Raw genomic sequence first — 47,693 nt, 5'->3', positions numbered from 1 at the left:
TAGTTGTCTGTGATGTCAATGCGTGACCCGAAAAAGGAAGGAAAAGAGCCACGAAAAAAACAATCTGCCGGGATAATTGGGAAAAGGATCGAAAACAGGATCCGAAAAACGACCGGAAAAAAGATCGAGAAGAGGATCGCGGAAGCGATCGCGCGAAAATTCGCGGAATTTCACTTGATTGCGTGGAAAAACAAGTTTCAGTGAAAAATTTAAGCTGAGAGCTGGACTTAGACGAATTTAAAAGATAGGTTGGCCAGGTTGCCTGTTGCCTGTTGCCTGTTGAAAATTATAATGCATTTTGGACTGCCCTGTCAAGTAATTTTTTGATTAATTTGCAATTTTACACGTTTCTGTCAAATTTTAGCCCATTAGCTAAAACCGTGTAAAAAGTATAGTGATTGGAAAAACACGATGCAACACTTTTTTTCACTCACTTGCGTTAACTTTCGTAAAGAGGTTCTAAAATGGTTCTAGTTTATAATTAGTTAACTGCTGTTTTAATTAGAGATATTGTGATTACAAATCTTTAAAATTAGAGCGATTGATCCTCGAAAATTTTATTTTAGGGCTTTAAATTAGAAATTTAGTGATTTTGATATTTTAATAATTTTTTAAGTGAAATTGAGAACCCCAAAAACCCCGCTCCTCAACTTTTTTTGCGATAGAAACCTCAAAAATAAACCCGCGGGTAATTCAAACGTCGCTAAGCCGCTTAATCGCTTATTATGATTTCTTCGACTATTTAATTTTTAAATACATATCCTCTTACTTTATGAAAGGATTTTATGCAATAACTTATCTGATCATATTTCATCCATTCGTAAGTCTGAATTTTTTCTAAATGATAGTTATGATCTTTTACTACATTTCTATTTTAATTAGTTTTTGTTCGTTTTATAATCAATCCCCTCAACTTCTTACAATCTTCGATTTTTAATAAAAACAATGTGTTAATTAAGAGTAAATTTTCAACGCAAGGGAGTATTAACATGAATGATGGGTTAAAACTAGAAAAAATAAAAGCCTTATTTGAAAAACTTGAATTACCCGATTTTAATAGCTCATCAATAATTTATGGTTCTATCCACCCAAAACTTTGGAGATTTGCACTTTTTCAGGGCGCAGCCGCTTTTGATATTAAACACTACCTTATTTATTTTAATTCCGATGAAATTATTTTAATTGGCTTAACTCTCGGTGCAGATTTAACGAATGATGTTATTCGAATACCAATGACGTCAATTTCAAATTTCAAGTTCAAAAAAGGCTGGATTACCAGTAAATTTGAATTTACTATGGCTGGAAACAAAAGATATCCATTTATAGTACCTAATTTTGTGTTCATCGCAAAATGGCAAAAGCCAAATTTAACCCATATTGTTTCCACCTATTTTAATCAATAATTAACTCAATTATCTTTTACCTATATGATGAAGCATAATTACCTAATATATTGTATTATTGGGTAATTTAATTTCAATTTTTACGTTTAATGTGTGATGCAGTCCTTGCCCGCATCGGAAATCCGTGAATTTGATTATAGTGCTTAGTGCTTTATAAAAAGTCCGAATCTGTTCTAACTTGCATATTTCAGTTTTCTAGTTTAATTTATCGTCACTAACCCATTCACTTTTTGAGATGAGACATGACGATATCATTTAAAGAGCAGCAACAACGGATCAATTTTGTTAAACAATTTTTTGCTGAGCAATTAGCTAATAATTTATCACTAATTGAAGTTCAAGCCCCACTTTTGAGTCAAATTGGTGATGGTGTTCAGGATAATTTATCTGGGACTGAGAAGGCGGTTCAGGTTAATATTAAGAGTATTCCTGATGCGCAATTTGAAGTGGTTCATTCACTCGCTAAATGGAAACGCAAAATATTGAGCCAACATAATTTTCCAGTTGGTGAAGGTATTTATACCAATATGAAAGCACTTCGCCCTGATGAAGATAAGCTCTCCCCTATTCATTCTGTTTATGTCGATCAATGGGATTGGGAAAAAGTAATTCGTCCTGAAGATCGCAATCTTGCTTATTTAAAACAGACGGTAGAGAAGATTTATAGTGCTATTAAGGCTACAGAAAAAGTGGTTTCAGAAAAATATCATCTTTCTTGTTTTTTACCAGAGTCGATCACTTTTATGGATAGTGAGCAGTTATTGAAACGTTATCCTAATTTGTCACCAAAAGAGCGCGAAAACGCGATTACTAAAGACTTAGGCGCAGTATTTTTAATCGGTATTGGCGGTGATTTGTCAAATAAAGAAAAACACGATGTGCGCGCCCCTGATTATGATGATTGGAGTAGCGATAATGAGATGGGTTCTAAAGGATTAAATGGTGATATTTTAGTTTGGAATCCAGTTTTAAATAGTGGTTTTGAAATTTCGTCAATGGGTATTCGCGTCGATCCTGAGACGTTAAAGCGTCAATTAAAATTAACCAATAATGAAGATCGTCTGCAATATGCTTGGCATAAGGCATTAGCTAATGGTGATTTTTTACAGACAATTGGTGGCGGAATTGGACAATCTCGACTAACTATGTTGCTTTTACAACAACATCATATTGGGCAAGTCCAAGCAAGTGTTTGGGATGATGTAACCAAGCAAAACTATCAACAACTTTTATAATTCATGCTCAGCATGTTTTATCTAAAATGGTAAAACATGCTGTTTACTAGTCACTTTTATCCAATGCCATTTGCCAAAAATTTATTTCCAATTGCGTCGCTTGCTTAAATATTTGGCTTAATTGTTTAAATCGGTTTTCACTAATATTAAGTAATTGTTGTTCTATCCAAGCAATTTCTTTTTGTACTGCTTGTTGGAACTCCTTACTGGCATACATCTCAATCCAAGAGTGATATGGGTTGTTTTCGTTCCAACCTTGAATCCAATTAGCAATCATGCCATACCCAATTAAACAGGGCGCCATTGCTATGTGTATATCTAATATATCGCCGTGTAATCCAATATCAAGCACATAACGTGTATAATCGCTATTGGCTTTGGCTTCCTTTAATGTGCTTAGTTCATATTCAGATATGTGCCATTTTTTGCAATATTCAATATGCAGATCGAGTTCAACTTCAACAATGGTTTTTAAACTCTCTAATGATTGCCGAATTTGAGCAATGTCGTGACTTTTATATACTGCAAGTCCCCAAGCTCGGGAAAAGTTGATTAAAAAAAGATAATCTTGTTTAAGGTAGTATTGAAAGCAGGTTAAGTCTAATGTGCCTTTTCCTAATTGTTGAACAAAATCATGTTGAATGTAGTGTTTCCACTCGCTTGATTCAATCAGTGAGTTAAATGATGGCATAATGACTCCTTTTTGATAAATTCGCTATAAGGAGTTAAACAGATTTCTATAATAGACGTGTTTTAAACTCCCTTCGTCGGTATTAACCGAATCAGGTTCAACGGGTATAATCTCAGCCTATAGCACCCCGGTTAAACAAATTATAAAATTTATAAAATGGTTACTTAAATTTCTGTTTATTCTGCTTTTTGTTCAGTTTCCTGAGATTCTGTAGAAGTCGGCTCTGGAGTTTGAACTTTTTCTACTGGTGCCGAAGCTGGCGTTTGAACTGGAGCGTTACTAGGGCTGTCGCTCTCGACGGGTTGTGGTGTGATTTCAACAGGTGTTTCAGGCTCATCTTTAACTGATTTTGATGATGGTGTACGAATATAAACAATGCTTTGTTTACCTCGATCACATGATCCAACGATTTTACCTTCAATATTTTGTTCACCTTGAGGAACAAGTTTTAATTGGAAGCTATTTTCATTAACACCGTTATTTTTAATTTTTTCGGCGATATTTGCACTAATTTCGTCACAATTGGACGCAGATGCAATAACTGGGAGACCTAATAATAAAACTACTGCTAACTTTTTCATGATCTTTCCTTAAGATTATCGAGTAACTGATGCATTATAAAACGATTGTTTAAACTGTCCATATCGTTTTGAATAACGCTGCAAATAAATTTTATCAATAGATTTGAAAAAGCTAGCTTAGTATAGATTTTTTAGTTAATTCTGCTCTTGGTGTTGGTTTTCGAGTAATTTTAATTTATCTAGAACCCATGAGCGAATATCGGATAATTCGGCTTCAGATAATTGATTTACAAAGTCTCTTTTTGCGTGGAGTTGTTTGCGATCTTCTTCAGTCAAAACCACACCTTTTAAATTTAATAATACCTCTTTACGGTACATTGAGTAGATAAAATCTTTTATCAAATCATCGGAAAGATTAATATCAGCCATGGTGATTTCCTTATTTTATAAAACTCATTTGTTAATCATCAAATTTAGTTAATCTTTATATAAATAACATTCTGATAGATTTTAAAGATGAATCCAGCCTAAAAAATAGGCTGACTTTTACTATAGTCTAATCACTATTAGATAACAATAGTAAATCGATAAATTAAATTAATTGATTAAATTATTCACTTTATTATTTGATAAGTATTTAACAAACCTGTTGATAACTCAATAACAATATAATAATTAATAAGTTATATGCAAGGTTAATTTTTAATCTTCTCTGATTTCTCAATTTTTGAGTAACCATTATCTAGCCTATTTCACAAAAATTGTGATTATAAAAAAATACAGCATATATTATGCTGTATAAAGAAAATATAAGGGAGTTAAAACAAGAATTTATAAAGCAGTAATAAACGCGGTTAAACCAAATAATACTCCTGGAAAATTAGCTATTGCAATTGGCCAATCCTTTTTTTGTCGTAATAAGCCATAACAGACCCATAATGAGCAGTTAATTGCTGCCGCTAAAGGTTGAGTTGGATTAGCTTTAAATCCATGAAGATTGTCGATAATTTGTGGGATATACGATACGTACATTCCTAATGATGCAAGTGTTGCGATAACACCCAAATAGTGAAAAGCTTTTGGAGAAAGATTCAAAATCAGCCTACCTGCTTATATATGAAAGGAGCAAATAATCTAACATATATAACAAGTGAGTTAAATATTGGTGTACCGTGGTTTCAGATAATATTTTGTAAATAAAATGATAAGATTTTTTATGTGAATCTATTTTAAGTAATCGGATATGGTTTTTAATAATAAATGTTATTGCTACGAAGGCCTTATATCAAACGCAAATTGTTATATCAAATGATGTAGCTAATAAGGCATAAAAACCGTGATTTTTTGATAGTTTTGTGATTATTTAGCTGAGATTCAATCCAATAATGAGATTTGAAGTTTACCGATTAACCCTGCCTGTTTGTCTGGGCAGTTATGATCTATTTATTAACACCAAATACCTGTTAGAACAATCAATAAAAACTTAGTTCGCTTTATCTCATCAAATCTTTTGCAAAATGACCATAACTTAAACGTATAGCGCCAACTCGATCCCCAAAGTCAGTGCCTTGTGACACTATTATATGCTTTGCTAGTAATTGATTTAAAATAGCCAACTCCTGCGCCTGACTGCTAACGGGCAAATGGGCATATAGATGAAAACCGCCTGTGGGTATCTGGTAATTGATGTCACCTTTAAAATAGTCATCCAGCCAATCTATTAGTTGGTTAGCCTTCTGTTTTAATTGCTGGCGTAACCATTCTTGATGGGATTGGTAGTGATGAGTCAAATATTCTTCAGCTAAAAGTTGCGGTAATATACTTAATCCTGAGTCAATGTGATGCCTTATATTGGCTAGTTTTTCGATAATTTCTTTCGGAGCAATCATCCAACCAATACGTATATTGCGACCAATATATTTGGATAATGATCCTAAATAGATAACTTGATTACTGGTATCATATTTTTTTATCGGGTCGATATGACTCTTTTGATCAAAAGCTAACCCACTATAAGCATCATCCTCAACAATACCAATACACTGCTTTCGACAAAATGCCAATATCTGTTTTTTTCGATGATTACTCATCACACATCCCGTTGGATTTTGAAATATTGGATTTAGAAATAGCCATTTAATTTGCCGTTCTAAACTGACTTTTTGTAAACTCTCTAAGGTTATCCCTTCGGCATCACACTCAATACCATATAACCGCAAACCTGCTGCTTGAAATAGTGGTAATGAATAGAAATATGAAGGTGATTCAATGCCTATTGCATCGCCAGGTTTTAATAATCCTTGAGTAATTAAAAAGAGGGATTGCTGCGTTCCTGAGGTTATTAAAATTTGATCGGTATCAACCATCATGCCAAATTGGTTCAACATATAATTGGCGATCTGCACTTTGAGTGTAGGTAGACCCAATTGCAATGTGTCGCTTTGCTTTTCATAAGCAACCATTTCATGAGAGGTGATATTGGGTAACATTAATTTGGGCATCATATGAGTTGGTAAATCGCCATTAGCCAAATCACAGATGTTCGCCATTTGCTGACGAGTCTGAAATACTTTTTGTTGATATACACTTTTGCGATTTTGATAGAAATGGGCTGGCAGTCGCCAGTTAATGGTGGAGTAAGCTTGAAGCCCCCATTTTTGATCATTAATAAAGGTTCCACTACCCTGCTTACGAACCAATACATTACGTTCAGTTAAGATATCTAGCGCATGGACAATAGTTGAGCGGTTAACGTGCAGATTTTTAGCTAACTCTCGCTCTGATGGTAATCTCTCACCCGCTATTAATACCCCTTGTTCAATGTAGTTTTCAATCAACTGGACCACTTTTTTAAATAGTGCTCCGTCAAAAGCCGCTAATTTTTGTTTATTCCACATCGTCTATCAGTTTTTTGATTTATGCATAATTGGATGGGTTAATTATAGTCCAATTGGCTGTTTATTGAAGCAATTTTATTTTGAATAATACTTTATTTAATTAGGAGCAATCATGAAAACAGGTACACAAACAGTAAAACGTGGCATGGCACAGATGCAAAAAGGCGGTGTGATTATGGATGTAGTTAATGCCGAACAAGCAAAAATTGCTGAGCAAGCAGGTGCAGTGGCTGTAATGGCTTTAGAACGTGTTCCCTCTGATATACGCGCTGCTGGAGGCGTAGCACGAATGGCTGATCCAACAATCGTTGAAGAAGTGATGAAAGCAGTTACCATACCTGTTATGGCAAAAGCGCGAATCGGTCATATCGTTGAGGCACGCATTTTGGAGTCCATGGGCGTCGATTATATTGATGAAAGCGAAGTGCTGACACCAGCGGATGAACAATATCATTTATTGAAAGATGAATTTACCGTACCTTTTGTTTGTGGTTGTCGTGACTTAGGCGAAGCACTGCGTCGAATTGGTGAAGGAGCTTCGATGCTACGCACCAAAGGTGAACCAGGAACAGGTAATATTGTAGAAGCAGTAAGGCATATGCGCCGAGTAAATGAACAAATTCGTTTAGTTGTTGGTAAATCAAAAGATGAGTTGATGACATTTGCTAAAGAGATTGGGGCACCTTATGAGTTGATATTACAAATCAAACAACTGGGTAAACTACCGGTTGTTAATTTTGCTGCTGGTGGCATTGCTACGCCTGCTGATGCTGCATTGATGATGCAACTTGGTGCCGATGGTATGTTTGTTGGTTCAGGTATTTTTAAATCGCAAAATCCGGAAAAATTCGCTAAAGCAATCGTTCAAGCAACAACATATTTTGACGATTATCCAAGATTAGCTGAACTTTCAAAAGGATTAGGTGAAGCGATGAAAGGTATCGAAATCAGTAAATTAAGCGAATCTGAAAGAATGCAAGAGCGAGGTTGGTAATGAGCTCAAAAGCAAGTAAAACTATTGGTGTGCTTAATTTACAAGGCGCAGTGACTGAACATTTAAATATGCTTGCAACTATTGATTTAGTCATCCCAATTACAGTAAAAAAGCCCGAGCAATTGAGTCAAGTTGATGGTTTAATTATTCCGGGTGGTGAATCAACTGCAATAAGTCGTTTAATTCGGCAAAATGGCTTATTTGAACCAATCCAAGAGTTTGCCAAGCAAGGTAAAGGGATTTTTGGTACCTGCGCGGGTTTGGTGCTTTGCGGTAATGAAACAAGCCATAGCGAAGTTGAACAACTGGGTTTGATGGATATTGTGGTTGAACGTAATGGATTTGGTCGGCAAATTGCTAGCTTTGAGACGATGTTAGATATTGCACCTATTGGCCAGCAAGTTCCAGCTGTTTTTATCCGAGCGCCCTATATTGCTAGGGCGGGCAAGCAAGTCACACAACTTGCTTTTATTGATAATCATTGCGTAATGGCAGAGCAAGATAATATTTTAGTCTGCTCATTCCATGCCGAACTAACGACCGATAACCGCATAATGCGCTATTTTATTGAAAAATGCTGACTGTTTTTCTCTTATATAAAAAGATATTCGATTATAGGCACTAATTATTGGTGCCTTTTTCTCCTCAAAAACCCCGCTCCTCAACTTTTTTTCTATTTTTTAAATTATTTCCAACTTATTTCTGATTTTAATGTATTTGAAGGGAATAAATGGATAAATAAAAAAGTAAATTTAGTTTATTTGATTATTGGCACTAATTATTGGTGCTTTTTTTCCTCAAAAACCCCGCTCCTCAACTTTTTTTCTATTTTTTAAGTTATTCCTAACTTATTTCTGATTTTAATGTATTTGAAGGGAATAAATGGATAAATAAAAAAGTAAATTTAGTTTATTTGATTATTGGCATTAATTATTGGTGCTTTTTTTCCTCAAAAACCCCGCTCCTCAACTTTTTTTCTATTTTTTAAATTATTTCCAACTTATTTCTGATTTTAATGTATTTGAAGGGAATAAATGGATAAATAAAAAAGTAAATTTAGTTTATTTGATTATTGGTACTAATTATTGGTGCTTTTTTTCATCAAAAAACCCGCTCCTCAACTTTTTTTATCTATTTTTAAATTACTTGTAACTTATTTCTATCTGTCTTTATAATGTGTTAACAAATGATAAATAAAAAAGGTAAATAAATTATGATGACAGGAAGTTGTTTATGTGGCGAAGTTTTCTATCAACTAAATAATGAGATTAAAACAATTGTGTATTGTCATTGCTCGCGTTGTCGCAAACAAACAGGTTCGGCTTTTAATGCTGCAACAGCCATTAACCAGGAAGATTTAACTTTTATTAAGGGCGAAGAAAAGATAAAAATTTTTTCATGCTCAGGCGTTAATCGCCATTTTTGTGGTCAATGTGGTTCACACCTTTTTTCTAGTCGTGATAATGATAATAATAGTTATCGATTACGTATTGGCCTAATTAATGAACCAATTAATGCGGAAAAGCGTATTCATATTTATACCGGTTCAAAAGCGAATTGGGATATTATTTGTGATGGTTATCCTGAATTCGAAGAAGGAATCCCCCCAAAATAATTCGATGTTAATATCATTCGCTGGATGATGTTTATTTTCGAAAGCTAAGTCTGCTTTTAAAGCTCTTCATTACGTTGCCAATGGGTTTTATGCGCAAAACCCATTAGGTTATTTGTCATCTTGATTTGTTGCAATTGAATAGACCAAATCGGAGCTTTCATCACTCTAGCAAAAGGAAAAGCATGATAATAAAGTTTATAAGCATGACTTGCTTGATTTTCAGCAAGCAATTGAGCATTGCCTGTAAATTGTATCCCCTGAATTTTGGCAATCGATTTTGGACTGATGCTAATCGTGCCAGCAACATTAGGATTTTTTAGCATCCCTTGTGCATGTTGGGTTTTCAATTCTGATAAGAAATATAAGCACCAATTAACTTCATCAAATACATAAAATGCGTTGCATGACCATGGTTGGTTTTCTGCTAATATTAGGCTCAAACTTAACACATGTTGCTGTTTAATAAATTGCACGATTTTATGGTCAGATGATTTCATTATTTTATTCAGATTTTTGATTAAGACTCATATCCTCACCCCAGCGCGGTAAACTAGGTACATCAATATCAAACAGATCAAGCGCTCTGGCAACACTATGAGTGATAATATCATCGACACTTTCAATATGTTGATATAACGCAGGAACAGGTGGAAAAATAATTCCCCCCATTAATGTCACCGCTTCCATATTTTTAATGTGTCCTAGATGTAATGGGGCTTCTCGTGTCATTAACACTAAGCGACGACGCTCTTTTAAAACGACATCAGCAGCGCGTGTTAATAAATTATCAGATAGACCATGAGCTATTGCTGCCAGTGTTCGCATCGAGCAAGGTGCAACTAACATGCCCATTGTTTTATATGACCCACTAGCAATGGCAGCGCCAATATTGTCAACCGAATAGACCATATCGGCTAAAGATTCTAATTGTGCTAACTGGGATTTAGAATGTTCGTAATTCCCGGTTATTTTGGCCGCTTTTGATATGACAAGATGGGTTTGAATGTCCATTGGTTTTAGGAGTTCTAAAGCTTTTATACCATAAGCAAAGCCTGTTGCGCCACTTATACCAACTATCATTCTTCTCATATTGATTCCTACAGTCAAATTTCTGAATTTATTTTAACTTAGATTAATGCGTTAAGGTATGGGAATTTGTTTAATCGCGGAGTGAAAGTCACCGCTAACCTTTTTGTTAGCGGTGGAATTTGATATAACTTATTCTTTAGCCATTGGTTGTTCAACGACTTTTGTAGTTTGTTTACCTTGGATGGTTTTAATTTTGTCACCATAACTTTTTACGGCTTCTTTATTTGATAATAAGCTATATGTTAGCTTAAAGTCAGCGCTTTTACCTGGTTCTAATTGAGGAACACGTTTTTGTTCACGTTCAATAGTAACAGGATAGGCAAAGCTTGTACCTGGCTCAATACCAGTCACGTAACCTTGTTTAAGCGTATCGGTGTTTTTCCATAATGTAAGCACTGGTAACTGTTTAGTATTAAATGAAATACCAACCCCTTTATCACCTGCTTTGTTAGCCAACATCACTTGAGTTTGATTTTTTGAATCCGCATAAGGGAAGATGTTATAAACCATTTCGTCAAAGTTTTTTGTTGGTCCTAAATAGGTTTGCCAATTTTTAAGGCCGGTAGCTGCATAATCATTGAATGGTGAAACTTCTTTGACAGGTGCAACAAATTTTGCCCCTTCTTCAAGGATTGGTGTACCAAAATTGCTGTGATAGATAATTTGATAATCACGCGGGTAATCACCTTGGTTAGTCACAGTATCGTGAACAGTAAATTCTTTAGTTCCTGGTACATGAGAAATTCTAACCCAAGTTTCTAAATTGCTCTTTTTGAAAGCTTTTTCTTTGATAAGACCACTAACGGTAATGGTGTATGGTGCTTCGTCTTCAATATCAACAAACAGTTTTGAAACTGGTGTATTTTGCGCGCGCCCATGAAGGGTATACATCATTCCATCAGCTTGTACCGCATGACCTGTCCATTCAAATCCACAACGAACCATCATTTCATTAAAGCCATCTAACCAACCATTACCGCCACGGCTTTCTAAGTTGATATTATTTGGATGAACGATTTCTTCAACCGGGGAATCCCAACCTAAGCGCACTCCATCACCTTCAACTGAAAGGATGCCTAGACCACGAGTTGGGCTTAATTTAATAGTCAGTCCATCACTTATAAGAGTTAAGACTTCAACATCTTCTTGAAGCCCACCTCTAAGTACACTATTTTGCATACTAAAAGTTGGTGCACCCTTTGCATGTTCGACATTTGTTAGATACCAGCCACCTTTTCTAACTTGAATATCGGTGTCAGTAATAATGTAATGTGTAGCATTGGCAGAATAGGAGATTACTCCAAGCGCGACAGCTAACGTAAGATTTCTAATTTTCATGAGATTAATTCCTTATAATTATAATTAAAATATATATCCATCATGAGCAAGGATATGCGTTAATTGGGTCTAACCTGCCCTGCTTTCCAGTGTTTTCGACAAACTGAATGGTATTCACTATCACCAAGATGAATTGAATTACCAAATTTAACGATTTGTCCGTTTTCACCTTCTAACAGAATCATTGTCGCTTTTTTACCGCACCAGCATACGGTTTTAAGTTCTCTATAATTATCAGCAATTTCTAATAATGTTTTCGAACCTTCAAACAAATGCCCCATATAATCGGTCTTTAATCCAAAAAACATCATCGGAACGCCAAACTCATCACATACGTCTGACAACTTCCATATGGTATTGGACGATAAAAATTGACTTTCATCAATCAAAATACACGCATAGTTATTTTGTTTGATCTGTTCAATAATACCATCAACAGTATTATCATCAAGTTGTAATGCTTTTTTACGTAATCCAAGTCGAGATACAATCTCAACTGCGGAGTCGCGAGTATCGACCGATGATTTAAGTAATAATGTCTGCATATTATTACTTAAATAGTTATGATCTATTTGTAGTAATTCTGTGGATTTTCCGGCGTTCATTACGCCATAAATATAGTAAATTTTAGACAAAATTTGCGTCTCAAAAAGTTAGATAGTAATTATCAGTAACACTAAAAGTAAAAGGTAAGTCTCTCGACTTACCTTTTTGATGAATAAATTATTTGGCTTTACCTTGGTTTGCTACCGCTGCTTGTTTAGCTGCGATTTCATCAGCATTACCTAAGTAGTAATGTTTAACAACTTTCATGTTGTCATCAAATTCATAAACTAATGGTACGCCAGTTGGAATGTTAACATCGATAATGTCATCATCACTGATATTGTCTAAATGCTTAACTAGAGCACGAAGAGAGTTACCGTGAGCTGCAATAATAACACGTTCACCTTTTGCAACACGTGGTGCAATAGTTGATTCCCAGTAAGGAAGTACACGTTTAATTGTTAATGCTAAGCTTTCAGTTAATGGTAATTCTGATTCTGGTAATTTGCTATATCGTGAATCGTGACCAGGGAAGCGCTCATCTGATTTTTCAAGTGCAGGAGGAGTGATAGCAAAACCACGACGCCATAATTTAACTTGATCATCACCATATTTAGCAGCAGTTTCTGCTTTATTTAAACCTTGTAACGCACCATAATGACGTTCGTTTAATTTCCAGTTCTTTTCAACCGGTAACCATGCTTGATCAACTTCATCAAGGATGTGCCATAATGTATGAATAGCACGTTTTAAAACTGAAGTATATGCATAGTCAAATGTAAAGCCTTCTTGTTTTAGTAATTTACCTGCTTCAGCAGCTTCTTTGTTACCTTTGTCAGATAAATCAACATCAGTCCAACCACAAAAACGGTTTTCTTGATTCCAAACGCTTTCTCCGTGACGAATAAGAACTAATTTTTTTACTGCCATGAATATAACTCCTTAGTTACGTAAAATAAAATGGTTAAATGAATTGGACTTTCGTTAAAAATGCACGTTTGATTAAGTGCATTTTTAACGTTTTAATCTTTTTAAACACTTATTATTTAGATAAGTATTTTAATGGATCGACTGATTGCGCTTTATAACGAATTTCAAAGTGTAGTCGTACTGATGAAGTTCCCGTTGCGCCCATTGTCGCAATTTGTTCACCAGCTCGAACATTTTGTTGTTCTTTAACCAAAATAGTTTGGTTATGCGCATACGCCGTTAAATAGTCATCATTGTGTTTTACAATGATTAAGTTACCATAACCTGGTAATGCATTACCAGAATAAACCACTCGACCATCCGCTGCTGCAACGACTTTAGCGCCTAATGAACCAGCAATATCTATACCTTTAGTGGCATTAGAGAATTTTTCAATGATCTTACCTTGTGCCGGCCACTGCCATGTAATATTGGCAACATTCGATGTTGAGCTAGATGGTGATGGCGATGTGGTTGAAGCCGGTTCAGTTACAGTTTCAGTAGTTTCAACTGTATTGGTTGGTTTATTAGTACCAGATGTAGTAGTTGTTGTAGTAGTTACTGTTGTTACAACTGGTTTTGTTGAATTAGTCTGAGCAGGCGTATTCGTTGATGTGGTTTTTTTAGTTTCAACGATCGTTGTGCCACCGCTAACATCAAGCACTTGACCTACACTTACAGCAAAAGGTTCTTTGATATTATTTTTAGCAGCTAATGCTCGATAATCATTACCGGTTACCCAAGCGATATAAAACAGTGTATCGCCTCGTTTGACGGTGTAAGTATCACCTTGATAGCCACCTTTTGGAATATCATTATAATCACGATTATAGACAATACGTTCATTTGATGTCACAACACCTTGACTAGTTGAACCGCTAGTCGAATTACGAGATGCTGGCGCCGATGGTGTATAAGTTGATGTAGATGATGGCGCTCGATTACCTTTGGAAATAATTTCAGGCGGTTTTGTGTAAACCGAGGAGGTAGAAGATCTCGATGAATCAGATATATCTTCGATATCAGCTGGATTTGTCTGCGTACAAGCAGAAATCATCAAACTTAAACAACTTAATGTGAGAATTTTTTTCACAATAACACCTTTCATTTATATATATAGTTTTAATACGAACATTTTATCGTTTTTATAACAAAAAGCTATTATATTAATTACCAGCAAGCTAAATCAATAAAATCACAGCTAAAATAGCATTTTTATTGCTTAAAAACTGTAAATTCGGCAAATTTTACAGTTTATGTTGCTTATTGTAAGTTATTTAGGCGATATTTAGATGAAATCTATCACCAGTATAAAATGATTGCTAAAATTTGGTTTAATAAATGCCCTATTATCCGTCTATGTTTTATTGATTAAGACTTTTTTCGGCACTAGGAGTATGTACATTAAATTTGGTATAGTATATTTAAGACTTAAAAATTTACAGTGATCCCAAAATAATGACTTTATATATTGTAGCAACACCTATTGGTAATTTAGATGATATTACCCTTCGCGCGATTAATACACTTAAGCAAGTTGACTTAATTGCGGCTGAAGATACCCGTCATAGTGGACTGCTTTTGCAACATTTGGGGATTAAAGCCAAATTGTTCGCCTTACATGATCATAATGAGCAAGATAAATCACAACTATTAATTGAAAAACTTAAATCAGGATTATCAATAGCGTTAATATCTGATGCAGGCACACCATTAATTAATGACCCCGGTTATCATTTAGTGAAAGCTTGCCGTGAAAATAATATTAATGTCGTACCCATCCCTGGTGCATGTGCGGCCATTGCGGCACTCTCAGTGGCTGGATTACCTTCGGATAGATTTAGTTATGAGGGATTTTTACCGGCTAAAACAAAAGCACGACAAGATTATCTTACTACGTTAATTGATGAACCACGAACTATGATTTTTTACGAATCAACCCATCGACTTTTAGATACCTTGCATGATATGCAAACCATTTGGGGAAGCGATAGACAGATTGTGTTAGCTAAAGAGCTGACCAAAACATGGGAAACCATCGTCCATTTTTCCATAAAAGATCTGATTGAATGGTTAGAAGAAGATAGTAACCGACAAAAAGGCGAATTCGTTTTAATTGCCGAAGGTGTGAGTAAAACGGATGATGTGATTGATGCGAAAGCAATTAATACACTAAAACTGTTATTAAATGAGCTACCTTTAAAAAAAGCCGCTGCGATTACTGCTGAAATTTATGGACTGAAAAAAAATCAATTATATCAGCTCGGATTAACCTTTCAAAATTAGCTAACAATTATATTGTCAATAAAACTATTTTGAGATTAAGCATAGTATGGTTTTAAGTGTTGATTTCGATCTTCTTATATCATCAGCATTAGCACAATTAGTGTAATTTAGTATATAATCAATGTTTAAGATTTTTATAACACAAGGTAATAAACAATATGGGATTTAAATGTGGAATTGTCGGTCTACCAAATGTGGGTAAATCAACGCTTTTTAATGCACTAACTAAAGCTGGGATTGAAGCGGCTAACTTTCCGTTTTGTACTATCGAACCTAATACAGGCGTAGTGCCAATGCCCGATCCGCGTTTAGATCAATTAGCGGAAATTGTTAAGCCGCAACGAACATTACCAACGACCATGGAATTTGTTGATATCGCAGGTTTAGTAAAAGGTGCATCTAAAGGTGAAGGACTTGGTAACCAATTCTTAGCTAATATTCGTGAAACCGAAGCAATTGGCCATGTTGTTCGTTGTTTTGAAAACGAAAACATTGTTCATGTTGCAGGTAAAATCGATCCAGCTGAAGATATCGAAATTATTAACACAGAACTTGCGTTAGCCGATCTTGAAGCCTGTGAACGCGCTATTACTCGTTTACAAAAACGAGCTAAAGGTGGTGATAAAGACGCTAAATATGAACTTGAGATTCTTGAAAAGTGCCTTCCTCACCTTGAACAAGGTAAAAAATTATTACTTTTAAATTTAAGTAAAGAAGAATTAGATGCGATTAAATATCTTAGTTTCTTAACGTTAAAACCAACTATGTACATCGCGAATGTCAATGAAGATGGTTTTGAAAACAATCCGTTTTTAGATAAAGTGAAAGCCATCGCTGAACAAGAAAAAGCAGTCGTAGTACCAGTTTGTGCAGCTATTGAGGCAGAACTTGCTGAGCTTGATGATGCTGATCGTGATGAATTTATGCAAGATCTTGGTTTAACCGAACCGGGTCTAAATAGAGTTATCCGCGCGGGTTATAGTTTACTTAACTTACAAACTTATTTTACTGCTGGCGTTAAAGAAGTTCGTGCTTGGACTATCTCGGTTGGTGATACTGCACCTCAAGCAGCGGGGAAAATTCACACCGATTTTGAAAAAGGATTTATCCGTGCACAAACCATTGCCTTTGATGATTTTATCAAATATGGTGGTGAACAAGGTGCTAAAGAAGCAGGAAAAATGCGTTCAGAAGGAAAAGATTATGTCGTGCAAGATGGCGATATTATGAATTTCTTATTTAATGTATAATCAAGTTTTAATGGGTGCAGTTTAATACCGCACCCTATTTATTTCAATTTTGTAAAATTAATAACTCGCCAATATCACTCTTCCCTGAATGGATAATCAATTATAAGGAGCTTCATTTATGTTATTAACCTTTGAGCAAGCTAAAAAAAATATACTTGAAGCATCATCATTATACAATCAACTTTCAAGTGAAAAAGTTGCATTATTTGACGCCTTAGATTGTGTTACTGCTGAACCGGTTATTTCTCCAATTAATGTACCAAGTTTTAACAATTCGGCTATGGATGGTTATGCGGTAAGGTTAGCTGATATCAATCAATCGAAATTATTACCTTTAGCCGGTACTATTTTTGCTGGAGATGATATCTCAAATCTGAATTGGCCTTCAGGGAGTTGCTTACGCATTATGACTGGCGCGCCTGTTCCTGAACAAGCTGATGCTGTGGTGATGCAAGAAGAGACAGAGCAAACAGAGTCAGGTATTAATTTTTTAGGTGATATTAAATTAGGTAGCAATATTCGTTGTATCGGCGAAGATGTTAAACAAGATTCGGTGGTGGTGACTAAAGGTACACGTTTAACCATTCCAACACTATCAAGTTTAGCCACGCTTGGTATAACTGAATTAGTCGTATATAAAAAAATAAAAGTCGCTATCTTTTCAACCGGAAATGAATTAACCGATATTGGTGATCCGCTAACAAACAAAAGTGCAATTTATGATAGTAATCGATTTACGCTAAAATTATTATTATCTAAATTAAATTGCCAAATTATCGATTTAGGTATTATTGCCGATGATCCGAACCGAATTAAGCAATCACTTGAAACAGCGTCTAAACTTGCTGATTTAGTGATTACCAGCGGTGGCGTTTCTGTTGGTGATGCAGATTATACAAAAACAGCTTTAGAAGCATTGGGTAAAATTAATTTCTGGAAAATTGCTATAAAACCCGGTAAGCCGTTTGCGTTTGGAAAGATAGGTGATGCGCTGTTTTGTGGATTACCCGGCAATCCTGTTTCGACATTGGTCACTTTCTATCAGTTAGTTCAGCCTTTGATTTTAGCACTGTCAGGAGAGCATTTAACCTCTAACAATCTGTCATTTAAAGTGAAAGCAGCAACGAATCTTAAAAAAAGTGTTGGCCGATTAGATTTTCAACGCGGTGTGTTGCAAGTTAATTCTGAAGGTGAGTTAGAAGTTGCTTCAACGGGTCAACAAGGCTCACATCTAACTCAGTCGTTTAATCATGCCAACTGCTTTATCATCCTTGAGCAAGAAAGAGGCAATGTTGCTAAAGGTGAATATGTGACAGTTGAGCTGTTTAATAATTTATTAAAATAGCGCAACTAAAACAGCACCTGCAGCAATCATGGCTACACCAATGGCAGAAAGAAATGAAATTTTTTCGCCAAAGATAATAACAGCAAAAATTACGGCAAAAACAACGCTAAGTTTATCAATCGGGGCAACTTGCGAGACTTTACCTTCTTTGATTGCCATGAAGTAGAATAACCAAGATAATGCCCCAGCAACTCCACTCAATGCGATAATAAGTAATGCTTTCTTATCGTTAAAGAACGTGTTAATTAGATTTAGCTTTCCTTGCACGGCAACCACGCCAACTAAAAAAATCGCCATAACAATAGCCCGTATTGCAGTTGCAGTATTGGCATCGAGGTGTTGTAAACCAATTTTACCTAAAATTGCAACACAGGCAGCGGTAATTGCCGATAGCAAAGCATAAACAAGCCAAGCGCTCATATTAATACCTATCTATTTGGAATAAATACTGTTGATTGTTTGAATTCTTTTGGCATTGTTCTGATTTATTCATCACTCCTCGGCAATCTTCAAGCACACCGTGAGCTTTTGACCAATGGTACTGTTTGCCTTCATCATTTTTACCACCACAAGCTGTTAAACTTAAACTTAGTGTCAGGCAAGTTAGTGCGATAATTACTGGTTTCATCATATCCCCTCGCAAATATTTCGTTATCTTATAATTTATTCATTATTCTAATGCATTATTAAACTGATTGATAGCAAAGCTATCACCTATTTTTATTACGTGAAAAGCACGACCTTTCTTCAAAGAATTTAATAAAAACGGTGGTTCATCTAACGATTCATCCGCTAATTCAAAAGCTCCCCAATGAATGGCGATCGCTGATTGGCAATTTAATTCATCATACAGTTGCAATGCTTGTTGAGGGTCGATGTGCTGTGATTGCATAAACCAACGTGGTGCATATGCGCCTATGGGGATCAAGGCTAGATCGATTTGCTTAAACCTTTCGCCAATTTTCTTTAAACTGGTTGAATAGCCGGTATCGCCCATAAAGTAGATATTTTTCGATAACGGCGAGTCATCATTCTGCATTACCCAACCACACCATAATGATTTGTTGACATCAAAAGCACCACGATTACTCCAATGCTTTGCTGGTGTCGCAGTAAACGTTATTCCACCAATATTAGAAGATTGCCACCAGTCCAACTCAATAACTTGCTTCGCTCCCCATTTTAATAGTTTGGTTTTGAGCCCTAGGGGAACTAAAATAGTCATTTGTGGAAAACGTTTTACCAGTTGCCTAATACTATTAAAATCAAGATGGTCATAATGGCTATGCGATATCAAAACCACATCAATCGTTGGTAATTTATCGATAGTAATAGCGGGTTTGGTTCGTCGTTTGGGGCCAATAAATTGGAACGGCGAGACTCGGTTGGAAAAAACCGGATCGGTTAATATCCATTTATTATTAAGTCTTATTAACGTAGTTGAATGCCCTATCCACCAGACTCTATCACCTTCTAAATTTAAATCAATTGAGCTACACCAAGTTTGGTTAAATACTTGATATCCCGCTTTCGGGGGTAAGACTTTACGTTTAAGGCGCCAACGTAAAGCGTCAGTCAATTTAATTGAAAAAGGCTCGCTATTTTCAAAAGCTGTATGATGTAAATTATCACTTTCGTTTTTTTTATTCATTAATTTGTTGAGTTAATTGATACCACGTTCAATAATCACGGCAACATTGCCTGCATTAGCAATCGCATCTGGTTTTGAAACTTTGATTTTTAACCATTGAACTGAAAATTGTTCAATAACTAACTGTGCAACGCGTTCAGCTACCGTTTCAATAAGCTCAAATTTATTTGCTTCAATAAATGATGTTATTGATTGTGAAACAACGAAATAGTCTAAACAAAATTCTACATTATCACTCTTTCCTGCTGGCTTATTATCCCAAGCCATTTCTAAATCAAGGACTAGCTTCTGTTTGATGTTTTTTTCCCAATCATAAACACCAATTGTGGTATAAACTGTTAGAGATTCAATTAATACTCTATCTTTAATCGTTAATGTCATATTCAATTCCAAGCATTGATATTGTTTAAAATAGAGATTACCGAATCTTATTAAATTACGCTATAATTTATTTCAAATAATAGTGAATAAAAGATGATATGACTCGAATTTTTCAACCCTACAACATCAACCAAAATAGCTTAATTACCTTGGACGATAATGCTTTTAATCACCTGATCCGTGTATTAAGAATGAAGCCTGGCGAATCAGTGACGTTGTTTGACGGCTCTAACCAAATTACCCCAGCAGTGATCCATGAAGTAAACAAAAAAAACGTTGTTGTAAAAACAGCAACGACTGTTTTTGATGATCGAGAATCACCTTTAAACATTCATTTAGGCCAAGTTATTTCTCGTGGTGATAAAATGGAGTTTACTATTCAAAAATCAGTTGAATTAGGCGTGAGTACCATTACCCCACTACTTTCTGAACGCTGTGGCGTAAAGCTCGATCAAGAAAGGCTTGAAAAGAAGGTTCAACAATGGCAAAAAATTGTTATTTCTGCCTGTGAACAATGTGGGCGTAACATCATTCCTACCATAAACTCGGTAATGAAATTAGAAAATTGGTGTGCAAGTTTAACTGATAGCTTAAAACTCAACTTACATCCAAAAGCAGAAAAAGGCATAAATCAACTGTCGTCTGAGGATAAAAACATTAGTTTATTAATTGGACCAGAAGGTGGGCTATCTAACGAAGAAATTCAGATGACGCATCAATATCAGTTTACAGATATTTTACTCGGTCCACGAGTTTTACGAACTGAAACAGCTGCACTAACAGCCATAACCGCCCTTCAAGTTCGTTTAGGTGATTTAGGTTAATCACCCAAAATGAATGAGTTAACAATTGATTGCTTTGCTTATTAATCGGTAACGAGTATGATAGTCCAAAACTTGATTTTTATTGCTAAAACCACGCTCGGCCTTGTTTTCTTATAAGCAATATCATATAGGTAGAAAAGCGTGCAAGTCATCAACAGCAAATTCAATGCAATCAGATAAAATCAGTAAGGAGTCAACATGATTAAACTTGGTATTGTTATGGACCCCATCAGCCATATCAAATTAAAAAAAGATACCAGCTTTGCTATGCTGCTTGAAGCACAAAAGCGAGGTTATCAACTCTATTATATGGAGATGAATGATCTGTTTTTACGTAATGGTGAAGCAAGTGCAACCACTCGTATACTAACAGTTCATAACAATAGTGAACATTGGTTTGATTTTGGTGACGAACAAACAATAGCATTAAGTGAACTCGATGTGATACTAATGCGTAAAGATCCGCCTTTTGATACCGAATTTATCTATGCGACTTATATTTTAGAACGCGCTGAAGATAAAGGCGTATTAGTGGTTAATAAGCCACAAAGCTTACGTGATTGTAATGAAAAATTATTTACTGCTTGGTTTGCTGATTTTACGCCGGAAACTTTAGTTACTCGCCAAACATCACAAATTAAGGCTTTCCACCAACAATTCCATGACATTATTTTAAAACCACTTGATGGTATGGGCGGTTCGTCAATTTTTAGAATCAAACAAGATGATCCCAATGTGTCAGTGATAATTGAAACACTTACCGAGCATAATACTCGTTACTGTATGGCACAAAATTTTATCCCAGCAATAAAAGATGGTGATAAACGTATTTTAGTTGTCGATGGTGTTCCGGTTCCTTATTGTTTGGCGCGGATACCTCAAAAAGGTGAAACACGTGGAAACTTAGCCGCTGGCGGACATGGTGAAGTAAGAGCTTTAAGTGATAGTGATTGGAAAATTGCCAACAGTATTGGACCAACATTAAAACAAAAAGGACTTTTATTTGTCGGACTTGATGTAATTGGGGATAAATTAACTGAAATTAACGTCACTAGTCCAACTTGTGTACGAGAAATTGAAACTGCCCATCCAGATTTATCAATCACGGGGCTTTTAATGGACGCGATTGAATCAAGATTAAATAAGAAGAGTTAAAAAAATGATTAGAGAATACCAACCAAAAGATTTAGATGCCATTATGAAGATATGGCTACAAGGTAATGAACAAGCTCACAACTTTATTGATCTTGAATTTTTTAAACAGAACTACGATATAGTTAAAATGTTGATTCCAATGTCAACTATTTATGTCCAAGATCTTAATGGCGTAGTAGGTTTTATAGGTTTAACTGAGAATTATATTTCTGGACTCTTTGTTGAAGAAGGTTTTCGTCATCAAGGAACTGGAGCTGCGCTAGTTGAAAAAGCAAAACAGCGTCACAATGAATTATTGGTACATGTGTATAAACAAAATAGTGATGCGATTAACTTTTACTTATCGCAGGATTTTGAAATTATTGGTGAATCAATTAATGAAGAAACCAATCATCCAGAAGTATTAATGCGTTGTAATGTAGAACATAAAGTCAAAATTGGTAAATGTGCATTATAATTTAACAACAATGTGAGCGTATGAATTTAAAAAATCATTTTATTATTGCTATGCCAACACTACATGATTCAGTATTTAGTCGTTCTGTGGTGTATATCTGTGAACATAATCGTGATGGTGCAATGGGTATTATTTTGAATAAGCCTATTATAGATCTCAATGTTGAAACCGTATTGTCCCGTCTTGAAATCACTGCCTCAAAAAGTTGTGCTGAACTTGAGCATCCAGTATTTTGTGGTGGACCACTTGCCGAGGAGCAAGGTTTTATTTTACACACGCCTCATAAGGGGTTTGCATCAAGTATACAGATTTCTGATGATGTGATGATAACCACATCACTTGACGCATTGAAATCGATTGGCTCTCCAGAACAACCAAAAGATATCTTTCTAGCACTGGGTTACTCAAGTTGGCAATCATTACAACTTGAAAGTGAAGTAGCCAAAAATGACTGGTTAGTTACCGAAGCTGATCCACAAATTATTTTTGAAGTGGCTATTGAGGATCGTTGGAAAAAAGCGGCTGAATCATTGGGCATTAATATCAGTACTATTTCTCACCAAATGGGTAATGCATAGACAATGGCAACTATTATTGCATTTGATTTTGGTACTGCAAGTATTGGTGCAGCTATTGGTCAGGACATCACCAAAACTGCTAACCCACTTTGTTCATTTAAAGCTCGCGATGGCATACCTAATTGGCAAGCGATTGAAAAAGTACTTAATGAATGGAAACCCGATTATTTAGTGGTTGGACTACCACTAAATATGGATGGCACAGAACAACCTTTAACCGCTAGAGCTCGCAAATTTGCTAACCGTTTGCATGGTATGTTTGGTTATCAAGTACATCTACAAGATGAACGATTATCCACAGTTGAGGCTAAATCACACATTTTTGCTTCACGTGGTTATCGGGCGCTTGAAAAAGGTCATGTTGATGCAACTTCTGCCATTATTATTTTAGAGAGTTGGTTTGAGAACAATGAATCTCTTTAATTAATAAGTTATTTTATTAATAATTAGTCGCCAATAAATTTCATCCTTGCTAAAATATCAAACAATTTTTCTACTGTAAGGACTGCTCCCGTGTCAAATAACAAATCTCTTAGCTATAAAGATGCCGGTGTCGATATCGATGCAGGCAATGAACTGGTAAATCGCATTAAATCTGTTGTAAAAGAGACCAAACGTCCTGAGGTTATGGGTGGACTAGGTGGTTTTGGTGCATTATGTGCAATTCCGCAAAAATATAAGCAACCTATTTTAGTATCAGGTACTGATGGTGTTGGCACAAAATTACGTCTGGCAATGGATTTAAACCGCCATGAATCAATTGGTATTGATTTAGTTGCAATGTGTGTTAATGATTTGATTGTTCAAGGTGCGGAGCCGTTATTCTTCTTAGATTACTATGCAACAGGCAAACTTAATGTTGATGTTGCAGCAACAGTCGTTACAGGTATCGCTGAAGGTTGTAAGCAATCTGGTTGTGCTTTAGTTGGCGGTGAAACAGCCGAAATGCCGGGTATGTATCACGGTGATGATTATGACTTAGCCGGCTTTTGTGTTGGCGTAGTTGAAAAAGAAGAAATGATTGATGGAAGTAAAGTACAAGATGGCGACGCCTTAATTGCTCTTGCATCAAGTGGCGCCCACTCTAATGGCTACTCTTTAGTTCGAAAAATAATTGAAGTGAGTGGTGTAAATCCAGCTACTGAACAATTAGATGGAAAACCATTAGCTGATCATCTACTTGCTCCAACCAAAATTTATGTCAAATCTGTTCTCGATTTGATTTCCAAAATCGAAGTTCATGCAATTGCCCATATTACTGGTGGTGGCTTTTGGGAAAACATTCCTCGTGTTTTACCGGATAACACTCAAGCGATTATTGATGAATCAAGCTGGCAATGGCCGTCAATCTTCAATTGGTTACAACAAGCAGGTAATGTCAGTCGCCATGAAATGTATCGTACTTTCAACTGTGGCGTTGGTTTAATCATCGCTTTACCAAAACAGTTAGCTAACCAAGCCATCAATTTGCTTAATGAGCATGGTGAAAAAGCCTGGCTACTAGGTGAAATAAAAACATCATCATCAACTGAGCGTGTAATTATTAAATAATACTATTCGTTTATATTATCCAACCATTTGGATAATATAAACTTTTTATCCAATCAATACTATTGATACTACTCATTGGTAAACTTTCAAAAAATCTTCAACTTAAATAACTTGTCAAGTTAGCTTAATCATCAACTTTTGCAATTCGATTTACCAATGATAATTCGCTTGGTCATGATTAAAAACAGATAGTCATAACGGAAAAATTTAACACAAAAATAACTAAAAGCTATCTTACTTTCTGGTACAATAGTCAAAAAAATATAATAACTAAGTAATGTCATAAAACGATAAAATACAAGGTTTTTTAATGATCATATCAGATGCTAATAGTGCGGTGTCATCTGTCGCATATCGTGCAAACGAAGTCATTGCTATTTATCCAATTACACCGAGTTCATCAATGGCTGAGCAAGCCAGCACATGGGCAGAATTTAATAAGCCCAACGTATTTGGTGATACCCCAAAAGTAGTTGAGATGCAATCCGAAGCTGGCGCAATCTCGACCGTGCATGGCGCATTAATGACTGGCGCACTAGCAACATCATTTACCTCATCACAAGGTTTACTATTAATGATTCCTTCGCTATACAAAATAGCGGGAGAATTAACACCATTTGTTTTACACGTTGCTGCTCGTACCGTTGCAACTCATGCATTATCTATTTTTGGTGACCATTCAGATGTCATGTCAATCAGGCAAACTGGTTTCGCCATGCTTTGTTCTAGCTCAGTACAAGAAGCTCAAGATTTAGCGTTAATTTCACAAATAGCAACACTCAATAGTCGTATACCATTTGTCCACTTTTTTGATGGATTTAGAACCTCACATGAAGTCAATAAAATTTACCCAATCAGTGATGAACAAATTCGTAACTTACTACCTAATCAAGCTATTGAAGCTTTTCGTGCTCGCGCATTAACACCAGATAAGCCGGTAATACGCGGAACATCAGCTAATCCTGATACCTACTTCCAATGTCGTGAAGCCATTAATCCCTATTATGAAAATGCTTACAACCATGTTGTTGATGCGATGCAGGCATTTGAAAAAGAGACAGGTAGAAAATACCAGCCTTTCGAATATTATGGCGCAGAAGATGCGCAACGTATTATTGTTATTATGGGGTCGGGGGTCAGTACCACCAAAGAAGTGGTTGATCATCTAATCAAAAACGATGAAAAAGTTGGCGTAGTCATCGTCAGATTATTCCGCCCTTTTTCAGCAAAACATCTACTTGATATTATCCCTAAAACCGTGAAAAAAATCGCGGTGATGGATCGCACCAAAGAACCAGGCGCTCAAGCAGAACCACTTTATTTAGATGTAATGACAGCATTTGCTGAAAGTTTTTCTCGCGGTGAACGTAGTTATTTACCACAAATTATTGGTGGTCGTTATGGTCTATCTTCGAAAGAGTTCGATCCTCGCTCGGTATTAGCTATTTTTAATGAATTAGCTGTTGAGAAGCCAAAACCTCGATTTACTGTTGGTATTTACGATGACATAACTGGATTATCATTACCATTACCAGAACAATCAATACCACAAAAATCGGCACTTGAAGCATTATTTTATGGTTTGGGAAGTGATGGAACCGTATCTGCAACAAAAAATAATATTAAAATTATTGGTGATAACTCACCGTTTTATGTTCAAGGTTATTTTGTTTATGACTCGAAAAAGGCAGGCGGTTTAACCACCTCTCATCTTAGAGTCAACCTCGAACCAATTGACTCACCGTATTTAATCACCAGTGCTCATTTTATTGGTTGTCATCAAGATCAGTTTATCGACAAATACCAAATTGTTGAAAGATTAAAAGACGATGGTATCTTCTTGCTTAATACACCTTATAGTAAGGATGAAGTCTGGCATAGATTACCCAAAGAAGTTCAAGTTCAATTAATTAAGAAAAGAGCGCACTTTTATATTATCAACGCGGCTAAAATTGCTCGAGAATGTAACTTAGGGGCAAGAATAAACACCGTAATGCAAGCCGCTTTCTTCCATTTATCTGAAATATTTAAAAATGATTTCAGTATCACTCAACTGAAAGAAGTTATTGCCAAAAGTTATAGCAGTAAAGGGCAAGATATTGTTGAAAATAACTGGAAAGCACTTGATTTAGCCATCGCATCACTTGAAAAAATTCCATTAAGTTGTGTTGATGAAAGTAGCCCATTGCGCCCATCAGTCGTACCAAGCAATGCGCCTGATTTTGTTAAAATGGTTACTGCAACAATGTTAGCCGGCTTAGGTGATACTTTACCCGTTTCGGCGTTCCCGCCCGATGGAACATGGCCAGTTGGCACCACCAAATGGGAAAAACGCAACATTGCGGAAGAAATTCCAATTTGGAAACCCGAACTTTGTACCCAATGTAACCATTGTGTAGTAGCTTGTCCTCATGCAGCTATTCGAGCCAAAGTGGTTAGTGAAATAGTTAATGCACCAGAATCGTTAAGCTCACTAGAAGTGAAAGCGCGAGATATGAAAGGTCAACGCTACGTATTACAAGTTGCGCCTGAAGATTGTACTGGATGTAATTTGTGTGTTGAAGTTTGTCCTTCACGTGACCGCAATAACTTTGATATCAAAGCTATCAATATGCAGTCGCGCATTGATAATCTTGAAACACAGCGAACTAATTACGAGTACTTTACTGCACTACCAGATCGTGAAATAAAAACCCTCGAACGTATAGATATACGCACATCGCAACTATTAACACCATTATTTGAATATTCTGGTGCATGTGCGGGTTGTGGTGAAACACCTTACATCAAATTATTAACGCAATTATATGGTGATCATCTCGCTATTGCTAATGCCACCGGTTGTTCATCAATTTATGGGGGTAACTTACCGTCAACACCATATACCACCGATCGCAATGGGCGAGGACCAGCATGGGCAAATTCATTATTTGAAGATAATGCCGAATTCGCCCTTGGCTATCGAATTACCTATAACCAACATAAAAAACGAGCATTACGTTTGTTGGAACATGTTGCAGGCGAAATTTCACCAGAAATTGTAATCAATTTACAATCGCCAGATCTTTCAATTGATGAAAAACGTACGCAAGTCAATTTACTTCGTCAACAATTAGCTCATTTAACCTCATCGGAAGCTAAAGAGTTAATACAAGATGCTGACTACTTAATTGATAAATCAGTATGGGCAATTGGTGGTGATGGTTGGGCATATGATATTGGGTTTGGTGGATTAGACCATGTAATGAGTCTCACTGAAAACGTAAATATCTTAGTTCTTGATACTCAATGCTACTCAAATACTGGTGGTCAACAATCGAAGGCTACACCAATGGGTGCTGTATCAAAATTTGCTGATTTAGGTAAAAATAAAGCCCGTAAAGATCTAGGTGTGAGTGTGATGATGTATGGTCACGTTTATGTTGCTCAAGTTGCCCTAGGCTCACAACTAAATCAAACCCTAAAAGCATTACAAGAAGCTGAAGCCTATAACGGCCCTTCTCTCGTTATTGCTTATAGTCCTTGTGAAGAACATGGTTATGATTTATCTAAATCTCATGAACAAATGAAAGATTTAGTAAAATCAGGTTTTTGGCCATTATACCGTTATGATCCTCGTCGTATGCAAGAAGGAAAACCGGGTCTAGTGCTAGACTCAAAAGCACCAAACAGTGAATCATTATCTGATGTGTTACTCAAAGAACAGCGATTCCGTCGTTTAGAAACACTTGAGCCAGTGATTGCTAATACCTTGCATGAACAATCTGCAAAAATGGTTAATTCCAAATTTAAATTCTTGCAGATGCTAGCAACCTATTCCGATATAGAAACGCCAGCTGACAGCTAAATCTAAAAACGGATTAATTGGTTAAATTAATCCGTTTAATCTCTTTAATGAAGATCTAATTTTTGGGAATAAAAAAAACTCTCTAAATATAGAGAGTTTTTTATTATATTTATTAAACTTTTTTAACGACCAGTCACACGACGTGTCATCCAGTAATGTTTTTTCCAGTAATCTTCATTCAGATTTGAATAGATAACACCTTTTGAAGTTGAAGCATGTAAGAATTTACCATCTGCATAATAAATACCAACATGTAATCCGCTACGACTACGTCCGGTTTTGAAGAAGACTAAATCACCCGCTTTAGGCGTGGTAACTTTATAACCTAATTTAGCTTGTTCAGCAGCACTTCTTGGAAGGGTCTTTTGTAATCTATTTTTGTAGAAGTTCATAACTAAACCAGAACAATCACTACCAGCTAAAGTAGTACCACCATAACGGTAAGGTGTTCTCTTCCATTTTGAGTAGTGCTGTTCAATTTTGGCTAACATCACAGGATCAGATTTAACTGATACTTGGCTATGACTGCTACTACAACCAAATAATACGAATAATGATAAAATTAGTGTGCTTACTAATAATCGCTTTTTAACGCTACCGCAGCTGCTGCGCAACTTCGTTAATAATCGATTGTCTTTTCTTGTCATTTCTTCTTGTTCCTTTATTCAACGTAGACCACTGCGAATAACGTCTTGCTACCTTTAAACTTTTAGGTAAAACGCCTTTTTGCCACTTATTCTCATCAAGTTTAGACAACTTAATTGGGCTAAGGTTCGCGTGGCTGCGAAAATTTAAACTCTCTTTAAGCTGAACTAATCGTAAAGAAAGAAAACAAATGATCACATCATCAACACTTAGTTTACTAAATCCAGAAAGCTGATAGCGCATTCTCGATCCATAATGCTTAGCAGTTTGCATTAAACTACCAACGGCTGCACCTATTAACGCAGCTGAACCAAATGATAATCCACCAGTTGCTAAATCAATGCTAGCACCGATTGTAGCGCCCGACACAAAACCTTTGGTCAAGTGAACCCCCATCGTTTTTAATGCATCAAGATTAAACAAGTCTGCATTATAACGGCCTTTGATTAAAGGCAAATTCTCTTCACTCTCTTGAGTTGAATCGAATTGATAGAGCTTCAATAAATCATTAATTGCTTTCTGTTCACGTTTCCTGACTTTATTTTGCATGTCAGCGACAGCTTGCTTATCATCAGATTTTGCCATTTCATAAAAAGCAGTCACATCAACTAATGCTTCTGCAATGATTTGGTTAGCTGTACGATTACGTGATTCACGAGTTTCAGCAATATTAACTAGCCAATTATCCAATATTTTTTTTGCTGGTTCAACCAATAACGCCAAGCTATTGTACAATTTTTCTTCACCGTCTAAGGGTGGAAAAACAGCGTTGAACCCAATGATAGCATGAATCCCCATTCTTGAAAGCAATCTTTTCCATTCCTTTTCATTCTGTTCCTCAGCTGAAATGAAGTTAAGTACTGCAAGAATCGGTTTATCGCTATTGGCTAAGATAGCTAATTCATCGTGATATTTAGGTAGAACGGGCTCTCGCACGTCGATCACATAGATAGCAGCATCACAATTTAACACCTGTCGGATTACTTTTGCTTCTTGATTGAAGAGGTTTTCAGCTTCTGGACTTTGTAAAAAAATCGTTAATTTATCGACTCCATCAAGCTTACTATTTGGCGATACAAGTTGATTGATATAGTCATAAAGCGCCAAACTGTCTTCAAATCCAGGTGTATCATAAAAAGTGATGTCGGTGTTATCCGCTAGTGGAAGTTTGATTGACTCTACATGTCTAGTAGTACCTGGCTTATCAGAAACATCACCAAAATGACTATCTCTTATTAATGCACGCAAAAGTGAAGTTTTACCAAAATTTGCATGTCCAACTATCGCTAATTTCAATGAAGTTATCATATTAATTATCCTGATCTAACCAACTAGGATTAGCTAACGGTAAAGATAACGATTGCCAATTATGTAATTGTTTACCTTGATTAATAAACCATATTCGACTTTGCTGTGATTTATTCATTAATTGTTGAACAAAATTTAATACCCCGCGATCTGGTGCTCGATCAGTATCGATTGCAATTAACACTTTATACGCGGGTTTTAATTGCAAAAGATCTAATATTGCATTTCGCTGCTCACGAGTATTTAAAAATCCGTAAAAATGCCCGTCATGCGGTGGATTCCAACTCTCATCTACATCCACAGCCACTAAATAGACACCACTTCCTTCTTCAATCTGTGAGATTGGTAGTTGCCATTTAGGTTCGCCTAACTTATCTTCATCCACCATTTGGGTTAAAAGTGGCTGTAATTGTTGGGATAGGATTTGAAAGTCAGGATCATCCAAATTTAATTTAATTTTTCGGCTACTCACAAACCAAGCGATGCCACAAAACGTCATTAATAGAAATCGAACGGCTAATCCATAACAGATAAAAACACCTAATAGCCAAATTGCCCAAGAAGAACGAATGTCACCCTCACTTAAAGCGTGTTCACTAAGCTTAATCACATCATCATTTGGAATCGGAAAACCAAACAAAGATGGAACATAACCTAAATAATGCGTTAACTTAATAATGGTATCAGAACTTAATAAAGTAGTTTTCCACTCAAAACTGTAGTGCTGAGTTGAAAATAGCATCAATAAAACGAATAAAGCACTACATAAAATAACGACCCAAAAAAGATTCAGAACAAAACCAAGCAACCAACGGATTGAAGAACCAAATAAAGTGATAAAAGCCGGTACAAGCTGTTGCACGGTCTTTTTTTGATAAAGCTTTTGGGCTATCCATAACCAACAATGGATTAATAAACTACCACCAAAGCGAGAAAAGAAAAAAAATGAACCAATCCAAATAATGAGCGTAATAAAATGAACACCTAATAAGCACAATAGCGCCCAATACAAATTGATTGGATTTTGACTCAAAGCGCTAAATGTTAATGAACCACCTAAAAAAATCGAAATTAACAGTAATAAACAGAAAGAAATTTTAATAGAACGTAAAATAACCTTTTGCGCAGAATATAAACCATTTTGTTTAGACAGTATCGTTGCGCGGGTAATGATACGGTTAACCAAAGAGGTTGGCATAGCTTTAACTAGTCGATTAATATCTTGATCAGCAAATCGACCTGATTCGGATTCTATTAAATGGATGGTTTGAGTAAGCCACAAAGATTTTAGCTGTTCGCGCATTTAAATATCATCTTCACATTAATTAGTCGTCATAAAAGAAACGCGACCTAAGTCGCGTTAAAAAAATTGAATCATTTACTGGGTTATTTCACCAATTTTGCTTAAAAGGGTTTGAATACGTTGTTGCCAAACTTGTTGATCTTGTTTTAACTTCTCATTTTCATCACGTAATGCTTTCATCTCATCTGAACTATCATTAATTAATTGTTCAAGTTCATGATTGCCTTGCTTTAATCTCGAAATCTCTTCTTTCAAGGTATTAATAGTGTTTACAGTGTTTTGAATTTTAGTTTCTAATTGATTCAATATTTCTAATGACATATTTTTCCTCAAGCTCAATTTATTTGGTGTATAATAAGGAGTATTATAACGAATTCATTCTGAAATCAACACCTTTTTAAATCTTAAGTTGGAGAAAATTATGCGAAAACCACTCGTAATGGGTAACTGGAAACTCAATGGAAGTATCGAAATGGCTAAAGACTTAGTTGCAGGACTAAGAGCTGAGCTATCAACTGAAGCAAACTGCGATATTGCAATTGCACCACCGACTGTGTACTTAGATTTCGTTAAACATCAATTAGGTGGCTCAACTATTCTTTTAGGCGCACAAGATGTTGGTGTTCATCTTTCAGGTGCTTATACTGGTGAAGTCTCAGCCACTATGTTAAAAGAAATCGGTGTGACTCACGTGATCATTGGTCACTCTGAACGTCGTACTTATCATAAAGAATCAGATGAATTTATCGCTCAAAAATTCGGCGTATTAAAAGAAGCTGGACTTGTTCCTGTACTATGTATTGGTGAAACAGAAGCTGAAAACGAAGCCGGTCAAACTCAAGCAGTATGTGCTCGTCAAATTGATGCAGTAATTAATGCATTAGGTGTTCAAGCATTTAATGGTGCTGTAATTGCTTATGAACCAGTTTGGGCAATTGGGACTGGAAAATCTGCAACTCCAGCTCAAGCGCAAGCAGTACATAAATTTATTCGTGACCACATTGCAAAACAAGATGCCGCTGTCGCTAAACAAGTTATCATTCAATACGGTGGTTCTGTAAATGACAAAAATGCAGCAGAACTATTCACTCAACCAGATATTGATGGTGCATTAGTTGGTGGAGCTTCATTAAAAGCAGATGCTTTTGCAGCGATTGTTAGAGCAGCAGAACAAGCTAAAAAATAAGCATTAAAATAAAAAAGACGCCTATAAAAGGCGTCTTCTTTTTAACTAAATTAAATTTTGTAACTTATTTTTTAACCTTATTTTCATACCTAGATGGCCAAATTTTCTCAACAGGCACTTGCAAATATTCAGAGATAATACGTTCATATTTAGGACAATGACGATATAAAGCATTACGTAAAGTATCAGCCTGTAAACCACTTGATCGTGAAAGCGCCCTTAAATTTCCGCCTCGAATTTTAATTTCACCTACAACTCTTGATGGTGTCCAGTCTTGATCTTGTTCTCTCATTATGAGATCCTCTATTGGTTAAATTTTTTGCTATTGTAAAGATTATCGGTGTTACGATTCTAGATCGATAAAAAGTTACCGGCAAAGAATAGCACATAAAAAAACGAATTAAAACAATAAAAACAAAAAAACAGCCACAAATGGAATAAAATATAATGGAAACGAAAGAAAAAAAACCTAAAACCAAAGAAAAAACACGAACTTTTAACGATACTTGTGTTGAAACTTTTAAAAACCGATTAACGCTCCTATTAGAAGGTCGTTCAGGCAATGCATTTGCCAGAAGTGTTGGTATGTCCGAAGCGGTAATCCGTGATTACTTAAGTGGAAAAACCTATCCATCACTCAGTCGATTAGCTACTATCGCAGATAAATGCGATGTATCAATTGAATGGTTAGCAACAGGTAAAGGTGAATGTCGCTTACTACCTGAAACGCTAAGCCGAGGTACAGTGAATGTTCCGTTTCTTAATAAGAACGAAACTATTAACGCATTCACAATTTTAGATACGATCCCATTTGATCTCACCTTAACTAAACATCAAGGTTGTGAAGCAGATGATCTTGCTGCGGTTTGGGCTAAAGGTGATTGTATGGAACCAACTATATCCAATCATGATATAGTCATTATTAATACAGCAAATAATAAACCAGTTGATGGTTTCCTTTATACTGTACAATATGATGATCAAATTACTATTAAACGAATTCAAAATCAAGGTTCAAATCTGTTATTGATTTCAGACAACCCAAAATACCCGACTATTACGAAAGCTAAAAATGAGCAAAAAGATTTTAAAATAATTGGTCATGTAATCTATTTATTGAAAAATCTCAATTAATATTGCCATTGTGCTTTTTTTATTTTTACTCCATTGATGCAAATCAATGGAGTTTTTTATCACTCGATATTGCATTTTTTTCTGCGAACAACTTTGTAATAAAAATGTCATTAACAAAATTAAGCAATCTAATCACATTCCATACAGCATAACCTTATACATTTAGCCTTAATTATGCTAAAATCACCACAAAATTTTTGCCCATTAATTTAGTTATTATGCCAAATGTAAACACTCGAAAAAAAGTCGTTGTCGGCATGTCTGGCGGCGTAGATTCTTCCGTTTCTGCTTATTTATTACAACAACAAGGCTATGATGTTGTTGGTCTATTTATGAAAAATTGGGAAGAAGATGACACAGAAGAATATTGCTCTGCAGCTATCGACCTCGCTGATGCACAAGCAGTCTGTGACAAATTAAATATCAAACTCCATACCATCAACTTTGCTGCAGAATATTGGGACAATGTCTTTGAACATTTTTTATCTGAATACAAAGCAGGCCGAACGCCGAATCCAGATATTTTATGTAACAAAGAGATCAAATTTAAAGCATTTCTTGAATATGCAGCAGAAGATTTAAATGCCGATTATATTGCGACAGGTCATTATGTCCGTAAACGCGAAAATGGTGACAAGGTTGAATTACTCCGTGGAATCGACAACAACAAAGATCAGAGTTATTTTTTATATACGCTTAGTGAAGACCAAATTCGTCAAAGTTTATTTCCTGTTGGCGAACTTGAAAAACCACAAGTAAGAAAGATAGCAGAGCAACTTGGCTTAGCAACCGCAGCCAAAAAAGACTCAACAGGGATCTGTTTTATCGGAGAACGAAAATTTAGTGACTTCTTAGCGCGTTATTTACCTGCACAATCAGGCGTTATTCGAACCGTAAATGGTGAAGTTATTGGTCAACACCAAGGATTAATGTACCACACATTAGGTCAACGCAAAGGGCTTGGCATTGGTGGTCTAAAACAAGCCGACGACACTCCATGGTACGTAGTTGATAAAGATATTAAAAATAACGAATTAATTGTTGCTCAAGGTCATGACCATCCAGCACTATTTTCAAATGGTTTAATTGCCCAACAACTGCACTGGGTTGATCGTAAAATTGTTACCCAACCATTTCATTGCACAGTTAAAACGCGCTATCGTCAACAAGATATCTCTTGTTGTGTTACACCACTAGGTGAAGATAAAATTGAAGTCATGTTTGACAAACCTGTTGCAGCTGTCACACCAGGACAATCAGCAGTGTTTTATCAAAATGAAGTTTGCCTTGGCGGTGGAATTATCGAGGAACGAATTATAAGCAGTAAGGAGCATTAAAGTGAACAATAAATACCATCATATTGCAATAGCTCTTGCCGGCGCGACACAAAGCGCAACACTTATCCCCCAGCTTGCTAATACTGGGGTTTGTAATACGACAATTTATCAAGTATCGATAAAAAGCATATTCAACACATCACCAAAAACCACTGATGATGTTTATGATGGTATAAACAATATCAAAACAGGGTTAGAAACACTGATTACCCTATTCTCCTCTAACCAAAAACAGCATGTTGAACTGATTCGTTACCTTTTTGGCACCTTAAGTATTACCAGCAAACTATTAAAAAATAATGAAGCGTTAGATAAAATAGATCAACGTTTACAACGAATATCAGGCCTATATCCTGAAATGAATAATGAAACAATCGACAATCATATTGACGATCTCTCTTATTCATTAGCTGGAATCTATTCTGATATCATCAGCCCGTTAGCAACAAAAATCAAAGTGGTAGGTAAAGCTGAATATCTACAAAATTCATTAGTTCAAGCCAAAGTCAGATCTTCACTATTGAGTTGTGTTCGCTCGGCCATTTTATGGTATCAAGTTGGAGGAAGTCGCTTCCAATTCCTATTAAGTCGCAAACGAATAGCTAATGCAGCGCAAGAGTTATTAAAAGAAATTAATCAACAAAGTTATTAAATTAAAAAATAGCAACGGAGTAAAACCGATGGAATTATCTGCTCTAACCGCCCTATCACCAATTGATGGTCGTTATGGTGACAAAACAACAGAATTACGCACAATTTTTAGTGAATATGGTTTATTAAAATATCGCGTTCAAGTTGAAGTACGTTGGCTACAAAAATTAGCTAGCCAAGCAGATATTCTGGAGGTCCCAGCTTTAAGTGAGCTTGCCACTAAACACCTTAACCAAATTGTAGAAAACTTTGATGAACAAGATGCATTACGCATTAAAACCATCGAAAAAACCACAAACCATGATGTTAAAGCGGTTGAATATTTCCTAAAAGAGAAAGTAAACAGTAACGAAGAGCTACAAGCTATTAACGAATTTATCCACTTTGCCTGTACCTCAGAAGATATTAACAATCTATCTTACGCATTAATGCTAAAAACAGCGCGAGATACAGTAATCGTTCCTTATTGGAATAAATTGATTGATATTATCACCGCTCAAGCTAAAGCTTATCGTGATCTGCCATTGCTATCAAGAACGCACGGACAACCCGCTACACCATCTACCATTGGTAAAGAGTTTGCTAATGTAGCCTACCGTTTAAAAAGACAACTTAAACAACTACAGTCAATTGAAATTCTAGGTAAAATCAATGGTGCGACAGGTAACTATAATGCACACATGGTGGCTTACCCACAAATCAATTGGCACAAATTTAGTGAAGAATTTGTCACATCATTGGGATTACAATGGAATCCATATACCACGCAAATTGAACCACATGATTATATTGCCGAATATTTTGATTGTGTAGCGCGTTTCAATACCATCATGATCGACTTTGATCGTGATGTTTGGGGTTATATTGCACTAAATCATTTCAAACAAAAAACCATCGCTGGTGAGATCGGCTCTTCAACCATGCCACACAAAGTGAACCCAATTGATTTTGAAAACTCTGAAGGTAACTTAGGTATAGCTAACGCTATTATGAGTCACTTGGGTAGCAAACTACCTATTTCTCGTTGGCAACGAGATTTAACTGACTCAACAGTATTACGTAACCTTGGTGTAGGTATTGGTTATGCGATCATCGCTTATCAATCGACCCTAAAAGGCTTAAATAAGCTTGAAGTCAATCAAGAATATCTACTTGAAGAGCTTAACCGTAATTGGGAAGTGCTAGCCGAACCAATTCAAACCGTAATGCGCCGTTATGGTATCGAAAAACCATACGAAAAATTAAAAGAACTCACTCGCGGTAAACGTGTTGATGCACAAGGAATGCAACAATTCATTGACTCGTTAGCTTTACCTGAACATGAAAAAGCACGATTAAAACAATTAACACCGGCAAATTATATTGGTTATGCAATTCGTTTTGTCGATGAACTTTAAGCGTCACATTTAAACCGTAAAAAAATAAAAATGTCTTCATGCCTAAAGCACTCAAGACTTTAGGCAAATCGACTCAAGAGTTAAAGAAAAGATAAACAAAGATTTGAAAGGAATGGAAACACCATTGAAAATTCGCATCGCCACACGTAAAAGCCCCTTAGCACTTTGGCAGGCTAACTATGTAAAAGAACAACTGACAGCTATCCATAGCGATCTGACTGTGGAACTGCTTCCTATGGTAACCAAAGGTGATGTGCTTTTAGATAGTCCACTGTCAAAAATTGGTGGAAAAGGATTATTTGTAAAGCAACTAGAGCAAGCCATATTAAACAACGAAGCTGATATTGCTGTTCACTCAATAAAAGATATTCCCGCCCAATTCCCGGAGGGACTAACCCTATCAACCATCTGCCAACGCGATGACGTACGTGATGCACTCATATCAAACCAATATCAAAGCTTGGACGATTTACCGCAAGGCGCCATTGTAGGCACCTCAAGTCTAAGACGCCAATGTCAATTGCGAGCAAAATATCCACATCTCATTATAAAAGATTTACGTGGAAATGTAGGCTCTCGTCTAGCGAAATTAGACGATCAACAATACGATGCAATCATCCTCGCCGCTGTCGGTTTAAAGCGATTAGGATTACAAGAACGAATCAAACAATATATAACAACAGATTTAATCTTACCGGCGGTTGGGCAAGGTGCGGTTGGCATTGAAACCCGATCAAATGATGACACGATTCTTAAATTACTTGCACCTCTAGACGATAAAAACAGCCGAATTTGTATCCAAGCAGAAAGAGCAATGAATCAAGCCTTACAAGGTGGTTGCCAAGTGCCAATCGCCTGCTATAGTCAATTAACGAATGATTTATTAACTTTAACCGGGTTAGTTGGTAGTATTGATGGGAGCAAAATCATTAAAGCGACGCTAACCAAATCAGCAACCGAGCCTGAAACCTTAGGTCAACAACTGGCATCAGAATTGTTAGCCAAAGGAGCTGATAAAATTTTAGCGGAAATAATTGATTGATGATTTATATTACTCGCCCTTCCCCCGAAGGGGATAAGCTAACCCAGCAATTAAATCAAGCAAATATTCCGGCAACTCATCTCCCATTATTCAAAATCTTAGCAGGTCATGGACTAAATAACCTTCAACAACAGCTCAACCAACTTGCGCCATCAGATATCGTAATTGTGGTATCGCCACAAGTCAGCTATATGATAAAAGAACATCAACCTAATCTAAGCTTTCCTAAACATCTACGCTATTTTGCCATTGGCAAAAAGTCAGCTCAATTGTTTAGTCAACAAGCTGACGTTCACGTTGATTATCCAAGTGAGGAACATAGTGAGGGATTATTACCACTATTGACTGACTTGCAAGGCCGTTCCATTTTAATTTTATGTGGAAACAATGGACGGCAATTGCTGTCTCAAGAGTTGCAACAAAAAGCAAACGTGACCTCAATACAATGTTATTTTCGTCTACCAATTCAATATCCAGCCAACATACTAACTGATGATATTGCTCAACAAATCCTACTCGTAACAAGTGTCGATCACCTACTCCAACTCGACACATATTGCCAAAATAAACATAAATATGAAGCACAATTGGTGGTAACTAGCCCACGGATATTCGAAAAAGCCAAGCAACTAAATTGGCATAACGTTTTACAAATTGTTAGCGCAAATAATGAATTTTTATTTAAAACAATGATAACTCTATGTCATAATGCGGAAAATATTTCTCAAAAATCTAAATGAGGTAATTTATGCCATCTAGATATTATGGTGCCAATGCAACACTATCAAACATCAGCACCACTTCATTTAGCCAAATAAAAAAGACAGAAGCGAATAATATGATGAATATAAATAAAAAAGAGCCAAAACCTTCTAGTCCTCAACCTGAGCCATCAGTCAAAACACTAAAAGCGCCAGTATCAAAACTCTCAATACTCGCCATCGGATTAACAGTTTGCTTAGGTGGATTGATCTATTTTCAAGGTTATAGACAGCTCCAAAACCAAACACATGAAATCTCAACGCTACAAACTGAAATTGCCAATTTAAAACAAAATACCAAAGCAAGTATAATTAAAGATCTTCAAAGTAATATTGATGATGCCATCAATAAACAAAACCAACAGTTTTCATTATTAACACAACGCGTTGACCGTCAATTAAGCGACAACCAAAAAGCTCAACAGCAACTTACTGAACAAGTTAATGATACCAATAAATTAAACGAGCAAAACCTAAATAGCCTAAACGAACGTTTAGCAGCTGTATCGACTCTGGATAACAACGTTTGGCTCATCTCGCAAGCAAACTACCTAGTGCATTTAGCCGGTAGAAAAATCTGGAGCGATCAAGACTACACCAGTGCCCGTTTATTACTCAAAAGTGCAGATGAAAGTTTAGCGAAAACAAATGATCCAAGCTTACTCCCTGCTCGACAAGCCATCACCAAAGATATTAACTCACTATCTCAAGTCACTTTTGTTGACGCTGATGGCATAATCCTAAAATTACTTGGTTTAACTGAATCAATAACAGAATTACCATTAGTTGGAAACTATAAAGATATCGATCTGGGCATGAATCAATATGACGATACTCTTGCTAACAACGCCAATACTTCAGCAGATAATGTCACCCATTCAACAGATGATTGGTCAGATAATTTACTTGCTAATGCTTCAACATTTATGGATAAATTCATCAAAATTGAAAAATTAGATGTAAAAGATAACCATTTTTCTGAGTGTCTAGACAAAGCTGGAAGTGACGAAAAGCAAATTGTTAAATGCCAGATCCTAAAAACACCACTTAGTGCAGAACAATCACTTTACTTGCGTGAAAATATCCGTTTCCGTCTATTAATTGCTGCTCAAGCAGTACCAAGACATCAAGAACTCATTTATCAACAAGCGCTAAATGATACCGCAATTTGGGTCAATGCGTATTTTGATGGTAATGCCCCAAGCGTAAAAGCATTCATAGATGAGCTTGAAAACTTACAAAACCAACCAATCAGTAACCAAAACATACCTGATAAACTCGACAGCATTACTGAACTTGAAAAATTAATGCAAACCCGCGTTAAATCGATATTAGGTAAATAGGAGAATAATAATGTTCAAAATACTCATTATATTCCTAGTATTAGTTGGTGGATTTTTCCTTGGGCCATTGTTTGAAGGCCACCAAGGTTCTGCGGTATTCGAAGTTGCCAAATATCGTATCAGCATGTCATTTAACTCATTTATGATATTGCAAATAATTGGCTTGCTCTGCCTATACCTAATCTATAAATTATTCTCTAAAATCTTCAATACCAAATTGGGTAATTGGTTTAGATTACGATCGCCAAAAAAATCAATTAAACGTATTGAACAAGCGCAATTTTATTTATTAGAAGGTGATTACCGACAAGCAGCAAAACTATTTATGAAAAGTGCCAAAGGAGCAAAAAGTTCGACACTATCTTACTTACTCGCTGCTCAAGCACAAATTGATGATGACCAACTTATTGCCGCTAATCAATCTTTAGAGCAAGCAGCTAAAAGTTGCCAACCAAATGAATTATTTGCTTTTCAGCTTGTACAAATTCGGTTACAAATCAAAAATCACGAATATAGCTCAGCCAAAATCACAATCGAAAAACTGCTAAACGAAAAACCGCGTAACATTGAGCTCCTAAAATTAGCAGACCAGCTATATTATGAATCACAAGATTATCAAGCGGTGATAGAACTGTTACCGATCTTATACAAAACCAAAGCTTACCCTGATTCGCAACTCGATCAGTTCAAACAAGCGGCTTATATTGGTCGTATAAAACAGTTATCTACGGATATTGATCCTTTAGCTTTAATAAAATGGTGGAAAAAACAACCAAAATCTATCATTAACAATCTTGCCAATCAAAAAGCAATGGCCAACTACCTAACTCAATTAGGTCAAACTGCCGAAGCTGAAAGACTAAAAAGAAACATCATGCGATTAGAGCAAAAAGAACAATGTTGACATAAAAAAACAGGGCAATCGCCCTGTTTTTTTATTTATCGCTAGAGAATAAAATACCGAATCAAAGCCATACAACTCATACCCGTAATCACCACCCACATCAGGTTTCGTGTCAATATCGCCACGATAATAGTTGGCACAGCGGCTAAACAATATTCCAAATTAAAAGAAGGAAACTCACCTTGCTTAACAATAAACAAATTTTGCACAAATAGCGCAGTTAAAATACAGATAGGCACATAAGATAGAAAACGAATCACGATTTCAGGCAATTGCAATTTTCTAACTAATAAAAATGGAATAACTCGCGGTAACCAAGTCACCACACCACTCCCCAAAATAATCAACAAACTATACAAACTCATGCCTTACGCTCCACAATAATACCCATAAAGCAGCCAGCAAAAGTACTAAATAATATTGCCATTTCTGACGATACAAATCGCAATAAAAAGACCAGCACCACCGTTACAGTTAACATTGCAATAATCAGATTTCTAATGGTTTTTGTTTTATCACCAGTTAACTGTAAATATAATAAACCAATAAACATCGCAACTAATGCATAATCTAAACCAAACTGAGCAGGATTCGGCAACCACTCGCCAATCAATGCACCAACTAAACAGGATAATATCCACGCCAAATAAGCAGTAACATTCAGCCCATGCATCCAAGGTGGATTAATCGGCGTTTTATTGGCAATAGCATTCATCGCAACCGCAAAACTCTCATCGGTTAATAAGCTACCAATCCCAATATTATTTAAAAGCGAAAAACGCCGAAAAGCAGGTGCAGTAGCCATACTCATCAAAAAATGGCGTGAATTAACCAAAAAAACAGTAAATATCACAGCCGAAATCGGAGTTGCTACAATCATTAAACCCGTGATGATAAATTGCGATGCACCCGCATAAATGATAGCAGCCATCAAGGTGATTTCTAACACTGACAAATTAGAGGCTTTACCCACTACACCCGCAGCGATACCAATTCCAATATACCCCAATAAGGTGGGAATACAGGCGCGCACACCATCTTCAAACGTTAATGACATCTTTCATTCCTTACAAACTGATATCTTGAATAATTATAATAATAAAGATTAGATTGCAGACAATTAATTAGACTAAAAACAATAAGCCGCATTTTATAATCAAACTTTGCTATAATAGAGTATAACAACGCTCTATTAAAACTATTTATTATATTACGGTAAAATTATTTATGTATACAGGCACTTTATTTATCATTTCAGCACCAAGTGGTGCAGGCAAATCAAGCCTGATTCGCGCCTATTTAGCACAAACTAATCACCATCCGGCTAAAGTTTCAATCTCTCATACAACCAGAAACCCAAGACCGGGTGAAAAACAAGGTGAACACTACTATTTTGTAGACAATCAAGAATTTGAATCACTTATAAAACAAAATGCCTTTGTTGAATATGCTCACGTCTTTGACCACTACTATGGCACATCCAAAGCTGAAATCGAACAATCATTACAGCAAGGAATAAATGTCTTTCTTGATATCGATTGGCAAGGTGCACAGCAAGTAAGACAGCAAATGCCTGAATCAAAAAGCATCTTCATTTTACCGCCATCACTAAAAGAGCTTGAAAATCGACTGATTAAACGAGGCCAAGACGACGCGAATATCATCAGCAAAAGAATGCACAAAGCTCAATCTGAAATATCGCATTATAACGAATATGACTACATCATAATAAATGATGATTTTGATGAATCATTAACAGCACTTAATGCCATTATGACAACAGCGAGTCTTGAGCAAGCAAAACAAACCATCACACACCAACAACTTATTGATGACCTGCTTGCACCAAAATATTAATAGATTTGAAAAAAATATCGCCGAAAAATCGGCGATATAACGTATTAATTACCTAACGCTTCAGACGCTTGGCTATTTTGAATTAACTCAAGTTTATAACCATCGGGATCTTCAACAAAAGCAATAATCGTCTTACCACCTTTAACCGGCCCCGCCTCACGAGTCACACGACCACCCGCTTGACGAACGTCTTCGCACATCTTAGCCACATCATCAACCCCGATAGCAATATGACCAAACGCCGTACCATGATCATATTTATCCGTCCCCCAATTATAGGTCAACTCAATCACCGAACTTTCAGACTCATCACTATAACCAACAAAAGCAAGAGAGTATTGATATTCAGGATTCTCACTTGTCCTAAGCAACTTCATTCCCATTATACGAGTATAAAAATCAATTGAACGTTTTAGATCGCCGACGCGGATCATAGTATGTAAAATACGCATTGCAGTACTGTTCCTTATTACAATTAAACATCTAACTTGAGTTTATCTATTTGCACCAAACCAAGCAAATTTTTATGCTGACAAAATAATCAATTAAGAGAATTTAAAAATAGGTAAAAAGGAAAAAATGGAAGAAAGAGAAGAAAAAAAAATGCCTTCACGAATCATACAATAAGTGAAGGCGAACAAATCAGTAAGATTTGAAAAGGAACCTTTAATATCTTGAATTATATTTTGGTGCTGCACTAATACGTTTACCGTTAGAGATCAGTTTCACTTTTTGACCAGGGTAAAACTGCTTAGCATCACCTTTTTGAACAATAACAATCGTTGAACCTTTATCTTGTTTGATTTCTAATTCAACCGCTGCAGCTTGGCTTGCTTTGTTTTCGATAGCATCACCTAAAATTGCACCACCTACAGCACCGGTAGCTGCAGCTAAAATTCGCCCAGTACCATTACCAATTGTATTACCTAATACTCCCCCGATGACTGCGCCGCCTAAAGGACCCGCAACATTGCCACCATTTTTGCCATCAGAGTTAGCTTGAATCTTCACAGCTCTTACAGCAACAACTGTACCATAACTTACTTGTTGAACTTGCTTAGCTTGATCGGTTGTATAAACATCGCCAGAATAAATATCACTATTACTGCACCCAGATAAAATTGCTGCTAGTATAGTTAATGTGACGATTTTTTTCATAATTTATTCCTCATATATTGAGTATAAAATTTTATACCTCTAATAGCATAATATTCTTTTGCAAAAACGACAACATCATTTTCACAATTTTATCATTTGATAATACAATTTATAATCAACTTAGGTTATACTCAGCTCAATAGTTAATCTACCATACAATAAGTACATGAAACGGTTATTTTTTCCTTTAATATTATCAGTTATGATAACTGCCTGTCATGATGAAAATCAAAAAGCAACGACGAAAAATGAAACCGTCACTCATCAATCTAAGCTTGATTGTATGAATGACAAACCGAATTTAAATCTTGACGCCATCGCAGCTGATGGTTGTCCAGTAGAATAATTTTATAGGCAAAATAACAGCATGAAAACTATCGAAATCGACGAAGAACTTTATCAATTTATCGCAGGCCAAACTCAACATATAGGTGAAGATGCCTCAAGTATTTTAAGACGATTATTAAAGTTCAACCAATTGTCAGCAATCGAAATTGCCCCATCAGAACTCACTGAAAACAATTATTCAGTTATTGAAAACCTGATTAAAAGTGAAAGATTTACAAAAGAAAGATCCACCATCAGTCGATTTTTAACGGTATTAAACGCGCTATACAACTACAACTCAGCACTATTCTCCATTGCAGCGACCTCACTCCATGGTAGAAAGCGTCAATACCTAGCAAAAGACCCAACAGCACTCGAAACCTCAGGTAAAAACACCAAACCACGAGAAATCATTGGAACCCCATATTGGGTAATTAGCAACACCAATACTGCTCGTAAAATACTCATTATAGAATCGATTATGAGCGACATGGGAATATCAGAAAGCATGATAAACCAAGTGACTCATGCATTCTCACCATCAAGTAAATAAAAATTCACTCAATGAACACAAAAGTGAATAAAACGAATTGTGAAAGAGGAGTAAAAAATGGATAAGCCAAGTCGTGCGGGATTGTTAGCGCAACCGACAGACCTAATAAATGTCGAAACATTAAAAAACAATTACTACCAAATCAAACCAGATACAGACAATATCAGCCAACTGGTCATCTTTGGTACATCGGGTCACCGTGGTAGCTCAAACAAAGGCACCTTTAACGAAGCTCATATTCTAGCCATTGCACAAGCGGTGGCGGAATACCGCAAAGCTAACAACATCACTGGTCCTTGCTTTATTGGCCAAGATTCCCACGCCTTATCCGAACTTGCGCTAAAATCCGTATTAGAAGTCTTTATTGCTAACGAACAAACCGTAGTCATCGCTCAAAACTGGGGTTACACACCAACGCCGGTAATATCGCACGCCATCTTAACTTACAATAAACAATCACAATTAGCTGACGGCATCGTTATCACGCCATCACACAACCCACCTGAAGATGGCGGAATCAAATACAACCCAACTAACGGCGGGCCTGCTGATACTGACATCACCAAACAGATCGAAAATCGCGCTAACGAACTACTCAAAGCCAACCTAAATGGTGTCAAACGCGTCACGATCGAAAAAGCGATAAAATCTGACTACCTGCATACTAAAGAATATGAAACCGATTATGTTAATGACCTACAAAACATCGTCGATCTATCGCTTATCAAATCATCATCACTCAAAATTGGGGTTGACCCGCTGGGTGGCGCCTGTATTACCTATTGGCCACGCATTGCTGAAAAATATGGCCTAAACCTTGAAATCGTCAACAACAAAATCGACCCAACATTTAGCTTTATGCATCTTGACCATGATGAAATTATCCGCATGGATTGCTCAAGCCGTTGGGCAATGGCAGGATTACTAAATCTAAAAGACAAATTCGATCTAGCCTTTGGCAACGACACCGATGCTGACCGCCACGGTATCGTCACCCCAAAAGGACTAATGAACCCAAATGCCTACTTATCAACCTGTGTAAACTACCTATTCCAAAACCGCCCACAATGGCACAAAGATATCGCAATCGGTAAAACACTCGTAACTAGCTCAATGATCGACCGCGTAGCTAACAGCTTAAACAAAAAATACCTTGAATATCCGGTTGGTTTCAAATGGTATGCTGATGGACTCTATCACGGCAAACTCGGATTTGCTGGTGAAGAAAGCGCTGGCGGATCATTTTTAAGAACCAACGGCAAAGTCTGGACAACTGATAAAGATGGCATCATCTTATGTCTACTTGCTGCAGAAATGACGGCCAAAATTGGCAAAAACCCACAAGAACAATATCAAGAGCTTGAAGATAAATTTGGTATCTCATACTATGGACGCATTCAAGCTTCGGCTACATTTGCTGAAAAACAAAAACTGGCCAAACTTGATGCAAGCCAATTAACCACAGACAAACTAGCCGGTGAAGAAATAACCCAATGCCTCACCATCGCGCCAGCAAATAATGCGCCAATCGGTGGATTGAAAGTGATAACCGAAAACGGCTGGTTTGCAGCTCGCCCATCGGGAACGGAAGACGCATATAAAATCTATGCCGAAAGCTTTATCAGCAACGAACACCTTGCCACCTTACAGCAAGAAGCACAACAAATAGTGGCAAAAGCAATAAAATAAAAAGCAGATAAGTTAACGGATAAACGGGGTAATAAGGCTAAATATAATTATTTATTAGCCCCAAAAACCCCGCTCCTCAATTTTTTTGGTGGAAAAACATCTAGTAAAAAACGCCATAGTTTAAAGCGGAATTATTTATTTGAGATAACATTGCAAAGCAGAATTTAAAACCCCAAAAACCCCGTTCCTCAACTTTTTTTCGATAAAAAACTTAAAAAAATACCCTAGTTGAGGTGGATTATTTACCTTTAACATCAAGCTCTACGTAAAAAATGCTGACCTTATTTATAGCCTTTTTTCTATCAGCGGATTTGATAAATCCTATCCGATAGCGCCATCAGGCACAGTGTGCGCTGCTATTAATGCAATTCACTAAAATAATTCTTCAACGCCTGAATAAACGCACTATCTACCATAGCAGGATATTTATTTGCCTGCCATGATTGTAAAAATAATAGATGCTGAACCGTTAAGG

At 36.2% G+C, this 47,693-nt stretch carries 52 protein-coding genes and 1 riboswitch; of the genes, 28 read left to right on the top strand and 24 right to left on the bottom strand.

Annotated features, from left to right (window positions below):
• Positions 1–989 precede the first annotated feature (989 nt).
• Positions 990–1,403 carry a hypothetical protein gene (locus J3U16_RS10890; protein WP_065733967.1) on the top strand — a complete coding sequence of 138 codons (414 nt, stop codon included), beginning with the start codon at positions 990–992 and terminating at the stop codon, positions 1,401–1,403.
• A gap of 242 nt (positions 1,404–1,645) precedes the next feature.
• Entirely contained in the window at positions 1,646–2,638 is a 993-nt protein-coding gene (gene asnA, locus J3U16_RS10885; protein ID WP_267343048.1) for an aspartate--ammonia ligase, read from the top strand.
• A gap of 46 nt (positions 2,639–2,684) precedes the next feature.
• Here asnA and tenA read toward each other — a convergent pair whose 3' ends face one another.
• From tenA to J3U16_RS10860, 5 genes are all read right to left on the bottom strand, one after another.
• Positions 2,685–3,329: a thiaminase II gene (tenA, locus tag J3U16_RS10880; protein ID WP_267343047.1), complete on the bottom strand. Its 645-nt coding sequence runs from the start codon at positions 3,327–3,329 to the stop codon at positions 2,685–2,687.
• A gap of 51 nt (positions 3,330–3,380) precedes the next feature.
• A riboswitch (TPP riboswitch) is annotated at positions 3,381–3,469 on the bottom strand.
• Between the two features lie 36 nt (positions 3,470–3,505).
• A complete protein-coding gene (locus tag J3U16_RS10875) occupies positions 3,506–3,910 on the bottom strand; it encodes a DUF1161 domain-containing protein (RefSeq protein ID WP_220225956.1) in 405 nt (134 codons plus the stop codon).
• A 135-nt stretch (positions 3,911–4,045) separates the two neighbouring features.
• Entirely contained in the window at positions 4,046–4,279 is a 234-nt protein-coding gene (locus J3U16_RS10870; RefSeq protein WP_065562626.1) for a hypothetical protein, read from the bottom strand.
• A gap of 402 nt (positions 4,280–4,681) precedes the next feature.
• Complete coding sequence (locus J3U16_RS10865) at positions 4,682–4,945, bottom strand: SemiSWEET family transporter (protein ID WP_081299490.1); 264 nt, start codon at positions 4,943–4,945, stop codon at positions 4,682–4,684.
• Positions 4,946–5,343: 398 nt separating this feature from the next.
• Complete coding sequence (locus J3U16_RS10860) at positions 5,344–6,747, bottom strand: PLP-dependent aminotransferase family protein (RefSeq protein ID WP_267343046.1); 1,404 nt, start codon at positions 6,745–6,747, stop codon at positions 5,344–5,346.
• A gap of 109 nt (positions 6,748–6,856) precedes the next feature.
• Here J3U16_RS10860 and pdxS point away from each other — a divergent pair, with 109 nt between their 5' ends.
• From pdxS to J3U16_RS10845, 3 genes are all read left to right on the top strand, one after another.
• Positions 6,857–7,741, top strand: a complete 885-nt coding sequence (gene pdxS, locus J3U16_RS10855) for a pyridoxal 5'-phosphate synthase lyase subunit PdxS (protein ID WP_324169879.1) — start codon at positions 6,857–6,859, stop codon at positions 7,739–7,741.
• On the top strand, positions 7,741–8,322 hold the full coding sequence (gene pdxT / locus J3U16_RS10850; protein ID WP_267343043.1) for a pyridoxal 5'-phosphate synthase glutaminase subunit PdxT: 582 nt from the start codon (positions 7,741–7,743) through the stop codon (positions 8,320–8,322). Before pdxS ends, pdxT begins: the two co-directional genes overlap by 1 nt.
• Before the next feature lie 632 nt (positions 8,323–8,954).
• Positions 8,955–9,356, top strand: coding sequence for a GFA family protein (locus tag J3U16_RS10845; RefSeq protein WP_267330725.1), 402 nt, complete (start codon positions 8,955–8,957; stop codon positions 9,354–9,356).
• A gap of 56 nt (positions 9,357–9,412) precedes the next feature.
• Here J3U16_RS10845 and J3U16_RS10840 read toward each other — a convergent pair whose 3' ends face one another.
• The 6 genes from J3U16_RS10840 to nlpD form a co-directional block, all read right to left on the bottom strand.
• Positions 9,413–9,853 carry a pyridoxamine 5'-phosphate oxidase family protein gene (locus J3U16_RS10840; RefSeq protein WP_267343041.1) on the bottom strand — a complete coding sequence of 147 codons (441 nt, stop codon included), beginning with the start codon at positions 9,851–9,853 and terminating at the stop codon, positions 9,413–9,415.
• Positions 9,854–9,857: 4 nt separating this feature from the next.
• Positions 9,858–10,445 (bottom strand): UbiX family flavin prenyltransferase, encoded by a 588-nt coding sequence (locus J3U16_RS10835; protein ID WP_220225950.1) that lies wholly within the window; start codon positions 10,443–10,445, stop codon positions 9,858–9,860.
• A 129-nt stretch (positions 10,446–10,574) separates the two neighbouring features.
• Positions 10,575–11,783, bottom strand: a complete 1,209-nt coding sequence (locus J3U16_RS10830; protein WP_267343039.1) for an aldose 1-epimerase family protein — start codon at positions 11,781–11,783, stop codon at positions 10,575–10,577.
• 59 nt (positions 11,784–11,842) lie between these two features.
• Positions 11,843–12,418, bottom strand: a complete 576-nt coding sequence (locus tag J3U16_RS10825; RefSeq protein WP_065733958.1) for a thymidine kinase — start codon at positions 12,416–12,418, stop codon at positions 11,843–11,845.
• Positions 12,419–12,506: 88 nt separating this feature from the next.
• Positions 12,507–13,259, bottom strand: a complete 753-nt coding sequence (gene gpmA / locus J3U16_RS10820) for a 2,3-diphosphoglycerate-dependent phosphoglycerate mutase (protein ID WP_065562634.1) — start codon at positions 13,257–13,259, stop codon at positions 12,507–12,509.
• A 112-nt stretch (positions 13,260–13,371) separates the two neighbouring features.
• The gene (gene nlpD, locus J3U16_RS10815) at positions 13,372–14,391 is read right to left on the bottom strand and encodes a murein hydrolase activator NlpD (RefSeq protein ID WP_267343038.1); all 1,020 of its coding nucleotides are present in this window, start codon (positions 14,389–14,391) and stop codon (positions 13,372–13,374) included.
• Between the two features lie 365 nt (positions 14,392–14,756).
• Here nlpD and rsmI point away from each other — a divergent pair, with 365 nt between their 5' ends.
• From rsmI to moeA, 3 genes are all read left to right on the top strand, one after another.
• Positions 14,757–15,584 (top strand): 16S rRNA (cytidine(1402)-2'-O)-methyltransferase, encoded by an 828-nt coding sequence (rsmI, locus tag J3U16_RS10810; RefSeq protein WP_267343037.1) that lies wholly within the window; start codon positions 14,757–14,759, stop codon positions 15,582–15,584.
• Positions 15,585–15,742: 158 nt separating this feature from the next.
• On the top strand, positions 15,743–16,834 hold the full coding sequence (gene ychF, locus J3U16_RS10805) for a redox-regulated ATPase YchF (RefSeq protein ID WP_267343036.1): 1,092 nt from the start codon (positions 15,743–15,745) through the stop codon (positions 16,832–16,834).
• A gap of 118 nt (positions 16,835–16,952) precedes the next feature.
• On the top strand, positions 16,953–18,179 hold the full coding sequence (moeA, locus tag J3U16_RS10800; protein WP_267330720.1) for a molybdopterin molybdotransferase MoeA: 1,227 nt from the start codon (positions 16,953–16,955) through the stop codon (positions 18,177–18,179).
• Here the strand turns inward: moeA and J3U16_RS10795 are convergent.
• From J3U16_RS10795 to folB, 4 genes are read right to left on the bottom strand one after another with little or no spacing between them, the layout of a single operon-like run.
• Positions 18,171–18,599: an EamA family transporter gene (locus J3U16_RS10795; protein ID WP_065562639.1), complete on the bottom strand. Its 429-nt coding sequence runs from the start codon at positions 18,597–18,599 to the stop codon at positions 18,171–18,173. The two genes, moeA and J3U16_RS10795, sit on opposite strands and share 9 nt — an antisense overlap.
• Position 18,600: 1 nt before the next feature.
• Positions 18,601–18,807 carry a hypothetical protein gene (locus J3U16_RS10790; protein WP_065562640.1) on the bottom strand — a complete coding sequence of 69 codons (207 nt, stop codon included), beginning with the start codon at positions 18,805–18,807 and terminating at the stop codon, positions 18,601–18,603.
• 42 nt (positions 18,808–18,849) lie between these two features.
• Complete coding sequence (locus tag J3U16_RS10785) at positions 18,850–19,830, bottom strand: MBL fold metallo-hydrolase (protein ID WP_267343035.1); 981 nt, start codon at positions 19,828–19,830, stop codon at positions 18,850–18,852.
• Positions 19,831–19,842: 12 nt separating this feature from the next.
• The gene (gene folB, locus J3U16_RS10780) at positions 19,843–20,211 is read right to left on the bottom strand and encodes a dihydroneopterin aldolase (protein ID WP_267343034.1); all 369 of its coding nucleotides are present in this window, start codon (positions 20,209–20,211) and stop codon (positions 19,843–19,845) included.
• A 98-nt stretch (positions 20,212–20,309) separates the two neighbouring features.
• On the opposite strand from folB, the gene rsmE reads away from it, so the two are divergent.
• The 7 genes from rsmE to nifJ all read left to right on the top strand — a co-directional run bounded on the left by rsmE (position 20,310) and on the right by nifJ (position 28,623).
• Positions 20,310–21,035: a 16S rRNA (uracil(1498)-N(3))-methyltransferase gene (rsmE, locus tag J3U16_RS10775; RefSeq protein ID WP_267343033.1), complete on the top strand. Its 726-nt coding sequence runs from the start codon at positions 20,310–20,312 to the stop codon at positions 21,033–21,035.
• 198 nt (positions 21,036–21,233) lie between these two features.
• Positions 21,234–22,190 (top strand): glutathione synthase, encoded by a 957-nt coding sequence (gene gshB / locus J3U16_RS10770; RefSeq protein WP_267330718.1) that lies wholly within the window; start codon positions 21,234–21,236, stop codon positions 22,188–22,190.
• Between the two features lie 4 nt (positions 22,191–22,194).
• Positions 22,195–22,647, top strand: coding sequence for a GNAT family N-acetyltransferase (locus J3U16_RS10765; RefSeq protein ID WP_065733951.1), 453 nt, complete (start codon positions 22,195–22,197; stop codon positions 22,645–22,647).
• A gap of 20 nt (positions 22,648–22,667) precedes the next feature.
• Complete coding sequence (locus tag J3U16_RS10760) at positions 22,668–23,225, top strand: YqgE/AlgH family protein (RefSeq protein WP_065562646.1); 558 nt, start codon at positions 22,668–22,670, stop codon at positions 23,223–23,225.
• 3 nt (positions 23,226–23,228) lie between these two features.
• Positions 23,229–23,648, top strand: coding sequence for a Holliday junction resolvase RuvX (gene ruvX, locus J3U16_RS10755; protein WP_065562647.1), 420 nt, complete (start codon positions 23,229–23,231; stop codon positions 23,646–23,648).
• A 90-nt stretch (positions 23,649–23,738) separates the two neighbouring features.
• Complete coding sequence (purM, locus tag J3U16_RS10750; RefSeq protein ID WP_267343032.1) at positions 23,739–24,776, top strand: phosphoribosylformylglycinamidine cyclo-ligase; 1,038 nt, start codon at positions 23,739–23,741, stop codon at positions 24,774–24,776.
• A gap of 310 nt (positions 24,777–25,086) precedes the next feature.
• Positions 25,087–28,623 carry a pyruvate:ferredoxin (flavodoxin) oxidoreductase gene (nifJ, locus tag J3U16_RS10745; RefSeq protein ID WP_267343031.1) on the top strand — a complete coding sequence of 1,179 codons (3,537 nt, stop codon included), beginning with the start codon at positions 25,087–25,089 and terminating at the stop codon, positions 28,621–28,623.
• Positions 28,624–28,745: 122 nt separating this feature from the next.
• On the opposite strand, the gene J3U16_RS10740 is transcribed toward nifJ, so the two are convergent.
• From J3U16_RS10740 to zapB, 4 genes are all read right to left on the bottom strand, one after another.
• The gene (locus J3U16_RS10740) at positions 28,746–29,270 is read right to left on the bottom strand and encodes a C40 family peptidase (protein WP_267330715.1); all 525 of its coding nucleotides are present in this window, start codon (positions 29,268–29,270) and stop codon (positions 28,746–28,748) included.
• Complete coding sequence (locus J3U16_RS10735; RefSeq protein ID WP_065733948.1) at positions 29,218–30,576, bottom strand: DUF3482 domain-containing protein; 1,359 nt, start codon at positions 30,574–30,576, stop codon at positions 29,218–29,220. The genes J3U16_RS10740 and J3U16_RS10735 overlap by 53 nt, the downstream gene beginning before the upstream one ends.
• A gap of 1 nt (position 30,577) precedes the next feature.
• Positions 30,578–31,879 carry a DUF2868 domain-containing protein gene (locus tag J3U16_RS10730; RefSeq protein WP_267343029.1) on the bottom strand — a complete coding sequence of 434 codons (1,302 nt, stop codon included), beginning with the start codon at positions 31,877–31,879 and terminating at the stop codon, positions 30,578–30,580.
• Between the two features lie 75 nt (positions 31,880–31,954).
• Entirely contained in the window at positions 31,955–32,200 is a 246-nt protein-coding gene (zapB, locus tag J3U16_RS10725; protein ID WP_065562652.1) for a cell division protein ZapB, read from the bottom strand.
• Between the two features lie 100 nt (positions 32,201–32,300).
• Between zapB and tpiA the strand changes: the two genes are divergently transcribed.
• Positions 32,301–33,065 (top strand): triose-phosphate isomerase, encoded by a 765-nt coding sequence (gene tpiA, locus J3U16_RS10720; protein WP_065733946.1) that lies wholly within the window; start codon positions 32,301–32,303, stop codon positions 33,063–33,065.
• A 64-nt stretch (positions 33,066–33,129) separates the two neighbouring features.
• Here tpiA and J3U16_RS10715 read toward each other — a convergent pair whose 3' ends face one another.
• Positions 33,130–33,357 carry a helix-turn-helix domain-containing protein gene (locus J3U16_RS10715; RefSeq protein WP_065562654.1) on the bottom strand — a complete coding sequence of 76 codons (228 nt, stop codon included), beginning with the start codon at positions 33,355–33,357 and terminating at the stop codon, positions 33,130–33,132.
• A 155-nt stretch (positions 33,358–33,512) separates the two neighbouring features.
• On the opposite strand from J3U16_RS10715, the gene J3U16_RS10710 reads away from it, so the two are divergent.
• The 8 genes from J3U16_RS10710 to J3U16_RS10675 all read left to right on the top strand — a co-directional run bounded on the left by J3U16_RS10710 (position 33,513) and on the right by J3U16_RS10675 (position 41,634).
• Positions 33,513–34,199 (top strand): LexA family transcriptional regulator, encoded by a 687-nt coding sequence (locus J3U16_RS10710; RefSeq protein ID WP_065733945.1) that lies wholly within the window; start codon positions 33,513–33,515, stop codon positions 34,197–34,199.
• 218 nt (positions 34,200–34,417) lie between these two features.
• The gene (gene mnmA / locus J3U16_RS10705; protein ID WP_267330713.1) at positions 34,418–35,536 is read left to right on the top strand and encodes a tRNA 2-thiouridine(34) synthase MnmA; all 1,119 of its coding nucleotides are present in this window, start codon (positions 34,418–34,420) and stop codon (positions 35,534–35,536) included.
• Between the two features lies 1 nt (position 35,537).
• Positions 35,538–36,188, top strand: a complete 651-nt coding sequence (hflD, locus tag J3U16_RS10700; RefSeq protein WP_267330712.1) for a high frequency lysogenization protein HflD — start codon at positions 35,538–35,540, stop codon at positions 36,186–36,188.
• 28 nt (positions 36,189–36,216) lie between these two features.
• Positions 36,217–37,584, top strand: a complete 1,368-nt coding sequence (gene purB / locus J3U16_RS10695) for an adenylosuccinate lyase (protein WP_267330711.1) — start codon at positions 36,217–36,219, stop codon at positions 37,582–37,584.
• Positions 37,585–37,696: 112 nt separating this feature from the next.
• The gene (gene hemC, locus J3U16_RS10690; protein ID WP_065562659.1) at positions 37,697–38,626 is read left to right on the top strand and encodes a hydroxymethylbilane synthase; all 930 of its coding nucleotides are present in this window, start codon (positions 37,697–37,699) and stop codon (positions 38,624–38,626) included.
• A complete protein-coding gene (locus J3U16_RS10685; RefSeq protein WP_267330710.1) occupies positions 38,626–39,366 on the top strand; it encodes a uroporphyrinogen-III synthase in 741 nt (246 codons plus the stop codon). Before hemC ends, J3U16_RS10685 begins: the two co-directional genes overlap by 1 nt.
• An 8-nt stretch (positions 39,367–39,374) precedes the next feature.
• A complete protein-coding gene (locus J3U16_RS10680; protein ID WP_267330709.1) occupies positions 39,375–40,730 on the top strand; it encodes a uroporphyrinogen-III C-methyltransferase in 1,356 nt (451 codons plus the stop codon).
• Positions 40,731–40,740: 10 nt separating this feature from the next.
• Positions 40,741–41,634, top strand: a complete 894-nt coding sequence (locus tag J3U16_RS10675) for a heme biosynthesis HemY N-terminal domain-containing protein (protein WP_065562662.1) — start codon at positions 40,741–40,743, stop codon at positions 41,632–41,634.
• A gap of 41 nt (positions 41,635–41,675) precedes the next feature.
• Here the strand turns inward: J3U16_RS10675 and J3U16_RS10670 are convergent, their stop codons facing one another.
• Both J3U16_RS10670 and J3U16_RS10665 read right to left on the bottom strand, forming a co-directional pair.
• The gene (locus J3U16_RS10670; protein WP_065562663.1) at positions 41,676–41,999 is read right to left on the bottom strand and encodes an AzlD domain-containing protein; all 324 of its coding nucleotides are present in this window, start codon (positions 41,997–41,999) and stop codon (positions 41,676–41,678) included.
• Positions 41,996–42,691 carry an AzlC family ABC transporter permease gene (locus J3U16_RS10665; RefSeq protein WP_267330708.1) on the bottom strand — a complete coding sequence of 232 codons (696 nt, stop codon included), beginning with the start codon at positions 42,689–42,691 and terminating at the stop codon, positions 41,996–41,998. The genes J3U16_RS10670 and J3U16_RS10665 overlap by 4 nt, the downstream gene beginning before the upstream one ends.
• A 170-nt stretch (positions 42,692–42,861) precedes the next feature.
• Between J3U16_RS10665 and gmk the strand changes: the two genes are divergently transcribed.
• On the top strand, positions 42,862–43,491 hold the full coding sequence (gene gmk / locus J3U16_RS10660) for a guanylate kinase (RefSeq protein ID WP_267330707.1): 630 nt from the start codon (positions 42,862–42,864) through the stop codon (positions 43,489–43,491).
• A gap of 44 nt (positions 43,492–43,535) precedes the next feature.
• Here gmk and gloA read toward each other — a convergent pair whose 3' ends face one another.
• Positions 43,536–43,943, bottom strand: a complete 408-nt coding sequence (gene gloA / locus J3U16_RS10655) for a lactoylglutathione lyase (RefSeq protein WP_255561379.1) — start codon at positions 43,941–43,943, stop codon at positions 43,536–43,538.
• Between the two features lie 214 nt (positions 43,944–44,157).
• On the bottom strand, positions 44,158–44,652 hold the full coding sequence (locus tag J3U16_RS10650; protein ID WP_065733935.1) for a glycine zipper 2TM domain-containing protein: 495 nt from the start codon (positions 44,650–44,652) through the stop codon (positions 44,158–44,160).
• A gap of 163 nt (positions 44,653–44,815) precedes the next feature.
• Here J3U16_RS10650 and J3U16_RS10645 point away from each other — a divergent pair, with 163 nt between their 5' ends.
• The 3 genes from J3U16_RS10645 to pgm are packed head-to-tail and all read left to right on the top strand — an operon-like array spanning position 44,816 to position 47,218.
• Complete coding sequence (locus J3U16_RS10645; RefSeq protein WP_267343027.1) at positions 44,816–44,995, top strand: hypothetical protein; 180 nt, start codon at positions 44,816–44,818, stop codon at positions 44,993–44,995.
• Positions 44,996–45,016: 21 nt separating this feature from the next.
• Complete coding sequence (locus tag J3U16_RS10640) at positions 45,017–45,529, top strand: hypothetical protein (RefSeq protein ID WP_267343026.1); 513 nt, start codon at positions 45,017–45,019, stop codon at positions 45,527–45,529.
• A 57-nt stretch (positions 45,530–45,586) separates the two neighbouring features.
• Entirely contained in the window at positions 45,587–47,218 is a 1,632-nt protein-coding gene (gene pgm / locus J3U16_RS10635; protein WP_267343025.1) for a phosphoglucomutase (alpha-D-glucose-1,6-bisphosphate-dependent), read from the top strand.
• Positions 47,219–47,693 lie beyond the last annotated feature (475 nt).

The sequence above is a fragment of the Gilliamella sp. B3023 genome (genome assembly GCF_026536845.1).
Lineage (GTDB): Bacteria > Pseudomonadota > Gammaproteobacteria > Enterobacterales > Orbaceae > Gilliamella > Gilliamella apicola_E.
Note: the sequence above shows the minus strand (reverse complement) of the source record. Positions and strands in the feature narration are given on the sequence as shown.

What these genes read in the sequence shown, in the direction of transcription:
- J3U16_RS10890 (WP_065733967.1), top strand. Translation starts at nt 990, where the DNA reads ATGAATGATGGGTTAAAACTAGAAAAAATAAAAGCCTTATTTGAAAAA.
- asnA (WP_267343048.1), top strand. Translation starts at nt 1,646, where the DNA reads ATGACGATATCATTTAAAGAGCAGCAACAACGGATCAATTTTGTTAAA.
- tenA (WP_267343047.1), bottom strand. Translation starts at nt 3,329, where the DNA reads ATGCCATCATTTAACTCACTGATTGAATCAAGCGAGTGGAAACACTAC.
- J3U16_RS10875 (WP_220225956.1), bottom strand. Translation starts at nt 3,910, where the DNA reads ATGAAAAAGTTAGCAGTAGTTTTATTATTAGGTCTCCCAGTTATTGCA.
- J3U16_RS10870 (WP_065562626.1), bottom strand. Translation starts at nt 4,279, where the DNA reads ATGGCTGATATTAATCTTTCCGATGATTTGATAAAAGATTTTATCTAC.
- J3U16_RS10860 (WP_267343046.1), bottom strand. Translation starts at nt 6,747, where the DNA reads ATGTGGAATAAACAAAAATTAGCGGCTTTTGACGGAGCACTATTTAAA.
- pdxT (WP_267343043.1), top strand. Translation starts at nt 7,741, where the DNA reads ATGAGCTCAAAAGCAAGTAAAACTATTGGTGTGCTTAATTTACAAGGC.
- J3U16_RS10845 (WP_267330725.1), top strand. Translation starts at nt 8,955, where the DNA reads ATGATGACAGGAAGTTGTTTATGTGGCGAAGTTTTCTATCAACTAAAT.
- J3U16_RS10840 (WP_267343041.1), bottom strand. Translation starts at nt 9,853, where the DNA reads ATGAAATCATCTGACCATAAAATCGTGCAATTTATTAAACAGCAACAT.
- J3U16_RS10835 (WP_220225950.1), bottom strand. Translation starts at nt 10,445, where the DNA reads ATGAGAAGAATGATAGTTGGTATAAGTGGCGCAACAGGCTTTGCTTAT.
- J3U16_RS10830 (WP_267343039.1), bottom strand. Translation starts at nt 11,783, where the DNA reads ATGAAAATTAGAAATCTTACGTTAGCTGTCGCGCTTGGAGTAATCTCC.
- gpmA (WP_065562634.1), bottom strand. Translation starts at nt 13,259, where the DNA reads ATGGCAGTAAAAAAATTAGTTCTTATTCGTCACGGAGAAAGCGTTTGG.
- rsmI (WP_267343037.1), top strand. Translation starts at nt 14,757, where the DNA reads ATGACTTTATATATTGTAGCAACACCTATTGGTAATTTAGATGATATT.
- ychF (WP_267343036.1), top strand. Translation starts at nt 15,743, where the DNA reads ATGGGATTTAAATGTGGAATTGTCGGTCTACCAAATGTGGGTAAATCA.
- moeA (WP_267330720.1), top strand. Translation starts at nt 16,953, where the DNA reads ATGTTATTAACCTTTGAGCAAGCTAAAAAAAATATACTTGAAGCATCA.
- J3U16_RS10795 (WP_065562639.1), bottom strand. Translation starts at nt 18,599, where the DNA reads ATGAGCGCTTGGCTTGTTTATGCTTTGCTATCGGCAATTACCGCTGCC.
- J3U16_RS10790 (WP_065562640.1), bottom strand. Translation starts at nt 18,807, where the DNA reads ATGAAACCAGTAATTATCGCACTAACTTGCCTGACACTAAGTTTAAGT.
- J3U16_RS10785 (WP_267343035.1), bottom strand. Translation starts at nt 19,830, where the DNA reads ATGAATAAAAAAAACGAAAGTGATAATTTACATCATACAGCTTTTGAA.
- folB (WP_267343034.1), bottom strand. Translation starts at nt 20,211, where the DNA reads ATGACATTAACGATTAAAGATAGAGTATTAATTGAATCTCTAACAGTT.
- rsmE (WP_267343033.1), top strand. Translation starts at nt 20,310, where the DNA reads ATGACTCGAATTTTTCAACCCTACAACATCAACCAAAATAGCTTAATT.
- gshB (WP_267330718.1), top strand. Translation starts at nt 21,234, where the DNA reads ATGATTAAACTTGGTATTGTTATGGACCCCATCAGCCATATCAAATTA.
- J3U16_RS10765 (WP_065733951.1), top strand. Translation starts at nt 22,195, where the DNA reads ATGATTAGAGAATACCAACCAAAAGATTTAGATGCCATTATGAAGATA.
- J3U16_RS10760 (WP_065562646.1), top strand. Translation starts at nt 22,668, where the DNA reads ATGAATTTAAAAAATCATTTTATTATTGCTATGCCAACACTACATGAT.
- ruvX (WP_065562647.1), top strand. Translation starts at nt 23,229, where the DNA reads ATGGCAACTATTATTGCATTTGATTTTGGTACTGCAAGTATTGGTGCA.
- nifJ (WP_267343031.1), top strand. Translation starts at nt 25,087, where the DNA reads ATGATCATATCAGATGCTAATAGTGCGGTGTCATCTGTCGCATATCGT.
- J3U16_RS10740 (WP_267330715.1), bottom strand. Translation starts at nt 29,270, where the DNA reads ATGACAAGAAAAGACAATCGATTATTAACGAAGTTGCGCAGCAGCTGC.
- J3U16_RS10735 (WP_065733948.1), bottom strand. Translation starts at nt 30,576, where the DNA reads ATGATAACTTCATTGAAATTAGCGATAGTTGGACATGCAAATTTTGGT.
- J3U16_RS10730 (WP_267343029.1), bottom strand. Translation starts at nt 31,879, where the DNA reads ATGCGCGAACAGCTAAAATCTTTGTGGCTTACTCAAACCATCCATTTA.
- zapB (WP_065562652.1), bottom strand. Translation starts at nt 32,200, where the DNA reads ATGTCATTAGAAATATTGAATCAATTAGAAACTAAAATTCAAAACACT.
- tpiA (WP_065733946.1), top strand. Translation starts at nt 32,301, where the DNA reads ATGCGAAAACCACTCGTAATGGGTAACTGGAAACTCAATGGAAGTATC.
- J3U16_RS10715 (WP_065562654.1), bottom strand. Translation starts at nt 33,357, where the DNA reads ATGAGAGAACAAGATCAAGACTGGACACCATCAAGAGTTGTAGGTGAA.
- J3U16_RS10710 (WP_065733945.1), top strand. Translation starts at nt 33,513, where the DNA reads ATGGAAACGAAAGAAAAAAAACCTAAAACCAAAGAAAAAACACGAACT.
- mnmA (WP_267330713.1), top strand. Translation starts at nt 34,418, where the DNA reads ATGCCAAATGTAAACACTCGAAAAAAAGTCGTTGTCGGCATGTCTGGC.
- purB (WP_267330711.1), top strand. Translation starts at nt 36,217, where the DNA reads ATGGAATTATCTGCTCTAACCGCCCTATCACCAATTGATGGTCGTTAT.
- hemC (WP_065562659.1), top strand. Translation starts at nt 37,697, where the DNA reads ATGGAAACACCATTGAAAATTCGCATCGCCACACGTAAAAGCCCCTTA.
- J3U16_RS10685 (WP_267330710.1), top strand. Translation starts at nt 38,626, where the DNA reads ATGATTTATATTACTCGCCCTTCCCCCGAAGGGGATAAGCTAACCCAG.
- J3U16_RS10680 (WP_267330709.1), top strand. Translation starts at nt 39,375, where the DNA reads ATGCCATCTAGATATTATGGTGCCAATGCAACACTATCAAACATCAGC.
- J3U16_RS10675 (WP_065562662.1), top strand. Translation starts at nt 40,741, where the DNA reads ATGTTCAAAATACTCATTATATTCCTAGTATTAGTTGGTGGATTTTTC.
- J3U16_RS10670 (WP_065562663.1), bottom strand. Translation starts at nt 41,999, where the DNA reads ATGAGTTTGTATAGTTTGTTGATTATTTTGGGGAGTGGTGTGGTGACT.
- J3U16_RS10665 (WP_267330708.1), bottom strand. Translation starts at nt 42,691, where the DNA reads ATGTCATTAACGTTTGAAGATGGTGTGCGCGCCTGTATTCCCACCTTA.
- gmk (WP_267330707.1), top strand. Translation starts at nt 42,862, where the DNA reads ATGTATACAGGCACTTTATTTATCATTTCAGCACCAAGTGGTGCAGGC.
- gloA (WP_255561379.1), bottom strand. Translation starts at nt 43,943, where the DNA reads ATGCGTATTTTACATACTATGATCCGCGTCGGCGATCTAAAACGTTCA.
- J3U16_RS10645 (WP_267343027.1), top strand. Translation starts at nt 44,816, where the DNA reads ATGAAACGGTTATTTTTTCCTTTAATATTATCAGTTATGATAACTGCC.
- J3U16_RS10640 (WP_267343026.1), top strand. Translation starts at nt 45,017, where the DNA reads ATGAAAACTATCGAAATCGACGAAGAACTTTATCAATTTATCGCAGGC.
- pgm (WP_267343025.1), top strand. Translation starts at nt 45,587, where the DNA reads ATGGATAAGCCAAGTCGTGCGGGATTGTTAGCGCAACCGACAGACCTA.